Source organism: Pedobacter gandavensis (genome assembly GCF_032678465.1).
In the GTDB taxonomy this organism is placed as follows: domain Bacteria; phylum Bacteroidota; class Bacteroidia; order Sphingobacteriales; family Sphingobacteriaceae; genus Pedobacter; species Pedobacter gandavensis_B.
Genome location: NZ_JAVTSK010000009.1, coordinates 1 through 57,671, shown reverse-complemented (window position 1 = coordinate 57,671; position 57,671 = coordinate 1). Strand labels below are relative to the sequence as shown.

Annotated in this window: 43 protein-coding genes and 1 tRNA gene (1 of these 44 running past the window's edge); 22 read left to right on the top strand and 22 right to left on the bottom strand. The window is 41.9% G+C overall.

Features of this window, described 5'->3' with window-relative positions; genetic code table 11:
• Together R2Q94_RS16410 and R2Q94_RS16405 are read left to right on the top strand one after the other, a co-directional pair.
• Window positions 1–2,959: the 3' portion of a glycoside hydrolase family 2 TIM barrel-domain containing protein gene (locus R2Q94_RS16410; protein WP_316822551.1), read on the top strand. It extends 74 nt beyond the left edge of the window; the window shows 2,959 of its 3,033 coding nt (coding positions 75–3,033); the start codon falls outside the window, past its left edge; the stop codon is at window positions 2,957–2,959.
• Window positions 2,960–3,137: 178 nt separating this feature from the next.
• Window positions 3,138–3,983: an OmpA family protein gene (locus R2Q94_RS16405; RefSeq protein WP_410478570.1), complete on the top strand. Its 846-nt coding sequence runs from the start codon at window positions 3,138–3,140 to the stop codon at window positions 3,981–3,983.
• A 123-nt stretch (window positions 3,984–4,106) separates the two neighbouring features.
• On the opposite strand, the gene R2Q94_RS16400 is transcribed toward R2Q94_RS16405, so the two are convergent.
• Complete coding sequence (locus R2Q94_RS16400; RefSeq protein ID WP_316822550.1) at window positions 4,107–4,949, bottom strand: VOC family protein; 843 nt, start codon at window positions 4,947–4,949, stop codon at window positions 4,107–4,109.
• Window positions 4,950–5,280: 331 nt separating this feature from the next.
• On the opposite strand from R2Q94_RS16400, the gene R2Q94_RS16395 reads away from it, so the two are divergent.
• Genes R2Q94_RS16395 through R2Q94_RS16355 form a run of 9 tightly spaced genes read left to right on the top strand, consistent with a single transcriptional unit; the run spans window position 5,281 to window position 15,195 of the window.
• On the top strand, window positions 5,281–7,116 hold the full coding sequence (locus R2Q94_RS16395) for a hypothetical protein (RefSeq protein WP_316822549.1): 1,836 nt from the start codon (window positions 5,281–5,283) through the stop codon (window positions 7,114–7,116).
• Between the two features lie 34 nt (window positions 7,117–7,150).
• Window positions 7,151–8,272: a ferritin-like protein gene (locus tag R2Q94_RS16390; protein ID WP_316822548.1), complete on the top strand. Its 1,122-nt coding sequence runs from the start codon at window positions 7,151–7,153 to the stop codon at window positions 8,270–8,272.
• 13 nt (window positions 8,273–8,285) lie between these two features.
• Window positions 8,286–9,002: an EboA domain-containing protein gene (locus R2Q94_RS16385; protein ID WP_316822547.1), complete on the top strand. Its 717-nt coding sequence runs from the start codon at window positions 8,286–8,288 to the stop codon at window positions 9,000–9,002.
• A 16-nt stretch (window positions 9,003–9,018) separates the two neighbouring features.
• A complete protein-coding gene (locus R2Q94_RS16380; RefSeq protein ID WP_316822546.1) occupies window positions 9,019–9,924 on the top strand; it encodes a TatD family hydrolase in 906 nt (301 codons plus the stop codon).
• Window positions 9,914–10,852 (top strand): UbiA-like protein EboC, encoded by a 939-nt coding sequence (gene eboC, locus R2Q94_RS16375; RefSeq protein ID WP_316822545.1) that lies wholly within the window; start codon window positions 9,914–9,916, stop codon window positions 10,850–10,852. The genes R2Q94_RS16380 and eboC overlap by 11 nt, the downstream gene beginning before the upstream one ends.
• Before the next feature lie 24 nt (window positions 10,853–10,876).
• Window positions 10,877–12,064 (top strand): 3-dehydroquinate synthase, encoded by a 1,188-nt coding sequence (locus R2Q94_RS16370; RefSeq protein ID WP_316822544.1) that lies wholly within the window; start codon window positions 10,877–10,879, stop codon window positions 12,062–12,064.
• Window positions 12,061–13,335 (top strand): metabolite traffic protein EboE, encoded by a 1,275-nt coding sequence (gene eboE / locus R2Q94_RS16365; protein WP_316822543.1) that lies wholly within the window; start codon window positions 12,061–12,063, stop codon window positions 13,333–13,335. Before R2Q94_RS16370 ends, eboE begins: the two co-directional genes overlap by 4 nt.
• Window positions 13,313–14,758, top strand: a complete 1,446-nt coding sequence (locus R2Q94_RS16360; protein WP_316822542.1) for an alkaline phosphatase family protein — start codon at window positions 13,313–13,315, stop codon at window positions 14,756–14,758. The genes eboE and R2Q94_RS16360 overlap by 23 nt, the downstream gene beginning before the upstream one ends.
• An 11-nt stretch (window positions 14,759–14,769) precedes the next feature.
• Window positions 14,770–15,195, top strand: a complete 426-nt coding sequence (locus tag R2Q94_RS16355) for a VOC family protein (protein WP_316822541.1) — start codon at window positions 14,770–14,772, stop codon at window positions 15,193–15,195.
• 9 nt (window positions 15,196–15,204) lie between these two features.
• On the opposite strand, the gene R2Q94_RS16350 is transcribed toward R2Q94_RS16355, so the two are convergent.
• Both R2Q94_RS16350 and R2Q94_RS16345 read right to left on the bottom strand, forming a co-directional pair.
• Complete coding sequence (locus R2Q94_RS16350; RefSeq protein WP_316822540.1) at window positions 15,205–16,455, bottom strand: HAMP domain-containing sensor histidine kinase; 1,251 nt, start codon at window positions 16,453–16,455, stop codon at window positions 15,205–15,207.
• On the bottom strand, window positions 16,455–17,129 hold the full coding sequence (locus R2Q94_RS16345; protein WP_316822539.1) for a response regulator transcription factor: 675 nt from the start codon (window positions 17,127–17,129) through the stop codon (window positions 16,455–16,457). Before R2Q94_RS16345 ends, R2Q94_RS16350 begins: the two co-directional genes overlap by 1 nt.
• A gap of 128 nt (window positions 17,130–17,257) precedes the next feature.
• On the opposite strand from R2Q94_RS16345, the gene R2Q94_RS16340 reads away from it, so the two are divergent.
• The 4 genes from R2Q94_RS16340 to R2Q94_RS16325 all read left to right on the top strand — a co-directional run bounded on the left by R2Q94_RS16340 (window position 17,258) and on the right by R2Q94_RS16325 (window position 23,329).
• Complete coding sequence (locus R2Q94_RS16340; protein ID WP_316822538.1) at window positions 17,258–18,352, top strand: DUF4856 domain-containing protein; 1,095 nt, start codon at window positions 17,258–17,260, stop codon at window positions 18,350–18,352.
• Between the two features lie 83 nt (window positions 18,353–18,435).
• Window positions 18,436–19,551: an imelysin family protein gene (locus R2Q94_RS16335; RefSeq protein ID WP_316822537.1), complete on the top strand. Its 1,116-nt coding sequence runs from the start codon at window positions 18,436–18,438 to the stop codon at window positions 19,549–19,551.
• On the top strand, window positions 19,538–20,878 hold the full coding sequence (locus R2Q94_RS16330; protein WP_316822536.1) for an HTTM domain-containing protein: 1,341 nt from the start codon (window positions 19,538–19,540) through the stop codon (window positions 20,876–20,878). Before R2Q94_RS16335 ends, R2Q94_RS16330 begins: the two co-directional genes overlap by 14 nt.
• A gap of 3 nt (window positions 20,879–20,881) precedes the next feature.
• On the top strand, window positions 20,882–23,329 hold the full coding sequence (locus R2Q94_RS16325; protein WP_316822535.1) for a TonB-dependent receptor domain-containing protein: 2,448 nt from the start codon (window positions 20,882–20,884) through the stop codon (window positions 23,327–23,329).
• A 43-nt stretch (window positions 23,330–23,372) separates the two neighbouring features.
• Here the strand turns inward: R2Q94_RS16325 and dctA are convergent, their stop codons facing one another.
• The 10 genes from dctA to R2Q94_RS16275 all read right to left on the bottom strand — a co-directional run bounded on the left by dctA (window position 23,373) and on the right by R2Q94_RS16275 (window position 41,890).
• Window positions 23,373–24,695: a C4-dicarboxylate transporter DctA gene (gene dctA, locus R2Q94_RS16320; RefSeq protein WP_316822534.1), complete on the bottom strand. Its 1,323-nt coding sequence runs from the start codon at window positions 24,693–24,695 to the stop codon at window positions 23,373–23,375.
• A gap of 106 nt (window positions 24,696–24,801) precedes the next feature.
• Window positions 24,802–27,303 carry a PIG-L family deacetylase gene (locus R2Q94_RS16315; protein ID WP_316822533.1) on the bottom strand — a complete coding sequence of 834 codons (2,502 nt, stop codon included), beginning with the start codon at window positions 27,301–27,303 and terminating at the stop codon, window positions 24,802–24,804.
• 79 nt (window positions 27,304–27,382) lie between these two features.
• On the bottom strand, window positions 27,383–28,753 hold the full coding sequence (locus tag R2Q94_RS16310) for a RagB/SusD family nutrient uptake outer membrane protein (protein ID WP_316822532.1): 1,371 nt from the start codon (window positions 28,751–28,753) through the stop codon (window positions 27,383–27,385).
• A gap of 27 nt (window positions 28,754–28,780) precedes the next feature.
• Entirely contained in the window at window positions 28,781–32,374 is a 3,594-nt protein-coding gene (locus R2Q94_RS16305) for a TonB-dependent receptor (RefSeq protein ID WP_316822531.1), read from the bottom strand.
• A 35-nt stretch (window positions 32,375–32,409) separates the two neighbouring features.
• Window positions 32,410–33,267: a FecR family protein gene (locus tag R2Q94_RS16300; RefSeq protein WP_316822530.1), complete on the bottom strand. Its 858-nt coding sequence runs from the start codon at window positions 33,265–33,267 to the stop codon at window positions 32,410–32,412.
• 76 nt (window positions 33,268–33,343) lie between these two features.
• The gene (locus tag R2Q94_RS16295; RefSeq protein WP_316822529.1) at window positions 33,344–36,004 is read right to left on the bottom strand and encodes a hypothetical protein; all 2,661 of its coding nucleotides are present in this window, start codon (window positions 36,002–36,004) and stop codon (window positions 33,344–33,346) included.
• A 347-nt stretch (window positions 36,005–36,351) separates the two neighbouring features.
• Entirely contained in the window at window positions 36,352–37,194 is an 843-nt protein-coding gene (locus R2Q94_RS16290; protein ID WP_316822528.1) for an ROK family protein, read from the bottom strand.
• The gene (locus R2Q94_RS16285; RefSeq protein WP_316822527.1) at window positions 37,187–38,470 is read right to left on the bottom strand and encodes an MFS transporter; all 1,284 of its coding nucleotides are present in this window, start codon (window positions 38,468–38,470) and stop codon (window positions 37,187–37,189) included. The genes R2Q94_RS16290 and R2Q94_RS16285 overlap by 8 nt, the downstream gene beginning before the upstream one ends.
• 78 nt (window positions 38,471–38,548) lie before the next feature.
• On the bottom strand, window positions 38,549–39,103 hold the full coding sequence (locus R2Q94_RS16280) for an RNA polymerase sigma factor (protein ID WP_316822526.1): 555 nt from the start codon (window positions 39,101–39,103) through the stop codon (window positions 38,549–38,551).
• Window positions 39,104–39,451: 348 nt separating this feature from the next.
• A complete protein-coding gene (locus tag R2Q94_RS16275) occupies window positions 39,452–41,890 on the bottom strand; it encodes a phosphocholine-specific phospholipase C (protein WP_316822525.1) in 2,439 nt (812 codons plus the stop codon).
• 248 nt (window positions 41,891–42,138) lie between these two features.
• Between R2Q94_RS16275 and R2Q94_RS16270 the strand changes: the two genes are divergently transcribed.
• Complete coding sequence (locus R2Q94_RS16270; RefSeq protein ID WP_316822524.1) at window positions 42,139–43,575, top strand: alpha-L-fucosidase; 1,437 nt, start codon at window positions 42,139–42,141, stop codon at window positions 43,573–43,575.
• 21 nt (window positions 43,576–43,596) lie between these two features.
• On the opposite strand, the gene R2Q94_RS16265 is transcribed toward R2Q94_RS16270, so the two are convergent.
• Entirely contained in the window at window positions 43,597–44,043 is a 447-nt protein-coding gene (locus tag R2Q94_RS16265) for a helix-turn-helix domain-containing protein (protein ID WP_316822523.1), read from the bottom strand.
• A 25-nt stretch (window positions 44,044–44,068) separates the two neighbouring features.
• Between R2Q94_RS16265 and R2Q94_RS16260 the strand changes: the two genes are divergently transcribed.
• Entirely contained in the window at window positions 44,069–45,511 is a 1,443-nt protein-coding gene (locus R2Q94_RS16260; protein WP_316822522.1) for an MFS transporter, read from the top strand.
• Between the two features lie 267 nt (window positions 45,512–45,778).
• On the opposite strand, the gene R2Q94_RS16255 is transcribed toward R2Q94_RS16260, so the two are convergent.
• Window positions 45,779–46,306, bottom strand: coding sequence for a RidA family protein (locus tag R2Q94_RS16255; RefSeq protein ID WP_316822521.1), 528 nt, complete (start codon window positions 46,304–46,306; stop codon window positions 45,779–45,781).
• Between the two features lie 257 nt (window positions 46,307–46,563).
• Window positions 46,564–49,143, bottom strand: a complete 2,580-nt coding sequence (locus R2Q94_RS16250) for a TonB-dependent receptor (RefSeq protein ID WP_316822520.1) — start codon at window positions 49,141–49,143, stop codon at window positions 46,564–46,566.
• A 562-nt stretch (window positions 49,144–49,705) separates the two neighbouring features.
• Between R2Q94_RS16250 and R2Q94_RS16245 the strand changes: the two genes are divergently transcribed.
• Window positions 49,706–50,206: a hypothetical protein gene (locus tag R2Q94_RS16245; RefSeq protein WP_316822519.1), complete on the top strand. Its 501-nt coding sequence runs from the start codon at window positions 49,706–49,708 to the stop codon at window positions 50,204–50,206.
• Between the two features lie 209 nt (window positions 50,207–50,415).
• On the opposite strand, the gene pncA is transcribed toward R2Q94_RS16245, so the two are convergent.
• On the bottom strand, window positions 50,416–51,006 hold the full coding sequence (pncA, locus tag R2Q94_RS16240; protein ID WP_316822518.1) for a bifunctional nicotinamidase/pyrazinamidase: 591 nt from the start codon (window positions 51,004–51,006) through the stop codon (window positions 50,416–50,418).
• 380 nt (window positions 51,007–51,386) lie between these two features.
• On the opposite strand from pncA, the gene R2Q94_RS16235 reads away from it, so the two are divergent.
• The 3 genes from R2Q94_RS16235 to R2Q94_RS16225 are packed head-to-tail and all read left to right on the top strand — an operon-like array spanning window position 51,387 to window position 52,921.
• Window positions 51,387–51,572 carry a hypothetical protein gene (locus tag R2Q94_RS16235; RefSeq protein WP_316822517.1) on the top strand — a complete coding sequence of 62 codons (186 nt, stop codon included), beginning with the start codon at window positions 51,387–51,389 and terminating at the stop codon, window positions 51,570–51,572.
• A 19-nt stretch (window positions 51,573–51,591) separates the two neighbouring features.
• Window positions 51,592–51,945 carry a transposase gene (locus tag R2Q94_RS16230; RefSeq protein ID WP_316822516.1) on the top strand — a complete coding sequence of 118 codons (354 nt, stop codon included), beginning with the start codon at window positions 51,592–51,594 and terminating at the stop codon, window positions 51,943–51,945.
• A complete protein-coding gene (locus R2Q94_RS16225) occupies window positions 51,938–52,921 on the top strand; it encodes an ISL3 family transposase (RefSeq protein WP_410478560.1) in 984 nt (327 codons plus the stop codon). Before R2Q94_RS16230 ends, R2Q94_RS16225 begins: the two co-directional genes overlap by 8 nt.
• Window positions 52,922–53,070: 149 nt before the next feature.
• Here R2Q94_RS16225 and R2Q94_RS16220 read toward each other — a convergent pair.
• The 5 genes from R2Q94_RS16220 to R2Q94_RS16200 form a co-directional block, all read right to left on the bottom strand.
• A tRNA-Ser gene (locus R2Q94_RS16220) sits at window positions 53,071–53,157 on the bottom strand.
• Between the two features lie 109 nt (window positions 53,158–53,266).
• Window positions 53,267–54,232: a YihY/virulence factor BrkB family protein gene (locus tag R2Q94_RS16215; protein ID WP_316822515.1), complete on the bottom strand. Its 966-nt coding sequence runs from the start codon at window positions 54,230–54,232 to the stop codon at window positions 53,267–53,269.
• A 9-nt stretch (window positions 54,233–54,241) separates the two neighbouring features.
• Window positions 54,242–54,649: a thioesterase family protein gene (locus R2Q94_RS16210; RefSeq protein WP_316822514.1), complete on the bottom strand. Its 408-nt coding sequence runs from the start codon at window positions 54,647–54,649 to the stop codon at window positions 54,242–54,244.
• Between the two features lies 1 nt (window position 54,650).
• Window positions 54,651–55,706, bottom strand: coding sequence for an endolytic transglycosylase MltG (mltG, locus tag R2Q94_RS16205; RefSeq protein ID WP_316822513.1), 1,056 nt, complete (start codon window positions 55,704–55,706; stop codon window positions 54,651–54,653).
• Between the two features lie 16 nt (window positions 55,707–55,722).
• The gene (locus R2Q94_RS16200) at window positions 55,723–56,493 is read right to left on the bottom strand and encodes a PASTA domain-containing protein (protein ID WP_316822512.1); all 771 of its coding nucleotides are present in this window, start codon (window positions 56,491–56,493) and stop codon (window positions 55,723–55,725) included.
• Between the two features lie 146 nt (window positions 56,494–56,639).
• Between R2Q94_RS16200 and R2Q94_RS16195 the strand changes: the two genes are divergently transcribed.
• A complete protein-coding gene (locus R2Q94_RS16195; RefSeq protein WP_316822511.1) occupies window positions 56,640–57,626 on the top strand; it encodes a D-alanine--D-alanine ligase in 987 nt (328 codons plus the stop codon).
• Window positions 57,627–57,671: the final 45 nt, after the last annotated feature.

The window sequence follows — 57,671 nt, the reverse complement described above, 5'->3', positions numbered from 1 at the left end:
GGTTCAGGCACAATCAAGATTGTCGCCATTACCAGGGAATCTTAGCAAGGATTTTAGGCAGCATGCCAATCCAGCTGCCCTTAAAAAGACTATTGAACCTGCAGTTCCCCTTATATCATTAAACGGAAACTGGGAATTTAAGCATAACAATAAAACCGGTAATATTCTTGTACCCGGAGAATTAACCATGCAGGGTTTTGAACTCAAAGCAGGCGAAAGTGCTGTGTACATCAGGAAATTAAGTATCCCGGCAGATTGGAAGAATAAGCGTGTCAAATTGCGCTTTGATGGCGTCAGCTCCCATGCGATAGTTCGGGTCAATCAACAGAAAGTGACTGAACATGAAGGGAGTTTTGTACCGTTTGAAGCGGATATTACAGATCAATTGAAAGCTGAAGAAAATACTTTGGAAGTTGAAGTTTCTGCATTGACCATTAGTGATATCCTGGCCTGTACTTCGCAATATGCTGCGCACACAGTGGCAGGGATTCTGCGAAAAGTAACGTTATTTGCATTGCCTCCAATCAACATAAGTGACCTAAAAATCGAAACTGATTTTGATGATCAATATAAAAACGCAATCCTTAAAATCAATACCAGCATCTTAAATGAAGCATTTACGGATCGCAATGCCCAAAGCCTTTCTTTACGATTTACTTTATGCGACCAACAAGGTAAAGTTGTGCTTCAGCAGTCGGCTAAACTGAATGCTCCGGCAATCGGACAAGCCTTATTGTCTAAACAGGAAATTAAAGTGTTAAAACCGCACCATTGGAACTCTGATCAGCCTTACCTGTATCAGTTGCAAATAGAATTACTACAGTCGGATAAGACGATTCAAACTAGCCAGCAAAAAATTGGTTTTAGAGAAGTGAAAATCTCAGGAAACCAACTTTTAGTCAATGGAAAACCCATAAAACTGAGGGGAGTAAACCGACATTCTGTACATCCGCTTACCGGCAGAAGTCTTGATCAGGCATTGGAATATGAAGATGCTAAACTGTTCATGGAGGCCAACTGCAATTTTATCAGAACTTCTCATTACCCAGCTTCAGAAGAGTTTCTGGATGCTTGCGACGAGCTGGGTCTTTTTGTAGAAAATGAGTCTTCATTAACCTGGATCAATCACCATGCTTCGCCGATCTGGAAAAGCTGGGATTATAAAGATGAAAAATACCTTCCGGTGATGATGAATGCCAACCTGGAAAAAATGCAGGCATCAATGAACCATCCTTCGGTAATTATCTGGTCTTTGGGAAATGAATCGAACTGGAGTCCGCTTTGGCAAAAAGTTCAGGATGCAGTGAAAGCGATGGATCCCAGTAGACCAACTGTTTTTCATGACCAGTGCTGGGGTGGTTTTAATAACCTGGGTAGCAAAGCGGATATCGCCAATTATCACTATCCTGGTATAAACGGCGCGGCTGCCACAGACACGATGAGTCGTCCAACTATGTTCGGGGAATATGCGCATTTAAGTACTTACAATAGAAGGGAATTACTCATGGATCCAGGCCTACGCAGTGCTTATTCCCTGCCATTGGTTAAAATGTATGAGGTTATGTACCAGCATAAAGGTAATCTTGGCGGAGCGATCTGGAGTGGAATTGATGATACCTTTCATCTTCCTGATGGCAGAATTGTGGGCTATGGACCTTGGGGACCTATAGATGGCTGGAGAAGGCCGAAACCAGAATACTGGGGCATGAAAAAAGCCTATGCACCAATCGTAGTTAAAAATGTGGTGCAGCCAAAAGTCCGGAAGGGAAATCTGATCCTTAGCATCGAAAATCGATATGATTTTAACCATTTAAAACAGGTAGCAATAATTTGTAAGGTAGACGGGAGGGAGCAAAAAATAAGTGCTGATCTCCCGGCCCGTACTGAGGGAGAAATCAGAATTCCTGTTCAGTCAAATACGAAGGAAGTATACCTTGCATTTAAAGATCCCAGAGGATTTGTGTTGAACGAAGAAAGGATCATCCTGAATAATGGGGTTGAGGTTAAACCTAAGCCAGGTTTGGAAGGTCAGGCAGAAATGAAAATACAGGCAAGTGTTAAAGATTTTGTTGATTTTAAGGCACTCCCAGAGCTGAAGCTCGAAGAAAACGAAGCGGCATACCTGATTCAGCATGGAGAATCGACTTATCTTTTGAATAAAATTACCGGAGTGTTGACTTCCTTAAGCAGTAATGGAAAAGAAGTTCTTCAACAAGGACCGGTGTTTTGTGAGGTGTCCATGAATTCCGAAGATGGAGGCAAACCCAACGTAGCTGGAGAAACCTACCAAAACAATATTTATCCGATCAAAAATTACCCATTGTATACTTTGTTTGCCAAAGATTTTCAGATGAAAAAGATCGACAGTGGTCTGGTGTTTAGCATGAATACTACCTATACCAAAGCCATGGGTAAAATCCGTTACCTGTTCAGAAAAGATGGAAAAGTACAGGTAGATTATGAGATCCAAATGGACAAATCAACTCAGACAGCGCCCTACCAGTACGGCATGCTGTTTCAATTGCCACTGGCTTATGAAACCCTACAATGGAAAAGAAAAGGTGAATTTAGTATATATGATGAAAATGACATCAGCAGAAACGAAGGGTCTGCAAGGTTAAATGCAAAATGGTTCCCAGGCGTCGAGGAGTTTGGAAAAGTACCGCAGGGCGCATGGAAAGATGATGCGAATGAAATGGGGTCCAACGACTTTCGTTCTACCAAAAAACATGTGTTGACTGTGCTTTTAAAGGATGATAGTGGAAGGGGATTAAAGATCAATGCCAATGCTGATCAAGCTTCCAGGGCCTGGTTACAAGATGGTCGTATTCAGTTGCTGATAGCCGATTACAGCAATGCCGGATCAGAGCCTTTTTACAATACGCCTTTTAGTGATGGCAGGTTAGATGGCAACAGCCATACGCGGAAAGGATCTGTGCAATTTGAATTGATCCCGTAATCATCAAAAATGTCATGATTTCTGAAGTAGTTTTTGTAGAACAGAAATAAGGATTTAAAAAATACTTTTACCAGGGTGTGGATTATAAGTTCCTGTCCGACATAAAAAACGATTTGTGGTACAGTAGTTGTTGATTCCCAACTTAGCGCTTTTATTTGTATTTTAAAAGAAATATATGATGATGAAATTACCAATTATACCTTCTTTGTTGATTGCTGTGGCTTTATTAGGTCAGGGTTGTGTGAGCAATAAAAAGTTCGCAGACCTGCAATCCAGTTATAATCAGTTACAGCAGAAAAATCAGGGCGTAAGTCAGGAGCTGGCCAGCTCTAATACCCGTGTGAAAAGTCTGGAAGAGCAAATTGCAGCTCAGCGTGAAAATGTAAAAGCTTTGCAGATTGCCTTGAATAAATGTCTGAATTCCAGTAGTCAGGGGAATACCAATATCTCCAAACTGGTGGATGAAATCAATGTAGCCAATAAATACATCCAGCATCTCGTGAATACGAAAAATACCAGCGACTCTTTAAATTTGGTATTGACAACCAATCTGACCCGCTCATTGAGCAGAGAAGAAATGAGTGATGTAGACATTAAGGTATTAAAGGGCGTGGTTTATATTTCCCTTTCAGATCAGATGCTGTACAAATCAGGAAGCTATGAAATTTCTGATCAGGCAGGTGCAACATTAAGTAAAATTGCTAAAATCATCAAAGATTATCAGAGTTATGATGTATTGATTGAAGGAAATACAGACAATGTGCCTATTTCTCAGGTCAATATCCGCAACAACTGGGATTTAAGTAATTTGAGAGCAGCCTCTGTAGTGATGGCTTTACAAAACAACTATGGAGTGATTCCTAAAAGGTTGACTGCTGCAGGAAGAGGGGAGTATAACCCGATTGCCAGCAATGATACCCCAGAAGGAAGAGCGAAAAACAGACGTACTGAAATTATCATTACGCCTAAACTGGATCAGTTCATGGAACTGATAGGAAAAGCCCCGGAACAAGCTAAAGAATAAGATCAGACGGCAGCGATAAGACCAGCATAAGCATGCATGGAAAGTTGCTATGGAGTTGAATGAAAAGTAAAATGCCCTGTTCATCTACATGATGTTCAGGGCATTTTCTTTTAGGGTTGAAGATCAGGCATCTTCGAGCTCCTTGATGATCAGTTTTTTCATGCCCATCATTACCTGCATGCGATGTGGGCCGCGCTCCGGATCACTCATGAGTTTGCCGATGGATTTAGGAATGATTTGCCAGCTGATTCCGTATTGATCGGTCAACCAGCCACAAGCCACTTCAAAACCACCATTTGCAATCAGTTGTGTCCAGTAACTGTCGATTTCTTCTTGTGTCTCGCAGGATACCATTAAAGAAATTCCATCATTGAAACCAAAGCCGTGTTCAGCAGAACTGTCCATAGCCATCATCACCGTACCGTTCAGTTTAAACTGCGCATGTTTCACAAAATCGGTACGGTCGCCCTCGCCTTCAGCGTATTTTAACACGCCCTGAACTTCAGAATTTGGGAATACCGAAGTATAAAATCTTAATGCCGTTTCGGCCTGACCAGCCTTATCGCCGGTAAACATTAAAGTCGGACAGAACTTCTGCGCCGAATCTTCTTTTGTTCCGGTATACAATTGCCAGGAAACGCCATATTTATCTTCAATCCAGCCATATTTAGGACTCCATGGGTAAGCATCCAGGGCCATCATTACTTTTCCTCCCTCCTGTAATTTATGCCATATATCCTCTGTTTCTTCCGCAGTTTCGCACATCACCATAAAGGAAATGGCAGGGTTTGGGTCGTTAACAGGGCCATCAGTGAGCAGCATAAACTTTTGTCCGCTCATTTCGATCTCTACGATATAGGGATTGGATACACCAATTTTACCTTCTCCAAAAGTATGCGTATAAAATTCGGCCGCTTCTGTAATTTTCCCCCTGATGGTAAGACAGGGATAAATGAAGTTTTTCATAATCTTAAGCTTTAGGGTTTTGTCCATACTAAGTTACGCAACATTCCTTTGATTAGGGCTGGGTATAGCAGACATTTAGAGGGGGACTTGCGACGATACAGGTATTTTAACCCATTTAGGAATACAGGTATTTCTAACGGTATAAATTGCAAAATAATTCTCCAAATTTGAGTAAAAGGAATATCGTATTTAAGCGCTCTCTTAACATTTCGAATTCATGTTGACTGATTTTGAGCTCTCTTTTTAAAAGAAGTCGATTTTTGTGTTTCAAGTGTAAACGCTCTCATTTAGGATGTTTTTTAAGCTGAAAACAACTTAAACTCTCATTATAATGGCTTATTTAAATTCACCGCGACTCAGTTTCTCAGGGAAGTTTCAGGCTGATCCTTCCACAGTCAACAATGACGTCGAACACTATGACAACGCTAAATTCCAACCAAATTATCAGGATTATGGCGAAGGGACAAAAAACGGCTGGTGGAATCCAGACGGCACAGGAAACTGGCGCTTGCTGGATTGTGTGATCAACAGCGTTACCTACAAAGATGGTAGCAGTACCAATGATCCGGCAGTAGATCCTATTATCGGGATGAGTGTATTGGATGCGAACACCCGTGTAGCAGGAAAAATCGTAGACCTGGATCCGCAGCAGCAATCTGTTTCACAGATCTGGGGCATGGTAGTCAGATTAGGACAGGAAGGAAACGTTTTTGTAAAAGGCGACTTCAAACCTGTTGGTTTCAATGACATCTGGTGGAACCGATCAGTAGACCTGACCAGATCGCCAGGTGCGGCAGCAACTTATCAGTCTGTGCTCAACAACTTGGAATGGTCTATCGATGGAACAGCATCCCGTTACCTTCAGGAATTGCAGGCAGAAAGTCCAGACCAATTGTCTATGAAATTCAATGTAGATGTGTTCAATCAAACAGTCACCGATGCGCATTTTACCATTGGCAGGGTAGTAGGTAGTATTGGCCCCTCAAACGTAACTGAACCAGACCATTTTACCCTGGGCAGGCAGTTTGTTCCGCCTATGACTTGCATGGGTGGAAGCTATGTGCCAACACCGGTTACTCCATCAGACCTGCCTCTTTATGTAGCTACAGCCTTGGTTAGAGAAGATACCAAACAAATTGTATTGGATCTTGGAAATTGCCTGAAAACTAAAACCGCAGATGGATTGATGGCAGATACCCGTGAGCTGAAACTGGCCTACAGAAATGCACAAAATGATTTCTTTATCCTGGGTGATATTGCTTACCAGGCAGCAGGATGGTACGAAAATAATGGTGGATTGGTCAGCATTAGTCTAACAGATGGACAGCTGGCAGGCGCCCTTCAATTCCCATTGAGCATCGTTATACAAGACAACCTTGGAAACACCACTTCTTTGCTAGATGAAAAACCGAATTACCTGAGAGCAGATCAGTTTGTATTTAGAATGAACGATGGAGAAACTCAGGATGTAGATTTTTATGCTACTATTTTAGGAAAGCCATTAGTTGGAAAGACAATGTATTGCGACATACAGCCTAGTCTCATCAATATCATGGGCCAGGGATCTGGGATTCCGGTAACGGCGACACCAACTACAGCGCTGACTTTTGACAACCAAATGGTCACTGATGCTACAGGAAAGGTCACCATGTCTTTGTCGGCTTCAGATCCGAAGAACCCAAGGGATTATATCGACGGACAGGTATACGCGCTATGGTATTACCTGGATGGGGAAGCAAATACAGATTTTAGTTTTATTCTACCTACAGATCCGAATGGCAATCCTACGGTATTGCCAGCACAGCTCAGCAGTGTTGATCCTAATAATTTTATCAGCGTATTGGTATTCAATAGCCTGAGCCAGGACGTGATTCAAAATCCGCAATGGGAAGATGTGCAGCCGGTGATGCAACAATATGCCAACCTGTATCCACTTATGTCAAAGGGGATTTTCAACCTCGCCGATCAGACGGTGGTAGACAGCAATGCGAAGATTTTAAACTTTGTGTTCGGTTTGCCAATAGAAGATCCAAACCACATGCCGGTTACCAGGGATTTGTCCAGAGATAAACAGCAGATGATCCTGAAATACCTGGAAAATGTAATCGCAGCTACCGCCTTGCAAGAAGCTGAGCTTGCTGAAAATTCAAATCAAAACAACGCTTAAATTCAATCAAAACAACGCCTAAACCCGAAATAACATGCTTTTTCTTAAAAATGTAAAACTCGAAACGCTTGCAGACCTTAAGTCTGCATTGCAAACGGCCATTATGCTGGAGCATTCTACCATACCGCCATATTTAACTGCTGTGTTTACCCTGGTGAATACCGGGAATGATGAAATCTCCAGCCTGATCGGCTCTGTCGTTAAAGAAGAAATGCTGCATTTATCTATTGCCTGTAATGTCCTGAATGCAATTGGTGGAACACCGGTATTAAACCAGCCTGGATTTATTCCAACTTATCCGGGACCGCTACCTGGGACTGTGGAAAGTGGTTTGGTAGTACCCATTTCTAAATTTTCTAAAGACCTCATCAAAAATGTATTTATGGTGATTGAGGAACCAGAAAATCCTATCGATATCCCTGTTGCATTTGCCAATGAAACAGATGGTCCCCTTACGATCGGTAAGTTTTATCAAAACGTAAAGAATCTGATCACGCTACTGGAAGCAGAAGCAAACCTATTGGGCAAAACCATTTTCACTGGGGACCCTGCAAAACAGATGACCAACGAAACCTGGTTCCCAATTTCCGAATTGTTTCCAATTCTGGATAAAGAGTCTGCTTTCAATGGAATTGACCTGATCGTAGATCAGGGAGAAGGTACCTCTGTGGATCCATTCATCGCTGCAAATGATGATGGGGGCGATGTTCCTACTGAACCCGCGCATTATTACCGTTTTGAAGAGATTTTCTACGGGAAGACATTAGAAAAGGATCCTAGCCAGGCCTGCGGTTATTCATATTCGGGTCCGGAGATTCCATGTGATTTGTCTAAGATCCCAAATATGACAGACAATCCTAAAATGGCGGATTATCCGATTGATTCTGTAGCCTATAAAAACAGTAAATTCTTCAATTTTACCTATACGAATTTATTGAACAGCCTGCACGATACCTTTAATGGGGAACCGGAAAAAATCAACGAAGCTATGGGTTTAATGTACTCCTTGAGGTTGTATGCAGGGAAGTTATTGGCTTCAGCAGATCCTTCTAACCCAGGATTTATGGCTGGTCCAAGTTATGAATATGTAACCAACGATAACCTTAGTGCGATAGAAAGACAGCAATTGGCTGGCGATCGCAGAGTACCCGCCTAATCTGCTTCAAATTATGGAACAGTTACCAGAAATTAATACACAGGAATTGCTTCAGGAGCTACTTTCCGATCAATTGTCGGAGCTGGAGTTGACCTGGTTCAATTTAAAGATTAAATCGCTGGAAAAGGATGAACTGCTCAGGCAGTTCATCCCTCTATTCAGTTTAATACCCAGATTTATCAAGGCAGGAAAGGTAGAATTTTCGGACCATACACTGGAGCTTTTAGAGCTCAGTTATCCCGGATTTTCCTCCTCAGACTGGAATCTGCAAGAACTTTGTAGGATCATGCTGATGGTATCTCTAGACCCTGCAGAAAATGAAAAAGTCCTGAAAAAATTATTTGAAGCGGCCGATATCAATGAACTGCGCATCCTTTACAAGGCTTTGTATTTTCTGGACAATGCTGCGGATTTTACAGACAGATTGGTGGAAGGAGTGAGAACAAACATGACGGATGTACTGGACGCAATTGTGGCAAATAACCCATTTCCAGCACGCTATTTATCGGAAGATGCCTGGAATCAAATGGTCATGAAGGCTGTTTTTACTGGCAGGCCTTTGTTCAGTATCTACGGTATCGATCGGCGGGCAAATGAAAAACTGGCGAAAATCCTTCATGGATATATTCAGGAACGGAAGTCGGCAGGAAGAACAGTGAGCCCGGAAGTATGGAGGTTGCTCCATCCCTTTATGACGGAGGAAATGGCACAGACCTTAAAAGAATTTTAAATTAAAAACTAAGCTTATGTATTTTATAGATCCACATATTCATATGGTCTCCAGAACAACGGACGACTATCAGGCCATGCGTGCTGCTGGTATTGTTGCTGTCATTGAACCCGCTTTCTGGTTAGGTCAGCCCCGGAGTTCCGTTGGCTCATTTCAGGATTATTTCAGTTCATTGATTGGTTGGGAGCGTTTTCGTGCTTCACAATTTGGAATCAAACATTATTGTACGATGGGCTTGAACTCCAAAGAAGCAAATAATGAAGCACTGGCCGAACAGGTGATGGAGATTTTGCCTTTGTTTGCCGGTAAAGAAGGGGTGGTGGCCATTGGTGAGATTGGTTACGACGATCAGACGGCTGCGGAAGATAAATACTTCAGACAGCAAATAGAAATTGCTAAAGAATTTCAGCTGCCGGTCATGGTGCATACACCACACCGGGATAAAATCAATGGCACCATTAGGAGCATGGACGTGCTGGAAGAGCATGGGGTTCCGCCGCATATGGTGGTGATTGACCACAACAATGAAGAAACCGTAAAACATGTACTGGATAGAGGATACTGGACCGCATTTACCATTTACCCGAATACAAAAATGGGAAATGAACGAATGGTAGAGGTAGTCAAAAAATATGGATCCGAAAGGATTATTGTAGACAGCTCTGCGGATTGGGGGGTAAGTGACCCATTGTCTGTTCCAAAAACGGCGGCACTGATGTTGGAGCGTGGGCTTTCAAAAGAAGATGTACGGCTGACTTGTTACCAGAACGCATTAACCGCATATGCTCAAAGCGGACAAATGAAAGAGGCTGATTGGCAACAGGAAATGACGATCGAGCAATCTGCACTTTTTGATGGAAGTGGGATTTTAAGGGGACAGGAAGCCAAGGTGATTTCCTATTCAAATATTATTGAAAACTAAGCCTATGACCAGCAGAGGAGGATCTTCCGGATGGAGTAACAAAGTACACTATTACCTGACCCTAATGAGGCCAGCTAATTTGATGACCGCTTTATCTGATATTCTGGGTGGCATTGCCATATCCGGTTTTTTTAGTACTGCCGACTGGTCTTTGTCTGCTTTCAGCAATATGCTTTTATTGCTCCTGTCTACCATTGGGCTTTATGGTGGCGGTATTGTCTTTAATGACATTTTTGATTTAGAAGAAGACATGAAAAACCGGCCAGAAAGGGTACTTCCCAGTGGGAAAGTAGCCTATAATGAAGCCGTTCAGTTGGGACTCTTACTTTTTATGCTGGGGATTGCTGCGGCTACCATGGTTTCGCCACTGAGTGGAACCATTGCTGTTGCCATCGCCTTGCTGGCTTTGTTGTACAATAAGCTAGGCAAACACCATTCTTTTTTCGGCCCCTTGAACATGGGCATTTGCAGAGGAGGAAATCTGATCCTGGGTATGAGTATCCTTCCTGATCACCTCTTTCAGAACGGTTATATTGTCATGGTGCCGATTGTTTTTATTGCGGCCATTACGCTGACTGCCCAAAAGGAAGTATCAGGGAATAATAAATCTGCGATTTTACTGGCGATGTTTCTGGACATCCTGGTAGTGGCCATGTTTTTCGCCATCAGCCAGTTTAGCGGATTGAATTTATGGCTGGCGGCACCTTTTCTGGTCCTCTGGTATGGTTTAAATTTTTTGGCCAAGTTCAAAGCTTACCAATCCAATCGGCCAACCTGGATCAAAAGAGCCGTGAAAACCGGGGTTCTTTCTTTGATTCTATTAAATGCCTGTTACATCGCCGGATTTGCCACCTGGTTTTATGCCCTTCCTGTATTGTTTTTATTACCCATCTCAGTGTTGCTGGCCAAGCGCTTTGCAGTCACCTGAGTATTTATTTAGCCCCTATGAATTATGTATAAAGCTCAAACTATTCAACAGCATTTTCAAGTGAGTTTTAATTATCCTGTTATTTTTACCAGGAACATATTTAATCCTGAAAATAAGGAACTCATCCATATCGTTAATCAGGGATCAGCCAAAGTTGTATTGGTGATGGAAACTGCACTTAGCCAATTTCATCCTGGAATCCTCCAGGAAATTCGTCAGTATTTTAAAATCCATGGAGTCGTTTGCAATGTGTTGATGCTGCCTGGAGCTGAAGCCATTAAAAATGACTCAGCGCACATTGAAGAGGTATTGAAGTTCATCCATGATCATCAGGTAGATCGCCACTCTTTCCTCATTGCAGTTGGAGGGGGCGCCTTACTGGATGCGGTGGGTTATGCCGCTGCGATTGCTCATCGTGGCATTCGCCTGATCCGTGTACCTAGTACGGTATTGTCGCAGAATGATTCGGGTGTTGGGGTGAAAAACAGTGTGAATTACTTTGGAAAGAAGAACTTCCTGGGCACCTTTGCCCCGCCATATGCAGTCATTAATGATGCGGCATTTCTGGAATCACTGGACAGCAGAAACTGGCGTTCAGGGATTGCGGAAGCGGTTAAAGTGGCGCTGATCAAAGATGAAATCTTCTTCAACTGGATCTGTTCAAATACAGAACAGCTGAATCACCGAAATATGGAGGTGATGGAGCAATTGATTTTTCGCTGTGCGGGACTTCATATCAGACATATCGGAACTTCAGGTGATCCTTTTGAAAAAGGCTCTTCTAGACCCCTTGATTTCGGTCATTGGGCAGCGCATAAACTCGAGTACCTTTCTGATTATCAGTTGCTGCATGGGGAGGCGGTAGCCATAGGGATTGCACTGGATACGGTGTACTCCGGCTTGTCTGGCCGATTGAAAACAGCTGAAGTCAAAAGTGTGCTGGACTGCCTGATCGCCCTGGGTTTTGATATTTTTCACCCGATGCTGATCGATGAATATAGTCTGGAGATCCATCCGAAATTATTCCTTGGACTGGAAGAATTCAGGGAGCATCTGGGCGGGGAATTAACCATTATGTTACTGGCAGCGTTAGGAGAAGGGCTGGAGGTACAAGAGATGAGTCATGCCTTACTATCTGATGCGGTTAAATATTTACTAAAGTTTCAGTCCGAATTTACGGATACACCTATTTTAATCCAGCAGTCGATATGAAAATAAAAAACGATGCCCATCTAACCTACTGCACCAATATTCATTCCGGAGAATCCTGGAAAGAAATATTTACCAGTTTGGAGCAAAATACCTTACAGGTAAAAGCGAAGCTTTCGCCTGATCAACCTTTTGGAATTGGATTGAGGTTGTCCAATGAAAGTGCCCAGACCTTGCAAGAGGAAGGCCAGCTGCCTGCTTTTAAGCATTGGCTTCAAAGTAATGATCTGTACGTGTTTACGATCAATGGTTTTCCATACGGGAATTTTCATGGAAAAGTAGTGAAAGATCAGGTGCATTCACCAGATTGGCGTACTAAAGAAAGGTTGGATTATACCATTTTATTATTCAATTTACTGGCTGAATTGTTGCCCGAGGGGCAGGAAGGTGGGATTTCTACTTCTCCACTTTCTTACAAATACTGGTATGATACTGCCGCAGAACGGGAGGAAGCTAAAAAACAGAGCTGTGCCCATCTGATAGATATAGTGGTTCATTTGGTACAGTTGCATCAGATCACAGGAAAAAATATGCACCTGGATATCGAGCCGGAACCCGATGGATTATTAGAGAACAGCGTTGATTTTATTGATTTCTTTGAAAATTATCTTTTGAAGCGGGGTTTGGAATTACTGATGATGCGGATCAATTGTACTGCTTTGGAGGCGAGGAATTACATCCTTCATCACTTGCAGTTGTGTTATGACATTTGCCATTTCTCCGTGGAATTCGAAGAGCCTGAATCTGTGATCCGTAGTATAGAGGAAAAAGGGATAAAAATCGGCAAGATGCAGATCAGCGCTGCGCTGAAATGTAACACAGAACTAAATGGAAGCAAAGCAGAAATGGCCAGTCATTTAAATCAGTTCATTGAACCGGTTTACCTGCATCAGGCGGTCGTCAAAAAGCGTTCCGGTGAGCTGTTAAAGTTTGCAGACCTGAAGCCGGGAATTGCAGAACTGGCTGAGCCGGATTCGATAGAACTGCGTACACATTTTCATGTGCCTATATTTTTGTTTTATTATCAGGGCTTATCTTCTACTCAAGACGACATCCTGAAGGCGATGGATCTCTGGATCAAAAAGCCTTTTACCAGGCATCTGGAAATAGAGACTTATACCTGGGAGGTATTGCCTAAGCAGTTGATGATGGATTTAAAGCAATCGATCAACAGAGAGCTTGCCTGGCTGCTTGCATTGATCCAAAGCAGGGAGGAGCAAAAAGAAGAGGTTTTAATTCAAGAATTGACAGATGCAGCAGATAGCAGTAATTAATATTGTAGGACTCAGTTCTGCATTGCTTCGCGATAAATCGCTTTTTCTCTATCAGTGGCTGGAAAAAAATGGAGGAATTCATACGATTGATCCCGTATTTCCTGCGGTAACCTGTTCGGTACAGTCGACTTATCTGACTGGCAAATGGCCTTCTGAGCATGGGATTGTGGGCAATGGCTGGTATTTCAGGGAAGAAGCTGAGGTTAAATTCTGGAAGCAATCAAATCCTTTGGTTCAAGCCCCGAAAATATGGGATAAGGCAAAGGAAATCAATCCGGATTTTACCTGTGCGAATATGTTCTGGTGGTATAATATGTATTCGACGGCAGATTTTTCTGTGACTCCAAGGCCTCAGTATTGGGCAGACGGGCAGAAGAAACCCGATTGTTATAGTCAGCCGCCAAGCCTGAGGGACCAATTACAGGAAGAGTTGGGGACTTTCCCTTTGTTTGATTTCTGGGGGCCAAAAACTTCCATTAAATCCAGTAAATGGATTGCTAATGCTTCCAAACTTGTTCATGAATGGAACGATCCAACTTTAATGCTCATTTATCTGCCACATCTGGATTATTGCGGACAGAAGTTCGATCCGGAATCTGCTGAAATTCGTCGGGATTTAAAAGAAATCGATGAGGTCTGCAGGGATCTGATCGGTTATTTTGAAACCAAAGGAGTAAAGCCTATTTTACTGTCTGAGTATGGGATTACGGCGGTTCATCAACCGATACACCTGAACCGGATCCTGAGGGATCAGGGCTACCTTGCCATTAGAGAAGAAAAAGGATTGGAATTACTGGATGCAGGTGAATCGACCGTTTTTTCAGTTGCAGACCATCAGATTGCGCATGTTTACCTGAATGATCCTTCAAAATTAGCCGAACTGAAATTGATGCTGGAGCAGGTACCCGGTGTGGAAAGGGTATTGGATGAAGCTGGAAAAAGAGAATTTCATATCCAGCATGAGCGCTCCGGTGACCTCATCTGTATCGCCGATAAAGACAGCTGGTTTACTTATTATTATTGGCTGGACGATCGCAAAGCACCAGATTTTGCAAGAATGGTAGATATCCATAAAAAACCGGGTTATGACCCGGCAGAAATGTTTTTTGACCAGAAGAAAAAGCTGATGATGCCAAGGATTATCTGGAAGCTCCTGAAGAAAAAACTGGGCTTCCGTACAGTAATGGATTTCATCGGACTGGATGCACGAGTGGTCAAAGGTTCGCATGGGAGGGTCCGAGTGCCGGAAGCAGATCAACCGGTACTGATCGGTGCCGGGATTCATGGCCAAAATTTAAAAGGAACGGAGATCTGTCCGATTATTCTGGAAGCGGTTTTTGGTGCAGCAATCCAAAAAGAATCCTCAAATGCTGCATTGAGTAGCGCTGAGGAGCTGGATCAGGCTCAAATATTTACAACTTAATTTATACCATTATGAATTTCAATGAAATGATTGAAACCAAACAAATCATCATTAAATTATCTGTGAGCAATGTATTGGAAGCTCAGGCTTTTTATGTAGAAAAATTAGGGTTTTCTGTAGTGGAGGAGTATACGATTAATTCCGGTGGGGATTATGGGATGGATTCCTATGTACAGTTGAACCACAATGGTCTGCAGGGATTTGTTGCATTGGGATTATTTAAAGATATTGATGATCCGATGAAACCGGAAGACGCAGGTACAGTACCTAGTTTTGTGGTGAAAGACATTGACCTGGCCCGTGATTTCCTGATCACCCAGGGGGTAGATGTGGGTGGAGTGATAGAAAACACTTCTGATCTGGGCTATGTGGACCGGTTTGCTTTTTTTAATGATCCGGACAATAATTCACTGGTGATCAGACAAAATATGAATTGATCCTTTGGATTAAGTGGTGAACTTTATTTTAAAGTGGTGTTGCTCAGTGTGATAGGTGTAAGAAATTTGCCAATGCTGACCAATGCAAATCTGTTTCAGGATAGACAGTCCGAGGCCGTTTCCAGTATAGCCCGGACTGCCTTTTCCGAAGCGGGTAAATAAGCGGGAATGTTCAAAAGAAAGGGCTGGTCCATCATTGGAAACCAACAGTTCATCTTGCGTTAGTACCACAATGACTCTGGCACCAGCTGCAGAATGGGACAGGGCGTTCGACAATAAATTAGAGACCAGAATTTCCATTAAAGAAGGGCTGGCAAAGACCTGTTTTTCTTCCAGGGAGCTTTCTACAGTTATCTTTTTATGCATAAACAAATCTGCCATGAGTTCCAGGTTTCGCTGTAACACTGATGTTAAGGAAAGTTGCCGTTGATCGGCTGCAAAAGTGTTGTTTTCCAGTTTGGCGAGTAGAAGCAATCCACGGTTTACCCTGCTCAAACGGGTAACGGATTGTTTGGCATCGCCGAGTAAACGGGTAAGTTCTGGGCTGACTGGCAGCTGACTAATGCTTTCCAATCTGGTTTTTAAAATGCTCAGGGGCGTCTGGATTTCATGGGAAGCATTTTCTGTAAATTCTTTTAAAGCTAGGTATTCCCTTCTTCCTCTTTGACTGAGATCGGTTAATACCTCATTCATTTCCTGAAATTCCTTTACATTGGAAGGGCTGAGCTCCAGATTTGTATTAGCGCTCACTGAATATTTTTTCATCTGATTGAGGTTGTTGAGGAAGGGTTTCCATAGACTGCGACTGATGAAATAATTGAGGAGTGTGCCCAATGCAATGAACATTATGGCAATGGTAATGAAAATATAGGTGATGGTTCTGGAATAGTTTCCCCAACCGATATAAGTGGTCATTACCCTGATCCGGAATGCCTTTCCATTGATTTTTTTGCTTTCCTCAAAGTAATAATATCCTTCTTGCTCTTGTTGGATGCGGTCGTAAATTAAAGTGTCTTTGAAAATTTTAGGAAGTTTCATCAATTCCTCTGCATCAGCAGTTTTGATCTGAACCAGGGGAAAGCTGACTGTTTTTCCTGCCTGAATTTCGCTGGCCACCAGATCTGTTTGAAGTTCCAGTTGTTCCTCAATTTCTCTGGAAATTTCACGTTGTAAAAAAGTAAAAAGAAAGAAGCCGGTAATGCTCAATACAAAGAGGCTCAGCCAGAAATGATACAGGCTGATTTTGCTCAGTAAACGCATTAATAGGTAAATTTATAACCCATGCCATAAACCGTTTTGATGTAATCTTTACCAGCAGCTTTACTCAGCTTTTTGCGGAGGTTCATGATATGTACATAGACCGTATCGAAGTTGTCGTTCTGATCGAAATGGTCTCCCCAGAGGTGCTCAATGATGGAAGATTTACCAACCACCCGATTTTTATTGACTACAAAATAGATGAGCATGTCGTATTCTTTCCGGGTTAAGCTGATCTCCTCCGAGCGGAAAAATAACATTTTGGATTGGGGATCAACTTTGAAATCGTCGAAAGTAATGTGTTCGATGCCTTTTAAAGTTTTTCTTCGGTATAGCGCATTCACTCTTGCACTGAGTTCTTCCAGAAAAAAGGGTTTGGTGAGGTAATCATCAGCTCCAAGGTTCAATCCTGACAGTTTATCTTGCAGCGAGTTTCTCGCGGAAAGGATGAGTATTCCTGTTTCCAGGCTGCATCTTTTGATGTCTTCAATCAGGTTAATTCCTATTCCGTCTGGAAGAGAAACGTCTAAAACTACAATGTCATAAATAAAGTCCCGTAGCTTTTGCTCTGCCTGACAGAAGGTTGAGGCTTGTTCACAGATAAAGTTTAAAGAACTGAAGTAGCTCTCCATTTCCTCTAATAATACTGGCTCATCTTCAACAAATAGGATTTTCATAAATAAAATTCAGGTTTTTACAACTCTTTAGAAATTCTTTAGAATTGACACTAATATTTGCAGCAAGAATAAGACTTATTTAGACTTATTACAAACAATATACTGAAAAATCACATAATCCAATAGAAATGAAAAATAAATACTTTAAGACTGCGTTGTTTGCAGCCCTTGCAGTAGCAGGTCTGACTTCTTGTAAAAAAGATAAGGTGGAGGAAGAGGTTATTGCACCTTATGATGTTCCTAAGACTTACAACTTTGCTGGTGCCAATTATGCTTCTTCTACCATTAGGGTGAAACAAATGCTGGAACTGGATGTGTATATGAAAACGGCAAATGCGGGGACTGCTTTGGATGCTGCAAAAGCGACGAACATTTTCAACAATACCAATAATCCATTTACAGAGGCGGCTTTAAATACTTCCGGATTGAATCTGGCTGCTAAAACTGCGGATGCCACAACTTTCAAAACCTATTTAGACAATTTGGTAGCCCACAGCAAAATTAATGCTGTAGCCACTAATGGTACTGCGGGTTATATTGTTCGTGGTACAGCGAAAATTATCGTAGGCGCAGAAGGTTTGGAAAACGGACAGGCGGTAACCAAAGGAATGATGGGAAGTTTGTTCTTCAAACAAGCATTAGATTTATTGGCAGCTACAAAAACGGATGGAACGATCGCGTTACAGCAGCAGCACTGGGATGAAGCTTTCGGATACCTTGCCGTTCCTACTGATTACGATCCAAGTGTTACTTATGCTTCTTCCTTGGTTTTCCCTGCTAAACCCGCACTTTGGGGTGGTTACCTTGCGGAACGCGGTCAGAACATCACTGCCGGAAAAATCATTTTTGATGCCTTCCTGACTGGTCGCGCAGCAATTGGTGCGAAAGATGTAAAAGTTCGCGATGCACAGATTGTCATCATTCAGGACATCTGGGAAAAACTAGCTGCGAATGCCGCGTATAACTATGTGCTTTCTCCAACCTTGACTGCTAACGCAGGAAACCTGGGTAGCCAGTTCCACGCTTTATCTGAAGCGTATGGTTTTATCGAATCCTTGAAATACAGAGCTGCAGGTAGTAAACTGACGGATGCGAACCTCTTAAAATTACAAAGCATCATCAAAACCAATTTCTACACTTTGGTAAATGAAGCTGGTTTTACAAAATTGAAAGAAGCACAAACAATTTTAAAAGATACCTATGCATTACCTGCTTTAAACTAAGCGGTTTTTAATTCAATCCTCAACTCTCTGTAACTCCGGTCACAGGGAGTTTTGTACGTTCAAATCAAACTAAAATAATGGCCATGAGCTTATCAAAAATTACAAAGGTATTTGTACTTATCATGATGTTTTTTACCCTTTCCTGCGGTAAAAAAGGAGGTACACCAGAAGAGGTTAAAAGTGTTAATGGTTTTGACAAATCGGCTATGCTGGCGAATTATGCAGATGCGATGATCATTCCTGCCTATACCCAAATGCAACAGCGTATGGGGACATTGCAAACAGCGATGAATACTTTTCTGGCTGCGCCAACCCTGGGAAATCAACAGGCTTTAAAACTGGTTTTTAAGGAAGTTTACTTACAGGTGGAAAGGGTTTCCGTATTACAATTTGGTCCGGCAGAAAGTGTTTCCTTAAACAGTTTTATCAATATGCTGCCTGCCAATACTATGAAAAAAGTGGGGGTAGATAAACCAGATCTGACCATCGTGGAGGAAAACATCACTAGTGGAACGTATAACCTAGTACAAAATTCTACCTTCCATCAGCAAGGATTTCCGGTTTTAGATTACCTGCTGTTCTCAGAAAATGCAGTTGCGAAATTTGCTGATGCAGGGAGTGCCAACCGAAAAAAATACGTGCAGGATTTGATGACCAGAATTACTGGTCTGGTAGATCAAACATTAAACTCCTGGAAATCTGGTTACCGTAGTACCTTTATCGCCAATACCAAAACTGATACAGGGAGTCCGATTAGTTTCCTGATCAATCAGTTTGCTTTTGAAATGGACATGATCAAAGGTCCGAGGATAGGCTGGCCTTTTGGAACACAATCAGCGGATGTCCCTTTCCCGGACAGATGTGAAGGATATTATTCCGGCATCTCTTTGGATCTGGCCATTGAAAATATGCAGAGTCTAAAAAGTATGTATACTGCTGCGGGTTCTGGTAAGGGGATGTCGGATTATGTGATTGCACTCGGATATAGCCAGCTCAACACAGATGTGACCACACAGTTCGATGTGGTGATTGCTAAATTGAAAGCAATTCCGGCACCTTTATCAACTGCGCTGGTCAACAATAAAGCATTGGTTACAGATGCATTAAAGGAAATCCAAACCCTGTTGCGATTGATCAAGAGTGATATGGTTTCAAAAGTTGGTGTTCAAATTTCTTATGTAGACAATGACGGTGACTAAAATCAGGCAATGGATTCAGTCGCCGGTTTCCATTGCTCCATTGGCTAATTTCAGGATTCTATTCGGGATCATGATGCTACTCAGTACCATCAGGTTCTGGATGAAAGGTTGGGTCAGTACACAATATATTGAGCCCAGTTTCCATTTTACTTTTATGGGTTTTGACTGGATTCAACCTTTGGGCGCTGTTGGGATGTATGTGGTGTTTTTGGGAATAGGGATTTCAGCCTTGCTGGTTAGCCTCGGACTTTACTATCGCCTGGCGATCATAGTGTTTTTTTTATTGTTCAGTTATGTGGAGCTGATTGATGTAACCTATTACCTCAATCACTATTATTTTGTGAGTGTGATCAGCTTTCTGATGATCTGGCTTCCGGCAGGAAGGTTTTTCTCTTTGGATGTCTGGAGGAAACCTGATACGGAAATTACGCTGGTGCCAAGATGGGTGACCGGTACCATCCGCTTACAGCTGGGAATGGTTTATTTCTTTGCGGGTCTGGCCAAGTTGAATTCCGACTGGCTGTTTGAGGCAATGCCGATGAAGATCTGGCTGCCAACGAAGAGCCATCTTCCCTGGATTGGGAACCTGATGTATCGGGATTGGGTGGCTTACCTGTTCAGCTGGTTTGGAGCCATTTATGATTTGTTCATTGTGTTTTTCCTACTGAACAGGAAGACCAGGACATATGGATATGTTGCAGTTTTAATATTTCATATTGCCACTGCCATCTTTTTCCCCTCCATCGGAATGTTCCCTTATATCATGATGGTTTGTACCCTGATTTTCTTTTCCGCAGAGGATCAGTTGAAGCTGCTGAATAAGCTCAGGGCTGTTACTATCGTAGAGGATAAATCCTATAATCCGGCAACTAAGCAGTTGACCTTCCGTTTTTTAATGCTGTTCTTCTTTTTTCAGATGATTTTACCATTGAGGTATCTGGCTTATCCAGGTCCACTTTTCTGGACGGAAGAGGGCTATCGGTTTTCCTGGAGAGTGATGCTGATGGAAAAAGTAGGCAGTGCAAATTTTTACGTTTCTGAAGCCAGAACGGGTAAAACCTATGAGGTCAACAATCGGGAGTTTTTAACGGTCCAACAGGAAAAAATGATGAGCACTCAGGCGGATCTGATCCTCAGGTATGCACATTATCTGGCCAGAGTTTACGCTCAGAGGGGTATTATCGATCCGGAAGTTTATGGAGAATCTTATGTGACCCTCAATGGCAGGAGGTCTGCCCCCTTTATCAATCCTAAGGTAAATTTGGCTGTTCAGCCACTGAGCTTCAGGCATTACCAATGGATTTTACCATTCAACTCAACACCTTAATTTATGAAATCTATATATACGCTGCTTCTTTGTTTGTTTTGTTTCTCTGTGCGTGCGCAGCAACTGGAGATTTCTGGTCAGGTTCTACGGAATAAAAAACCAGTGGAAGGCGCAAGTCTGACATTAAAGCCAGGCAGTATGGTGGTAAAAACTGATGCCAATGGGCAGTTTAGTTTTACTGGCCTGAGGACTGGTAGTTATCAGCTGGAAGTTTCTTTCGAAGGACTGAAAAATTTAAAGAAAAGTATCCGTTTAAAAGGAGAGGCGGTAAAATTGAGCCTTGAAATGGAAGCTGGTACCAAGCAGGAAGATTTAAAATCTCAGGAGGCCTCAAAGGCAGAAGAAGAAAAGTCCAGACAACTCCATGTGGTAGACATTACTGCGGTAAATGATCGCGCTGCTGATAAATTGCTGCAAGTGGAGGGAACCGCTATTTATGCCGGGAAGAAAACGGAAGTGATCAACCTGAAAAATATCAATGCCAATCTGGCGACGAATAACGCCCGACAAATCTATGCGCGCATTGCAGGCTTAAACATCTGGGAATATGATGGTGGAGGATTGCAATTGGGAATTGGTGGCCGTGGATTAAATCCGAGCAGAGTTTCCAATTTTAATACCCGACAAAATGGTTACGACATCAGCGCTGATGCATTGGGCTACCCGGAAAGTTATTATACGCCTCCCACTGAAGCCCTGGAAAGGATTGAAATTGTGAGGGGAGCAGCGAGTCTGCAATACGGAACGCAGTTTGGAGGAATGATTAATTTTAAATTGAAAAGAGGGCCGGAAAATAAACCTTTTGAGCTGTTAAGCCGGCAAACCCTTGGGTCATTCGGTTTTCTAAATACTTTCAATAGCATCGGAGGTACTGTTAAAAAACTGAACTATTACGCTTATTATCAACATAAAAAAGGTGACAGCTGGAGACCGAACAGTCATTTTGACCAGAATGGGGCCTATGTGCATCTGGATTATACCTTCAACGACAGACTAAAGCTGACCACTGAGTATACCCATATGGATTATCTGGCACAACAACCTGGTGGTTTAACTGATGCTGAATTCGATAGGGATCCATCCAGTTCCAGCAGAGCCAGAAACTGGTTTAAAGTCAATTGGGATTTGTTGAACTTTACGGTTGATTATAAGCTTTCGGAGCATACGAAACTGAATTGGAGAAATTATCATTTAAGTGCAGGAAGAGAGGCATTGGGAATTTTAACCTATATCAATCGTCCCGATCCGGGAGTTGGAACGCCAAGAGATCTGATGGCCGATAAATATAATAATTATGGCTCTGAGCTTCGGTTACTACACCAGTACAGCTTGATAAAAGATCAAACCAGCACCTTGCTAACGGGAGTCCGCGTGTATAGTGGCCTCACCAAACGTAAACAGGGCGATGCCGATATGGGTTCTGGTGCAGATTTTAATTTTTTAACCGCAGCGCCGAATAAATCGGATTATCGTTTTCCAGGCACCAATGTAGCTGTGTTTGCAGAAAATATCTTCCAGATTACCGATAAATGGAGTGTAACTCCCGGTGCCCGTTTTGAATATATCTCTACTAAAGCCGATGGTTATTACTATAAAATTCAGCGTTTCGTAGAGGATGTACGAATTGATGAGCAAAAGAAAAACAACCGCAGCTTCGTGTTTTTTGGGATAGGCACTTCTTATAAACCTGCAGCAGCTGTTGAAATTTACGCCAATATCTCTCAGAATTATAAATCCATCAATTTTAATGACCTAAGGATTCTGAATGAAAATGCCAGAGTAGATTCTCTATTGAAAGATGAAAAGGGCTATACCGCAGATATGGGGATCCGTGGAAATTTGAAAGAGTGGCTGTATTATGATTTGAGCGTATTTTACCTGAAATATAATGGCAGGATCGGTTCTGTATTTGTGACGGATAACCGGAATATGCTGTATCGACTGAGAACCAATGTTTCAGATAGCAGAAATATTGGTTTTGAAAGTTTGGTAGAGGCTGATTTTATGAAGTTAATTACCCAGGGAACCAGTAAATATAAATTAAGTGCTTACACCAATTTCTCTTTGATTGATGCGCGTTACATCAACACTCAAAATACGGCGATTAAAGATAAAAAGGTGGAGTTTGTGCCACCCATGTTGTTTAAAACCGGACTTTCTTTTGGGGACCAGCGATTTAACTTAAGTCTGCAGTATTCGTATGTAGCCAAACACTATTCAGATGCCACCAATGCTGAACTTACGGAAACTGCGGTAGATGGAGCGATTCCCAGCTACCAGGTGATGGATTTTAGTGCCAGTTACAATTGGAAATGGTTTACGTTGTATGGTAGTGTGAACAATGTGCTGAATGAGAAATACTTTACGCGCAGGGCAGACGGTTATCCTGGGCCGGGGATTTTACCATCCGACCCAAGAGGTTATTACCTGACTTTGCAACTTAAATTGTAATCCGGTAGCGTTGAAGCAATTTCAGTTTAAGGAAATATAGGTTTTAAGTTGCCGCAGGTTTGATGGCAAGCTGATATTTCTCCTCATCAAATTCTTTCTCGCTTTTTGCGATCACGACTACTGCTACTCCATTGCCAATCAGGTTGGTGATGGATCTGGCTTCCGACATAAAACGGTCTACGCCCAATAAGATCGCTACGTTTTCTATAGGCATAATGTTCAGCGAAACCAGTGTAGAGCTGAGTACGATAAATCCGCTGCCGGTTACGCCGGCAGCACCTTTGGATGTCACCATTAAAATACCCATCGCAGTGATCTGCTCCGCCACCCCAAGCTCTATTTTAAAGGCCTGTGTCAGGAAAATCAATGCAATGGAGAGGTAAATCGAAGTACCGTCGAGGTTAAAGGAGTAGCCGGTTGGGATCACCAGGCCGACAACAGATTTAGCGCATCCAAAGCGTTCCATTTTTTGAATCATACTGGGTAAGACAGACTCCGAAGAGGAGGTGCCTAATACCACCAGGATTTCCTGCCTGATGTATTTCAGGTATTGCCAAAGACTGAATTTATAGAGGTAACAGATGAAGTTGAGTACCACGAAAATAAATAAGAAGCAGGTGATGTAAACCACTAACATCACCTTTCCCATAGGAATCAGCGTAGACAGACCGTAGTTGCCAATGGTAAAGGCCATCCCTCCAAAGGCACCAATCGGTGCCAGCTTCATCACGAATTTCATCATATTGAAAATGATTTGAGAGAGGTTTTCAAAAGCGATGATCGTATGTTTTCCGGCTCGTCCCATTTTACTGAGTGCAAAGCCGAAAAGAATGGCAAAGAAGAGGATCTGGAGGATGTCTCCTTTGGCAAAAGATTCGAAAATATTAGGGCTAATGATGTGGCTGAGGAACTCGACCCAGTTTGTGTCTGAAGGTGCAGGACTGGCTTTTGCTGGATTTCCTGGATTGGGCAGGCCTGGTGTAATTGGCCCATGGCCGGCAGCAGGAGCTATGACTGCAGTGGAGGTACTTTTATCCTGTGGTATCACGGGGTTTAAGCCCTCCCCGGGGCGCATCATATTCGCGGTAACCAGTCCGATGAAAATCGCTACTGTGGTAATCAGTTCAAAATAGAGCAATGCTTTTCCACCTACACGCCCAACCTTTTTCATGTCGCCCATTTTGGCGATACCTAGTACGATGGTGAAGAAAATGATGGGGGCAATCAGCATGCTGATCATATTGATGAAGGTCTTGCTGATCAGCCTGGCGGTGTTTGAAAAGGTTGGGAAGAACATCCCTACCAGGATGCCAAAAATAATTGCAATGATCACCTGAAAAGTCAGGTTTCCGGAGATGTTCTTCATCGTTGAGTGGCTGGTTTTTAGTTTGGTTCGGCTTTTAAAAGCTACCGGATCCTGACAATGGATACCGGCAGCTTATTGGAGGTATTGTGGTGGTGGTATTTGTATTTTAGTGACCCAGAGAAATCAGGTTGCTGAACAGCCGGTAAGCGCCAGGAACACCAGCTGGAAGTTGTCTGAACCAGGAAATTCCGGAGTAGACAAAATTTCCTTTTCCATATTTCGCAACCAGGATACTGCTGTTTTTAGGGCTTTCTCCCGGATCGTTGATGGAAATTAATGCTTCATAATTATTGGCCCATTCGCTTGGGAAATATAAACCACGTTCCTGTACCCATCCATCAAAATCTGTATTGGTAATTTTATTTGGCGACTGGAATGCGGCATGTTCAGGAAGTAATACCCTTACTTCTGCGTCTTCAACGGTTACTCGGTCGGTTGATAATTTCATTGGATATGGACCTGGATTGGTTTTTAAGCCGGCATTGGTATTGTATTGGATCAATACATTACCACCATTTTTTACATAATCCATTAAACGGTCATGGTAAAAATTAATACGATCCAGGGTGTTGTAAGCTCTGATTCCTACGATTACGGCATCAAATTTTTCCAGTGTTTCCGGGTTCATATCTGCGTCTTTCAGCATGGTTACATCATAACCGATTTGTTGTAAAGCGCGGGGTACTTCATCGCCTGCTCCTGCCAGATAGCCGATGCGTTTGCCTTTTATGTTCAGGTCTAGTTTAACGGCTTTAGCCGTTGCAACCGGAAAGAGTACCTGTTCAGGGATATGCTGATAATTGATCACACTGATGCCTTTGTTGTAAGTCTTGTCGTCTAACTTCACAATGGCCTGGATTTCTGCGATATCGGAATTGGCAGGAGGCGTTACGCTGAATTTTGCGGTTTGTTCTGCCTTTTCTTTTTCGATTTCAAAAGGGATGGAGGCGGGGCTCACTTTCCAGCCATCCGGCAGTTTTAGTGAAACTTCAGCTTTGATATTTGCCTTTCCTGCCTTCAGGAATACGCTGATTTGTTTAGCCTCCGGACCGTTGAACATGTATACGTTTTCGGCAATATTAGCGAAAACCGGCGGACTCACAGACAGGGGTTGGTACAGTTCACCATATACCAGGTCGTTGTGTTTGTAAACCACAGGAACAGTGTATTTAAACGCTTGTCCGCCGATCGTCAGGTTCACTGCTACTTCCGCAGCCGGAGTATTTTCAGGTAAGCCAACATCCGATTGTTTTAAGATATCGAACATCCCCAGGGTATCTGCTTTTTGCAACCAGTAGGGTTGAGAAAAGGCGAGGTCTGCAGGTACGTTGACCTGTTTTTTATATTTCTGACCAGCAGAATTAGCAATGCTGGTATTGATGGTACTGTCGTTATTTTGATAAGGGAAGCGGATGGATGTCACTTTTACAGCGACCGGTGATCTGTTGATCAGCTCTGTTTGTACCACTAATTTTCCGCCAGGCACTACCGCAAAATTGTCGGCCGTTGCCTCTATATATAAACCTGTAGTATTGCGGATCACTTCCTGAATTTCTTCCAGTTTCTGGCTTTTCCATTGCGTGTCCGGTAGCTTTAGCATTTCTGCTCTGGCGGTCAGGAGCAGGGGTACTACTGCAGATGGATTGGCGGCGTTATAGGTAGCGATGGCTTTGGTAATGGCTTCCTGAACTTTGGCACTGTTTGGGACTCTGGACCAGGTGGTGTTGATGTCTTCGAACAAATCTGTTTTGGCAGCTGGGCCCATGGTGTGCTGGAAATAGTCATAATTGCTGCCGCGGGTTCCGGTAGAGCCGAAGCCCTGGCTTTTGTGCATGCTTCTGCTTTCGGCAGAGATTTCACCATATGATTTACCAATCAGCGGATTGAAAACACCTACATCTATTTTTACCAGGCCTGCAGCAATTTTGTTGAAAGCTTCAGGATCTTTGAAAGCCCAGGAGCTGATGTTCCAGACCAACCTTTTGGCTTGCCATGGTTGTACATATTTCAATTGTTCCGGAAAGCGCTTTGGATCGGCTGCAGCTACAAAGGCATCTTCCGCTAAAATGGAAGAGGCGCTGTGTTGCCCATGTCCGGCGCGGGAATCTTTAGGGAATCTGGTGATGATCACATCAGGTTTAAAATTACGGATCACCCATACCACATCAGCTAGTAGCTTTTCTCTATCCCAGATGCGGAATACTTCTTCCGGATTTTTGGAAAAACCGAAGTCGTTGGCCCGGGTAAAGAATTGGTGGCCACCATCTGTTCTTCTGGCTTGCAGGAGTTCCTGTGTACGGATTACCCCCAGGCGTTCCCGGATTTCCGGTCCGATCAGGTTTTGTCCGCCGTCCCCACGGGTAAGGGAAAGGTAGCCGGTATGGTATAATTTCTGATTGGCCATATAAGCAATCAGGGTAGTGTTTTCGTCATCCGGATGGGCGGCAAGGTAGAGGACATTGCCGAGGATATTTAACCTTTTGAGGTCTTGCAGGATCTTCCCCGATCCAGGTTTTGGGGGTTGTTGTTGTGCTTTAGTCTGAATACTGAAGCATACCAATAGCACAGAAAGGATAAATACCGGTTTAAAGCAGTTCATCTGTTTCATACATTATATTTTTAGTATTTTTAGGATCAGGCCAGCGGGTTTAGGAGCTGACCTGATCAGGGGGTAAAATCTTTGAAAATTAGATTGGATTTTGTGAATAGCTATTGTTGATGTCCAGTTCGCGTTGAGGAATTAAGAACAATAAGCGAGGTGTTTTTCCCTGTGCCTTCATCACTTCTGCTGCTTTACCAAAGCGCAATAAATCCGGCCATCTGTGGTTTTCGAAAGCCAGCTCTACGCGTCTTTCTTTGAGCAGTTTCTCTTCGAAAGTTCCAGGCGTACTGCTGTCGATGCGGTTTAATCCGGCGCGGAAGCGTACTTCATAAATCAGGTCATACGCTTCAGTACCTTCACCTAATGCTTCTGCCAGCATCAATAAGGCATCTGCATAACGCAATACCACGAAATTGTAATCCGCATCACCTTCATTATAGGCGGTGGTTGTCCCGTATTTCAGGATAAACCGTCCGGCATTTAATGGCCCGTTGATGGGGTTCATAGAAATGGCAAAACGCTTGTCGTTGGGCTCATAGGCGGCCTGCATTTCTGCTGTAGGTCTGTTTTTATAGGCTCCGGTGCTTTGGATCATCAATGGGGAGAAGGCATTGGTAAAGGCATTTCCGGTATTTGTACCTCCACCTTTATACTGCACTTCGAAGATCGATTCCACATTGTTTTTGTTGGGAATACCCCAAAGCTTATCATAGGTTGGGACTAAAGAGTAGCCATAGGTTTTTACCCTTCTCAATGGGGCAATGGCAGCGGCTTTATCGCCCATGGTCAAATAGATTTTGCCCATTAAGGTAGCTGCGGCACCTTTGGTAGCTCTACCTACATTAACTCCTGTGTATTTTACTTCGAGGAAGTTTTCAGCTTGTGCAAGGTCGGCTACCAGCTGTTTATAAACTTCTGAAGCCGGTAATTGCGGATAAGATTTACCTTCTTCTACAGTGATTTCTTTCAGCACCAATGGGATTCGTCCGAAGTTTACCGCGAGATTGTAATAAAACAGGGAGCGCAGGAATAGTGCCTCTCCTTTGACTCTGTTCTTCAGCTTTTCGTCCATAGGTACAGGTTCAATTCTACTCAAAACGATGTTACATCTGCTGATACCTACATAACTGTCGAGGTAAGAAGCAGTGACCAGTTCGGCAGTTGCCGCATTTTCATTGAAATTATCAATGGCATTCAGGTCCGCGCCGAGTCCGGTGTTATCGGCTCCACCATCGGTATTGTCGGAGCGCATTTCATTCAGAATCCAGTAGCTTTGGTTATAGGCACCATTCATTTGTAGTGCTTTGTAAGCCGCATTGACGGCAATCACCATGTCGTCACTGGTTCTATAGAAGGCATTTACATTTCGCTGAGAGATCGGGTTGAGATCTGTAAATTCCTTGCCACAAGCGCTGAGCATTCCGGCAGTGATCAGGATATATATAAATTTTTTCATGTTTTCTGGTTTATAGGTTAAAGAACACTACTTAAATGAGGCATTAATACCAAAAGTGAAATTCCTGGATAAGGGATAGGCACCATAATCTTCTCCCTGAACACCACTGGCTGTAGACTGGTTGTTTACTTCCGGGTTGTAGCCGATATAGTCGGTTTTGGTCCATAGATTAGTTCCTGAAGCATAAATCCGGAAAGAAGAGAAATATTTCCCCACCCATTTTTCTGGCAATGTATAGGCAACAGTGACGTTTCTAAGGCGGATGTAAGAAGCATCTTCAACCTGATAAGTGGAAGGTCTGTTGTTAAATCCGTGTAAATCTCCCAGGCGGTCTGCGCGTGGTGTTTTGCCATCTCCAGGTTGTGAAGGGGAAACCCATCTGTTGTTGATCACCGCATAGGAGTTGGTATTGGCTTCGCCATTGGCCAGATGCCTTCTGGTTAGGTTTAATACTTGCGAACCTTCTACACCCTGGATCAGGAAGCTCAGTTCTATTTTTTTATAGCTGAGTCTGTTGGTGATGCCGTAGGTGTAATTCGGCTGGTAATTTCCGATCACTGTACGGTCATTGGCATCAATTACCCCATCTCCGTTTACATCTTTGAACCTGAAATCCCCAGGGGCTGGTTTTGCGGCCAGTTTATCTTTAGGAGCACTATTGATTTCCTCCTGACTTTGGTAAATTCCTTCTACCACATAGCCGTAGTAGCTGCCGATAGGATCGCCAATGCGGGTAATGTGACGGATACCTGCTCCACCGGTGCTTAGGATTGGGTCGCCTGAAGCCCCAAGTTTTAGTACTTTGTTTTTGTTGGTCGAGAAATTCATGTCGGTACTCCAGGAGAAATCTCCAACCAGGTTTTGGGTAGAAAGGGAGGCCTCAAATCCTTTGTTTTCTACTTCTCCCACGTTCATTAAAGGGTTGGAATTTCCATAGCCCACTACTGCGGGTACCTGTACATTCAAGAGTAAGTTGGAAGTTTTCTTGTTGTACCAGTCTAATGATCCAAAGATTCTGTTGTTGAGGAAGCTCATGTCCAAACCGATGTCTATCTGTGTGTTTTTCTCCCAGGTCAGATTTGGATTGCTTGGTGTGGTCGGGGCGATCCCGTTGGTCACCACATTGCCGAATACATAATTGTATGGGCTGAGCAATCCGATGGCGGCATAGTTAGGAATCAGGAAGTTTCCGGTTTTACCCCAGCTTCCGCGGACTTTAAAATCGCTTACCCATTTCAGACTTTTCATAAACGCTTCATCAGACATTCTCCATCCAGCTGAGAAGGAAGGGAAATAACCTACTTTATTGCCTTCACCAAAACGAGAGGCGCGGTCGGAGCGGATGGTCGCAGTTAAGAGGTAGCGGTCTTTAAATGCATAGTTTACTCTGCCGAGGTAGGATACCAGCGACCATTCTTCTTCTGTAGCGGTACCACCGGTCACTTGTCCGCCGCTCACCGTCTGCACCAGGTCGTCCGGGAAGTTCTCGGCCTGTACCTGGGTGTTTCTGATCTTGTCTTTTTGCGCGGTATATCCTGCCAATGCAGAGATGCTATGCACCCCAAAAACTTTATTATAGGTCAGGAGATTTTCAGCCAGCCAATTGGTTTCCAGAGAAGAGTTTGATTGTCCGTAAGGAACGCCTACAGTGGCAGCGCGGTCGATAAATGCTTTTTCTCTATAGTATTTTCGATTGTAGTTGTTGATGTCTGTACCAAACATGAATTTGTATTTCAGTCCATCGAAAAAGGTGTATTCTGCATAAGCATTGGCAAAAGTTCTGAACTGTGAAAGGTCATCATGGATGTATTTCACAACAGCAAGCGGGTTACTGGAAGCTGTCATATTGGTTCCTGTTCCGTTTTCTGTGTTCAGGTGACTTTGGTTATTGGATTGGTTGATCATACCGTTAGGAAGGTAAGGACTCACTGTTGGGGAGTGTACCAAAGCCGTGTAGACTGCTCCCGGAGGATCTGCAAAATATGGTGCACTGGTAGAACCTTTGGCCTGATCGGTAAATGAAGGGTTGATAATCGCACCGATACGCAGGTTTTTTACCGGATCAGATTCGATATTGATGCGGAAGGAATAACGTTTAAATCCGGTTTTATCGATGATTCCACCTTGATTGAAGTAGTTTCCGGAGATGTAATAACCTAGCTTTTCCGCACCTCCTGAAAGGGATAGGTTGTAAGACTGGATGGAAGAATTTTTGAACAATACATCCTGCCAGTCGGTATCTACACCAGTTGGATTGATAAAATCGGTAGGCAGGTAATAGCTGGTATTGGTACTTCTGGTGTACCTTACTGAATTCGGATCGCTGGCACTGGCATTTGGGAAATCCTGTAGGTAGGCATTGTTTTTTGCTTCGATGACGTATCTGCTCAGCTCAGCGGAATTCATCAGGTCCACTTTATTGGCCAGTGTTTGCAGACCAACATAGGAGTCGAAATTTACGGAAGTAGTTCCATCTCTTTTCCCTTTTTTAGTGGTGATAATGATGACCCCGTTAGAGCCTCTGGAACCATAGATTGCAGCGGCTGCAGCATCTTTCAGGACTTCTACCGATTGAATATCTCCCGGACTGATCGTTCCCAGTGGATTTGCCGGAGCAGGGCGGAAGGCAACTGTTCTTTTAGAGACATCTCCCTGAGTGGAGGATTCAACGTTTTTAGAAATCGGGAAACCATCTACTACATAAAGCGGCTCATTTCCGGCGGAGATAGACCCCACACCACGTACACGAATGGTAGTTGCCGCACCTGGTTCTCCACTTGGCTCTTGTACCTGAACCCCTGCGATTTGTCCTTGGATGGCATTCTCGAAACTGGTTACGGGGATATCTTTAATGTTTTTCGCGCTGATGGAAGCGATAGATCCCGTCAGGTTTCTCTTTTGTTGGGTACCATAACCTACACCAACGACTACAATCTCATCCAGTTTCTGCTGGTCTGGCATTAAATCTACATTGATGACCGAAGAAGAACCAATGTTGACCTCTTTAGTCACGTAGCTGATGTAAGAGAATACGAGGGTGCCTTTTTCAGGTACGCGGATGCTGTACTTACCATTGGGATTGGTACTGGTACTGATGTTTTTTCCTTTCAGTTTGATAGAGACGCCAGGCAGTACTTCTCCATTGCTGGCATCAGCTACAGTACCGGTAATGGTGATTTCTCTATAGATTTCGGTTAAGTTATTGCCGTTTTCCGTTGTGGCCGTTTCGGTACTGCCTTTTTCCTTTGGGCGGTTCTGATTTGATTCTGTGGTTGTTTTAGGTGTTTTGAAACTGATCACATAAAACTGCTCACTGATCTTTTTATAATTGATGTTTACGGGGCTGAGCATATTGGTTAATGCGGTCTCAATATGCTCATTCCGTTGTTTCTCTGAGATTTGAACCAATACGTTTTCGGCAAGTTTGCTATCGAACATGATGGATACTTTATAAGTTTTTTCAAGTCCTTTCAGGGCATCTTTGAGCGGCATTAACTGACGCATGGCCTCTGAGGCAGCAGTAGTGCTTTCAGGCACAAAGGCAAAGGATTGCACACGACTAAATACCATCGATGCGCTGCCGATCAGGAGGATCAGCAGCAAGTGTAGAGTTTTTACCATGGTTTGGTTGGTTTAGTGGATAAATGTTTTTTGTTTTAGGGGGCATTCGTAACAATAAGCGTATCTCCTTTTTTAATGAAATTGATGTTAAATGTTGCCGACAGGGCCTGTATCAGGATGTCGATGTTGGTAGTTGGTGCAGAGCCGGATAGATTCATGGCCAGCATTTTTGGATCTTCTACTTCGATTTCCAGACCATAGGTGTTGTGTAGTGTATTCAGTACTTCTCTCAATGGTGTTTTGTCGAACACCAGTCGGTCGGTTTTCCATGACGAATAAATAGTAGGATCTACGATCTTCCTGGTATAAGATTTTTTTGTGCTTTGGTATTCTACCAGGTCGCCAGGTTTCATTTGAACCACGCGTTCCTCCTGGCCTGAAAGCGCTTCCATATGGAAGTCGATTTTTCCGGAATTTAAGACCACGCGAGTATCATGATTTCTGGTATTGATGTTAAATTCTGTACCGAGTACTTCTACCGACAACCTATCAGGCATTCTGACAAAGAAGCGTTGGTTGGACTGGGTGTGTTTTATGGAGAAATAAGCTTCTCCATCCACTTTTACTTCTCTGTCTCCATCCTTGGGCCAGTTTTTACGATAGCTCAGCTGACTATTTCCATTCAACATGACAACAGAACTGTCCGGCAGTTGAACCCTTAATGTTTGTCCATATTTTGTGAAATACTGGACTTCTGCAGGTTGTTCTTTTAGAAACCAAAGGCCGATGGTACTCATCAGGATCAGCATTGCTGCAGCAGCGATGATCTTTTTGTTCAACCAGGGTTTCAGTTTTCTTACCGGTGTTTTTTCTGGATCATTGAGCATGGGTGCTAGCTTTTCCCATGCTGCATCGATTCTTTCCAGGTCGTTTTTGTAGATTTTCTTAGTCATTTGTGTGGGGGATGATTTTCTTGTGGTTTTGTTTTATGCTAAGACGTTGGTGATTCTCTTTTGTACTGTATTATTTTCATTTTTTTGATAATTCTGATTTTCCTGCTTTTTGTGGTTCTTCATTGCGTAGCCAGTATAACAGGTAAGGGACATTGTAAGCATGTGTCCAGCCGAACACGCGAAGTCCGTTTCTGACATCCCATTCCGCATATTCCTTTTCCGGGTCTTGTGGGAAATGGCTTACTTTAAGCAAGGTTTCAGCGAGTTGTTTTTGTGTGGCATTGTTGTCGAACTTAACCTGAGTAGGATCGGTTTTGAGCACTTCTGCACGTTCCAGGGCTTTATCCAGATAGCTTTTATCTTTGGTGAACTCGTATCCGATGAGTAAGCTGTGGATGGAGGAGAGGTAAGATTCCATGAAGTAGGCGATGGGTTCATTGTCTCTCACCGAACGGGCGTGTTTTAAGAGTGCTTGTTTTACCTTTTGATCGCCAGTGATCTGGTAATATTTTCCTAATCCCTGTGAGGCATAAACCTGCGAATAGCCGTAACGGTCGATCACCAGACTGTTGTTCTGCTCTGTCCCATTTTGTAGGTCGAGCATGTGTTTAATGCGGTCTTTAAGGTCGGCAAGATAAATTTCATCTTTTGTAGCATCATATACTTCGGTCATGTTCCATACGGAAAGGTAAAGGCGGCGTCCCATCAGATCATGGTCGCCCCAAATGCGTTTAACATAAGTATCTGCGGTTTGACGGGCGATTTCGAGTCCGCGGTGGTCTGCAGTCAGAAAGTAATCTGCCAACCAGCCTTGCACCCATACATGCGCACTCAGTACCGCCGACCAATGTTGGTCGCCATGTCTTTTGCCGATTCCCAGATAAGGTGTGGTATTGTCTGGCGCTTCTTTGCTCTGCAAATAGTCCAATACCGGGTTGGTATCGCCATGGTATACCGGTTTTTTAGGCCAATGAATATTGTCGACGTCCATGGTATGTCTGCTCATGGCTTGTGCCACGTTGTAAAATGCCGGATCACCGGTTCTCATAAACTGCATCCATAACATATAATCCTGAGCAGGTTCATTGTTGGCCCACATTTCCCATTTGTTGTTGATGTAGTAATTTTTAAAATCGCCATATTCAAACATTCCATACCATGGTGCCCAGTTTTGATTGAAGAACATCCAGTCGAATTTATAGTCCATTCCGCGTTCAAATTCCGCATGCGTGGTATTGTGAGGAGACATATTGCCAAAGACCTTTGATTGTGTATAAACCTCCGGAGCGGCGTGTGCTACAGCTGGATCCAGGAAATAATTCATGGATTTTTGAATATTGGCTGTGTTGACATCTGCCTGATGAAAGTAGTAGACCAATTCGCTGGTTTTGGCCAATCCTTGTGCGAAATTCCCTAAAATTCCATCATCAGGCGCATTGGTGTCTCTTGCAAAGCTCATTGGTCCTGCTTGTGGCGACCATAAATAGGCGGTAGCCAATTGTTGATCTGCGATGATATTGAGTTCCTTCGGATATTCTTCAAAGAAGTGTTTGATACCGATGGCAATACCCCATTTTTTATCGCTGATATCCATCCAGCCACTGGCTTTGGCCATTTTTAACTGTTCTTTGTTATCTGTGGTTAAGCTGGCGGAAAACCCTTCAATCCTTTTGATATCGGTAGATTCCGGGACTGGCGCAACTTTATTTGGTTTAGGGCCTGTCTGGAATAAAGAGGATTGTTTTACTCCATTTCCGGAGAACTCATAGACCTTTTCTACCGGATTTTCCCACCATTTTCCTTCTTTGTAACCCACCTTACAGGAGATGGTACCATTGAGTTTATAGTTCAACGAGAAACCTGTTCCGGAAATCTGGTCGTTTGGCTTAGACCAACCTTTGTCGTTACTCTCTTCTTCGGAAAGGATGTCTTTGCTTTGTGTCGTAATCCTGGCATGTTCACCTTTTTTGATTTCATGTTGATCGGGAACACCCGTGTAGATGAAGGTGTGGAGGACTTTAACATAGGACTTACCTGCATAGACGTGGATTCTTAGTGTAAAGGGAGCTGAATTGTTGTCTTTTCTGTTGTAGCGGTATTCTCCTTCGAGTCTGATGATGCCATGGAGTGGACCTGAGCCTTTTTCAATGACACTTCGGGTGATGATGGCTTTAGATTTATCGATTCCTTCCTGATCGAGGAGATCGAGAAAGGAACCTCTGTCTTTTGCACCTTCTGCGATGACATCGCTGGCATTAAAGCCATTTTTATCGGTATCTAGTTGTACCGTCTCAAAGAAACCGCCATTGTCTTTTTTGATTTTGAAATTCAATGGGCCGGTGCTGACTTCCGTATAGGCACCCATAGGTTGCACATTTCTGATCAGGACACGGTCGCCTTTAAAAGGTTCTCTTTTGACGTCTTTACCATATTCTAAGGTATAGTTGTTACTGGCATCTGTAAAGAAAAATACCCAGATCCATTTGATGCTGTTGTTGGCGGGCATCCAATTGTTGACTTCTGTGATCTGGGATGGAATTTCTTTTCCTTGTTTGTTGAGCAGACGAACCTGGTCTGGAGAATAGAGTGCCCCTATTGGAATGGGAATACCCAGGGTGATGGGTGCACCTTCTACATGTTTTTCGACTTTTAAAGGGAGGCGTTCTGCTGCAATTGTACTCGAACTGAGGAGGAGGAGCAAGGAGAAAGAAAGGAGGGTTTGGCTTATCTTTTTCATTGGATACTTTTGTTTTTAATGGTGATGAAGCTATAATAAGCGGTGATGACGCCATCATTTATTGAATCATCCAGGCCTGTAATGTTCAGCTGATGATGGTTTCACCTGTAGGTTGTTTTCTTGTAAGACGGGGCAGTTTGATTTTTGTACTCAGTTATTTACAAGAATTTGCGGGAAGGGATTTGAGTTGATGTTGTCCTGCGTTGTGGATTGATCTCATTCGATGAGTAATCCATCGATCATATTTTATTTTGTAAAATAATCTACAACAAGGCGGTTTCTTTCAGAGATGCCTGGAAGAAAAGTTAATCTGATAGAAGATCGTAGTAAGGAGTTTTGATGGAATTTTAAGCGTTAAAATACAAGGCGGCTGCGCCAAGAATGGCAATGTTTTCTTTTTCTGAGGGAACGATTTTAATGTTTCTAATGACTGGTTGATAAGGGAAGTCTTGAAGATTTGCCCATAGCGATTCCTTGAAAAAAGGGAAGGCTTTACTTACTGATCCCCCCATAACAATCATATCCGGATCTACGGCATAGAGTATGGTTTTGATCAGCCAGCTCAGGTGTTTGCCATATTCCTGAAAGACCTTTAATGCCTGGCGATCCCCTGTTGCTGCTCTTTGGTACATTTCTTCACCGGAGCTTTGGTGAAAACGTTTAAAGAAATTACCACTGCAGTAATATTCATAATTATGATGTAGGTAAGGGATCATTCCGAATTCTCCTGCGCCACAATTGCGGCCTTCATAGAGTTTACCATCGCAGTAGATTCCTCCGGCAACTCCTGTGCCGAGGATTAAACCGATCAGACTTTGTTTTTCTTTACCTAGTCCGTAATGCCATTCTCCGGCAGCAAAGCAGTTGGCATCATTGTTCATGAAAACCGGAATTTTGAAATGGTCTTCCAGGATGGATTTTAGTGGAACTGCTTTCCAGGAAGGGATATTCTGTACATCGTAAACAATACCTTCTTTGACATCGAGGATGCCTGGAACACCAATTCCTATGGCGGTTACTTTGGGATTCATTACCCTGCTGATCGACTTGATGACCTGTCCAACGACTGATAATTCATTATTTTTGGATTGGATCATATCGCTATCCATTTTAACAATTTCTTGTCCATATACCAATCCGGAGCGCACATTTGTGCCACCAAGATCTACGCCAATTAGCATTTTATTCATCCGTTACGAGTTTTTGATGAGGTACTACTTTCTTTCTTTTAAGGGCAATAGTTTCATTTTGTACTAATGGTCTGGCCCAAAAGCCAAGACTCAGTATGTAGCTGAGCATCACAAATATAAAAATCATTCCTGTTTTTAAAGAGCTTAAATCCCCGATCCATCCGATAATTAAAGGGATGACGGCGCCACCACAAATTCCGGTGATGAGAATGCCTGATAAAGCACCATGGTGCTTGTCCATGGAGTTCAGTGCCAGTGAGATAATGATTGACCACATTACTGAAGCAAAGAATCCGATCATCGGAAAGGCCCAGATTGCGATACCCGCAGAACCAAACAGTGCCAATGCCAGACTGACGATGGCTGCGGCGGTAAATAATACCAGTACTTTTTTACTGTCCATGAATTTTAGCAGCAATAAACCGAGGAGCGTACCAATGGTGAGCATTCCCCAGAACCAGGACACTGCTGTGGCACCACCGGTTTTGGGATCTATATTGTGGTAGGTATGTAGAAATTCGGACATCCAGTTGGCTACTCCCTGTTCCAGTCCTACGTAACAAAAAATGGCGAGGAAATACAAACCTACTGTTGGATTTTTAAGGAGCGCAATATTGGTTTCCATGCCACCGACTTTTTCATCACCTTTGAGTTCTACTTTCGGTATTTTGATGCTGGCAATGACGATCACCATTAAAAGGGACACGATGGCAAAAATCCAGTAAAGAGAAATCCAGGGTAGTGCTGCGGGGACGATAGACTCAAAAAAGGAAATGACCGGACTGCTATCGCCTTCCGGCTTTCCAATATTCAATACGAGATAGGAATAAACGAGTGGACTTAAAAAAGAGGCGAGGCCAAAAAAGAATTGGGCGAGTACAGAGTTGAAGGCAAAATGTTCTTCTCCTCCAGCCACGCGAAGCAAGGGGTTGATGGCTACCTGCAACATGGCCATACCTGCACCAATGAAGAATAGCGAGGACATGTAACTGAAATAGCCAGGGCTGAATACAAAGAGCATAGCACCGAGAAAGGAAAGGAAAAAAGCTGCAGCCATGACTTTTTTTTCACCATATTTTTCTACCAGAATTCCTGAAGGAATAGACATGACCCCATAGGCAATGAAAAAGGCAAAGGGGAGGAGGGCAACGGTAGTCAGGCTTAAAGAAAAGCTTCTGATAATATCTGGAACGAGGGGGCCGATGATATTGGTTAGAAAGGAGATGACAAAGAATGTTAATAAAATGAGGCCGAGTACAAAGTAGTTTCTTTTCATTGGTTCATCAGGTTATGAATCTATAGACGACCTATGCCTGATTTTGTACTATATCTTTTTGAAAATATTTACAAAAGGCTATCCAGACCTGGAAGCGATGTTTTTCCGGAGTACTTTTATTCCTTCGTGCACGCAGTTACGGATGGCCTGATATTTTATGGGAAGGATTTCTGCGATTTGTTTATAGGAAAGTCCTTCAAAATAATGCAGTAGCATGACTTGTCGCTGTCTTTTAGTGAGGTGTTTTAAGGCCTGGTGTAAATGCTGGCTGCTCTCCTGTTGATCCTGATTTTGAATCATGGATTCTTCAATGCTGCTTTCCTCCAGAGGATGGTTGAGTTCTGCCAGGTTGATTACCCGTCTTGATTTTTTGATGGCTTCAAATAACATCCGGATATAGGCCCGGTAGAGGTAGCTTTTTAGGGAGGCTACTTCTCCAAGGTTTTCCCTGTTCTTCCAGAGCTTTAGGAACAAATCCTGGAGGCAATCCTCAGCCAGATCCTCATCGGCAGAGGTTTTTACGCCGTATTTGTAAAGGAGCATATAGTACTTGTAATAGATCGCTTTGAACGCGTCTTTATCACCAGATTTAAAGCTGTCCCAAAGCCTCGATTCAGAAAATTTATCATGCATACCCCTATGTTTACAAGAATTGAACTAAACGAAAGAAATGTTAATGTATTAATAATTTATTGTAAGTTCCTAAGAGGAAATGAAAATACCCATAACGGTTATCATTTGATAACGAGTGGTTTATCGGTCGGTTTTTTAGGCGGAATTGCGTTTCTTTTGGTTAAAAACGCGGAAATTAATTTGTTTTTTATTAGAAGATGCTGAATGGAAAAAAATGTTGAATTGTAATAGTGATTTTACCCAAACTGCTTAAAGTCGGGCTGGGATTTATTTTTTTTGATTGTTATGGAATGCAAAAAACCTCTGACTATTTTACATTCAGAGGTTTTTTACCGGTATGGAATAGTACTAATATAAATTTCCCATTAACGGATCGGTAAAGCTTTCTTTTGCATGTTCGGCATGGCCGGCAAACTGTTGACTAAAGACCTGGTTTTTATCTGTGGTAAGTGTGAAATCATACCAGCTATGACTGGATTTTAAGTCGATAGGAATAAAGATCTCTTCCTGGCTTTTGTTTAAAACCGCATTGATTGTTGGTTTTTTATAACTATTGTCTTTGATTTTAATTTTGATCGGATTGCCTTTGACCAATCTTCTGATGTGTAGCAGGACATTTCCGTTAGGTTTGCTACCATCTTTTCCAGCTTGATATCTTAATGCAATTTCGATTTCGGGATCGTTGGTATTACCGGTATATCTGCGGTAGAAACCATTTGAACTGTATACTTTTAAGTCGTAGGTCCCTCCAGGGAAAGTGTCTAAAGGCCATTCGTAACCGATGGTATCTCCTGCATCTACCGTAAAATCCCAGTTTTTATCTCCGGAATAAACGATAAATCCAGCACCTTTTGCTTTGTCTCCGAAGAACTTATTTCCGGCAGTAAATTTCAGTGTTATTGCTTTATTAGCAGGTGCTGATGCAGCATGTGCATACAGTTCGTAGGGAATCGCATTTGCGGGTTTAATCCCTGATTCCTGTTGTGGCAGGTTCGGGTTGTTTTTTGGATTTTTCAGAATGCCAGCAATGGCTGCCTTGTCCAGATTTTTATAGCCATCCGGCAGTTTAGCAAATTTAGCTTTGTGGATTCCTTCCAGAAAAGGCACCCTTTCTACTGTTTTTGGGACTGGAATATTTTCGCCGTTATAAGGTCTGAAAACTGAGCTGAGATCGCCACACAAGCTTCTTCGCCAGGAGCTGATATTGTCTTCATGAATTTTCTGACCGGTTTTATGCGATAAGAAGTGTTCAAGAAACTGAATCGAGGAAGTATGGTCAAAGGTTTGTGAGTTCACATAGCCCCCTCTGGACCATGGTGAAACCACGACCATTGGTACGCGGAAACCTAGTCCTACCGCACTTTCTCTATCGCTATTCTTGCCTTTGTAAATATACTCTGCACTGCTGTCTAATGATTTTGATATTTTTCCTGTAGATGGATCTGTAGGATTTGGAGCTACAAATGGCGGTAAATGATCAAAATAGCCATCATTTTCATCATAGGTCAGTATAAAGATGGTTTTTTTCCATACTTCCGGATTTTTGGTGAGGATGTCTATTGCTTCTGATAAATACCATGCGCCATACCAGGGGGCACCGGGATGATCGGAGAAATTACATGGAGCGACCAGCCAGGAAACGGTTGGCAACTGACCATTGTCTACGTCTTTCCGGAACTGATATAAAACATCACCTTTCGGGATTTTAGCTGTTCTTTCGGTTCCATTATCGTTATAGGTATGGCTTTCCAGGCTATGGAAATCCGGATCATTTCTATTGGTAACAAAGGCTCTTTTGTGCAGTTCCTGTTGTTCAGGACTTAGTTTTTCCAGTGGGTTAAGTTCCAGGAATTCGATTTCTTTGCTGACAAAATCCAGCTTTTTCTGCAGCTTGGCATCGGCTTTTTCTTTCAGTTTGTCTTCCAGTTGACTTTTGGTTTTGCGCAGGTAAACCAGGTGTTCCGGATGTCTTTTTACATGATATTGTTTGAAAAACTCCATGTCATTATCGGTGAAGTTGGCCAGCCAGCTTTCTTCTTCATCTTCCAGGTCTACACCTACGCTCAGTTCATTCTGGTATATTTTCCAATCTACGCCATGTTTTGATAGGCGTTCCGGAAAAGTACTCCAGGAAAGGCGTTCAGAACCGTCGATATAACCATTGGAATGGTGTGCGGTAGAAGTTGCATTTTGTTCTTCCCTGATTTTTCCGGTCCAGAAAAAGCAGCGGTTTGGACTTGTTCCGGTAAGAATAGAGCAAAAATTATGGTCGCATACTGTGAAGGCATCTGCCAACGAATAGTAGAAGGGGATGTCTTCGCGGTTGTAATAGCCCATGGTTAAAGGCATATCTGCATATTCCTTGTTTCCTGATTTTTTTGCTTCCAGCCATCCATCGTAATTCCCATTGTTACGGGCATCAACCTGATTTTCCCAGGAATGGGGTAGGGCGCTCATCCAGGTGGCTTTGGTATCTTTAATGTTTAAACGGAAAGGGGCATAAGTTTCTCCCTTTTTATTGCTTTGCAACCATACGGGGTATTGGTTAGGGAGTGTGATGGCTCTGGGATTGTTAAATCCTCTCACTCCTTTTAAAGTGCCAAAGGCATGGTCAAATGACCTGTTTTCCTGCATCAGGAAGACCACATGCGCAGCATCCAGATAGCTGCTTCCTATGGCAGGGTTTATGGCCATTGCTCTTTGTATAGCAGTGGGTAACATTCCTGCCATACCCAGCGCACCGGTTAGTAAAGTGGCTTTTTTTATAAAATCTCTTCTGCTTTCCATTGAGTTCAGTTGTGTGTTTTTTGAAAAAGATTGATCCGCCTAAACTAAACAATCCTTTTAAAATTGTGATGGATGTGAGGTTAATTTTACCTACCAGGCTGAGGAGAGATTTTTGCCATTGATTAGAAATTACGTTATTAAATGTATCTTATGGGGAAATTTTATTATTAAACTTCAGCTTAAAAAGGTGTTTATGCAAGTGTTGGGGAAGCTTTTGTGAAATTTTTATATTAAAAGATATCGGTTAAATGAAGAAACGAGTTGTAATTGCAGCATTGCTGGTTTGTGCTTTTTCCAAATTAAAGGCACAAGATCATGGAGTTCATCAGCAATCTACGGTCTATGAATGGCCGCAGGATCCCCTGGTGAAGCAAAAATTGGATCAATGGCAGGATCAGAAGTTTGGAATGATTGTTCATTGGGGCTTGTATGCGGTTCCAGGCATAATAGAATCCTGGTCTATCTGTTCTGAAGACTGGATTGATAGAGATAGCACGAAGACTTATGATGATTACAAAAAATGGTATTGGAACCTGAGTAAAAGTTTTAATCCGGTAAACTTCAACCCTGAGCAATGGGCTAGTGCTGGAAAGCATGCTGGTATGAAATACCTGGTTTTTACGACGAAGCATCATGATGGTTTTGCCATGTTTGATACCAGTGAATCTGATTTTAGCATAGCCAAGGGGCCATTTGCTGGGAACCCAAAAGCAGATGTTGCAAAGTATGTTTTTGATGCATTTAGAAAAGAAGGTTTTATGATTGGTGCATATTTTTCTAAACCAGACTGGCATTCGGAGAACTATTGGTGGTCTAGATACGCTACTGCAGACCGCAATAACAATTATGACATCAGGAAGCACCCATCGCGATGGAATAAGTATAAATCATTTACCTATAATCAGCTCGAGGAATTGATGACGAAGTACGGTACCGTGGATATTTTGTGGTTGGATGGCGGCTGGGTAAGACCTTTGGAAACGGTGAATGAAGAAGTACTTTCCTGGGGTGCCAACATTCCGAAATGGAGCCAGGATATTGATATGCCTAAGATCGCCAGTATGGCAAGAAAGGCGCAGCCAGGTTTATTGATGGTAGACAGGACGGTACACGGTCCTTATGAGAACTACCAGACACCGGAGCAAAAAATCCCTGATACGCAATTGAATTATCCCTGGGAAAGCTGTATGACTTTAGGTGGGGCATGGGGTTTTGTAAATAATGATCAATATAAATCCGCAGATGTGGTGTTGCATAAGTTGGTGGAAATTGTGGCTAAGGGTGGTAGTTTATTGCTGGGCATCGGACCGAAATCAGATGGTACATTGCCAGAGGAAGTACTGAATAGATTGAATACGATTGGGAACTGGACTGCCAAAAATGGAAAGGCCATTTTTAACACCAGGATTACTAAAAATTACCATAGCAGAACAACCTGGTTTACCCAGAGTAAGGATGGAAAACAACGATATGCGATTTATTGTAAAAAAACCGGCGATGAACTTCCTGGTACCATTAGCTGGACGGGTAATGCCCCGAAAAAAGGTACACCAGTGAGGATGCTATCCAATGGTAAAAGACTGAAATGGAAGCTGATAAATGGGACCACTACAATAATGCTTCCCCGGGGACTTAGCAATCATGAACCTGCTTTATCTTTTGAGTTTATTCCGGCAGATGAATAAACCGGTGTTAAGTATTGGAGGTTAATTTGTTAGCCTGCAATACTTATCGTTCCATTCTGTTAACACCTGAATTACCGGAAGCAAGGTAATACCAATTTCTGTGAGTTTATATTCCACTCTAGGAGGAGATTCTGCATAGGCTTTTCTACAAATAATGCCATCCCGTTCCAGTTCCCGGAGCTGTATGGTTAAAGTAGTTTGAGCAATATCGTCCATTTTTCTTTTCAATTCTCCAAATCGGGATACGCAATCATCGGCGATGATTTTTATCAGTAACATCTTCCATTTTCCACCCATAATCTTTAGGGCATTTGTCACCGCACAGTTATTTGTTGAATAATCGTCTTTTTCTGATTTTGTAACCTCCTGGTTATGAACAATGGTATTCTTTTCCATACTAAGTATCGTTTTTTTAACTACTTGCAGGGATTTGTAAGTAGGGACATCTTTGCTGTCGATATGGGGCATATGGCCTTGTTCAATCTTTTAAACTATGATGAATCAAATCGACAACAGGCGGTCTCTATTTATTCTTTCGGCTGCGGCTTTTCTATCCGTACTGGATATTTTTATTGTAAATGTAGCACTTCCAACTATTAAAAAAGACATCCATGCTACAGAGGCAGATATACAAATGGTGATTGCGGGATATTTACTAGGCTATGCTGTGTTTCTGATTACGGCTGCAAGAGTTGGAGATTATTATGGCAAGAAGAAAGTGTATGTGATATCCTTGTTGTGTTTCACATTGGCTTCCTTATTATGTGGCATTGCAGCGACGCCGTTGCAACTTAATATTTCCCGTTCTCTGCAAGGCTTAAGCGCGGCGTTTATGGTACCTCAAAGTTTAGCCTATATTCAGTTGCTGTTCCCTGATCAAAAGGATAGGACAAAAGCATTGGGTGTTTATGGGAGTGTGGCAGGAATTGCATCAGTGCTGGGGCAGTTTTTGGGAGGACTTTTGCCGGAAATTCATTTCTCAAATGTGTTGTTGAGTCATTGGGATGGTTGGAGATTGATTTTCCTGATCAATGTTCCTTTGGGGATTGTGGCTGCTGTGATGGCTTTGTTTCATTTAAAAGAGCATAAGGTTGTGGGGAACAGAAATTTTGACTTTTCTGGTGTGATCCTGAGTAGTCTGGCGCTTTTGTGTCTTATTTATCCATTGATACGGGGAAGGGAACTTGGCTGGCCATTATGGAGCATCGGACTTTTATGTGCTTCCTTTCTGCTGATGTATGGTTTTGTAAAGAATCAACAGGCAAAAATGAATAAGGGCTTGAGTACATTGATTCAAATTCAGCTCTTTCGTATCAAGGATTTTAAGATTGGTTTGTTTATCGCTTTGTTTTATTATATCGCACAGGATTCTTACTTTTTAATTACCGGACTATTCCTGCAGGATGGTTTACACATCAGTTCTTCTGAAACGGGTCTGCTGTTTGTTTTTCAAGGTTTAGGATATGTGATGGGCTCGGTGGTTTCTGTTTTATTGATCAGCAGGTACGGAAAAAAAGTGATTCTGATGGCGGTTTTGCTGATGATGCTGAGTTTGGTTTTACATGTTATTCTTTTCAGCGCAGAAAGTCTGGACCGATATTTTTCTTATCCTTTGCTGCTGATTTATGGGATGGGTTGCGGATCGGTACTGCCATCGATTATGTCGCTGGCCCTGCAACGGATTCCCGCAGATTTAGCAGGTTCAGCTTCCGGGTTATATTCGACGATTCAACAGACTGCAATTGCCTTGGGAGTTGGTCTGACAGGCGGTGTGTTCTTTTCTTTATTAGAAGAACAAAGTAGCAAGGCCATGTTTGTGAATGCTTATATGGGGGCCACGGGATTAAACCTTTTTGCTTTGTCAGCGGTGTTGTTTTTCCTTTATCAGTTTCCTGATCAGGTAAATGAAAGCCGGATGTTAAACCCTGGGAAATAAATCGGGTTCGTTTCTGGAGTGCTGTGGTCGATTACTGAGGGGGTATGCGATCACTAGTCAGCAAGTGCTGTTGCCGAAGAATTGGAAAAACTAATCCTAAAGTATAATGGTCATGGCCTGAGTTCATATAGGTTGAAAGCCTTAAAATGGAGGTTTATGAGAAAAAGAAAAGGGAAATAATCCGAAGACTACTTCCCTTTATCTAAATTAACGCTCTCATATACAAAGACGCTTTTTAAGGAGTTTTATTGTGTACAGTTTATTTTTTTATTCTTCCTTCATCAAAGCAATTGCGTCTACTTCTATCAGCATATCATCTAATGCTAATCTAGGTACAGGAATCAAAGTACTGGCCGGGAAATGGTTGTTCTTCCAGGTCTTGTGCATTTCTTCTGTCCATATGGCTAATTTTTCCTGATTATGGTCTACAATTAATACTGTGATTTTAAGGACATCCTCAGTTTTTAGCTGATATTCCTGAAGTACTGTTTCTAAATTGAGCAAGGCATACTTTACCTGGGTTCTAAAATCTTTCGATAGACTATGTTTTAAATCTTGTCCGCCACTTTGGCCGGATATAAAAACATATCTTCCCGGATCAGGACTACTTGTTGAATGAGCAAAGGCATAGGGAGTAGGGTCGAATAGTGTTTCTGGATTTTTATGAATGATACTGGTCATGTTATTTTTAGTTATAATTGAATTGTTTTTAGTGATCTGACAGGCAGATAATAATAGGATAGATAAAGTAAAGGCGTATTTTACATGTGCTGAAAAATGGTTTGAATTACTCATGGCTACTAAAAAATTAATGAAATTAGAAAGCCCAGGCAGAATGTGAACAGGGAAATTAATAATTTTCTCATGATATATTTGTTTGATATAGCCAGGCAAAGTTAGATGGCCTGATTTTTCAAAACATTTACATATGTTGAGTTTAGGAATGTTTTTTCAACCAGAAAGCCCGAAATTTTTAGATTTCAGGCTTTTTGATCAGTGATCTATGAGAGTCACAAATTATTTAGGGAATTTATTGCTTCCTTAAAATGTTTTTACAAAGTGTAGCGTAGGGTAATGCCATAGGTTCTTGGATCACCAAGTACTCCGGCATATAAACCTGAGTTTCCTGCTGCGGCTTGTAATTGTTCGTAATAGTGTTTATCTGCAATATTTCTACTCCATACAAAAACAGAAAATTTATCCGATTTAAAACCTAATCTGGCGTTTAGTAAGGAATAGCCTTCCACATTTAATACACGGGAAGGTGTTGGGTTTGAGGAATATCCAGATCGGTAACTGGCGTCTACAGCAATAAAATACCGGCCTAGTACACTTGACAAATTACCTGCTGTGCTCAATTCTGTTCCACCTGAAACATTCCATTTAGATATGCCAGGCAATCGTCCGCCTGAGGCGTCTTTAAACGCAACCTGTGTAGCCACACCATTTACTAGTTCTGTATGTCCTGTTTCTTCTAAAGGTAATGGTGCATTGGTGAATTTTACATATTTACCATCCAGGTAAGCCAGGGCAGCATTTAAAGTCCAGAATCTTTTCAGTTGATAAGTTCCATCAATTTCTAAACCTTTCACATTTACCTTTTCTGCATTGGCAAGATAACCTCTGTTTACGCCTAACTGGGGCGACTGCACATTGGTTTGGTAGTCTTTAATGTCTGTATTGAAAGCACTGATGTTGAGCAATGCCCCTTTAAAGGGCTTGGTTTTAATACCTAATTCATAGTGTTGGACGTATTCTGGTTTTACGACTGCCAAAGATAAATCTGCTTCGCCATTGGCGGTAGTTGGCAAACCACCTACATTAACTCCTACGGGTTTGTAGGCAGTAGAGAAGGTTCCGTAGGCATTTAATTTAGTGTCAGGGCGGAAGGAAAGCGTGATGTTACCAGATAAATTGTTGTTGTCTGTACTGGTATTGAATCGTTGGTTGCTATATACCGCAGATTTAAGTGCAAGTAATGCCGCATCTGTAGTTTGTAATCCACCGTAAGTTACCCTGTCGTAATCCACATCTTTTTTATCATAGGTAAACCTCAAGCCAGGTAAAATGTGGAAATGCTCGAGGAACTCCCAATCTACCTGTGCAAAAACAGCAGCACTTAATGATTTGATGGTTGAGTTGGTTTTGATGCCGTATCCATCTAGCAAGCCAGGAGTGGAGTACAATGCCTGGGCTCCGGTATTTGCCGTTTGTACAAATCTCCATTGGTCTTTACCCACCTCCTCAGTTTGTGACAGCCCTTTCAGGTTCTGACCAAGAAGGAACACGCCAAATACACCGCTTACTTTTTCTGTAAGGTTACCCGCATATCTGACCTCTTGTGAATACTGATCATGACGGGAATTTCCCTGAGATTTAGTTAATGCAGATAATTCTGAGAAATCTCTGTCGTTTGTAGGATCCCAGTTCCAGAATCTCCAGGCAGTAGTAGAAGTCAGGGTCCCATTACCGATCTTATAATCCAGGTTTACAGATAATCCACCAATAGATTGGTTGTGTCTCCATGGTGTATTGGTATTGATTTCTCTGGAGAATGGGTCTATTTTGGGTTGCTGATAGCCTAAATCAGACACAATTTTAGCATACTGGCGGTAAGCACTTCTTTCGGTTGTAGTTACCCCTGCAATCACCAATGGGTAACCTGCAGGATGCTGGATACTCACATCTCCACTTAACAATACCTGTAATTTTTCAGAAGGCGTGTAGTATAGCTGACTTTTAAAACCAAGGTTGTTTTGTCCACTGTATTTACGTTCTTCTCTGGTGTTCCATATGGTACCATCTCTTTGGGTTCCAGAGATAGAAAGTCTGGCTGCAAGATTTTTAGCGAGGCCTCCAGTAACTGATGTTTTCGCTTGTATGAAGTTATAATTCCCAGCGCTTAATTCTACTTTTGCGCCTGGTGTCTGACTAGGTTTAGTGGTGGTGATGTTGAATGCACCGGCCGTTGTGTTTTTTCCGAACAATGTACCTTGTGGACCACGTAAAATTTCTATTTGGTCAATGTCAATGAAATCGGTAGAGGTTGCCGCAGGGCGAGCCTGGTAGACACCGTCAACATAAAATCCTACCCCTGGATCGATACCATCATTCGTTAAACCGAATGTAGAGCCTAATCCTCTGATATTAAGGGTGGTATTCCTTGCATTTGAAGCATACAACTGAACAGAAGGAACGAGTTCTTTTAAGCGGTTAACATTAAAGGCTCCTGCATTTTCTGCCGTCTGACCACCGATGACGGTAATGGCGATGGGTACATCCTGAAGGACTTCGGATCTTCTTCTTGAGGTCACCACAATTTCATCCAGCAGTTCGCTTTCGATCAGGATGAGTTCCAGAGGTGTATCCGTTACTTTTATCACCTGGAAATCCTGGGATTTGAAACCAATTGAACTGACCCTAAGGTAAAATGGAAGGTCTTGTTTTGAATCGATACTGAATTTACCATCCTGATCAGCTGTGGTAGAAATATTGGTGCCTCTGATTAACACAGTTGCATGTGGCACAGGCGCACCGTTACTAGTTTTTATAACTCCTTTTATCGCACTTTGTGCAAAAACAAAGTTTGCACTGAGCAGGAATGAAAAGAGTAGAAGTAATTTTGTTTTCATGGTTTTATTATTACGTGGTTTGTTGGTTTTACGCAACCAGTGGTCTGGGTGAATGCGCGTTAATTTTGTTGATGCTGAAGCGTGCTGTATTAAAAAAAATGCAAAGCACTGGCCAGTAGATGGTTTTATCATCTAAAAAAAATGTCAAAAACTATTTAAAGGCTTTTGGATATTTTAAAGTTGCTCAGCGGATGCTGAGGTCAATCAACAACAACAGCAACAACATGCTAAAAGGAGAGGCATTTCCGCTTTAGATGTTTTTTGTTTCATTTTCATAAAATGTGAATCTGTTATCATTGGTTGTAAGTTGTAATCACTGAGTTGGTTATGCAAATATAGTACTCTTTTTGAATAATAAAATAAAATCTATGGATTTTATAGATTTAATTTATAGTCGACTTGAAAAAGTCAGTTTTTAGCAGAATTTAAGGCTTTTCATGGCTAGCAGGAGGACGCTGCAGTGTTGTTAAAAATACTCCTAAAGGGATAAATTACTTAGTCGAATTTTGTTTCGGGGAGCTGAAGAGAGGTACTTAAGATGATTTAAAAAATGATAAAAAAGATGAAAATTAAAATTATAATTTGTCTGTTGGTGCTTAGCGTATGCTATGGATATGGTCAGGATAAAGCAATGCGAACGAAGGAGGAAACGATCAATTACATCAATAAGAAATTGAATGAAGTAAAAGATTATAAAGGTTCAAAACGTGTCTTTATCGACAATTATCTTTCAGTAAGAGATTCAAAAGCGGTCATTAAATGGAGACAAGGTTTTCCTAGCAGTCAGGGGCAGTATTGTGGATCCCAATATTTTGCCATTTCTACTAGGATTTCTGATTTTAATCCGGTTTACATTAATGAAATCAAGGATGGGCCTGAATTCTACAATGGGAATATCGGTTCTTTAGTACTTCATATTCTGCCTAAAACAGGTTTTTTATCCACTTTTGAGGAGCAATGCCAAATAATGAGTGGCTATGATCGTTATGGTAATTTAATTTATAAAACGGTAAAGAGCGATGAAAGCAGAGGTGTAAATGTTGTGCCATCACTTTTCCAATAAGAAAATGTGTTCATCCATTTTCTATTCGTAAGCTTATCAAATTGGAATTAGTAGGACAAATATTTTACATCGCAAATGTGATCAATGAATAATAAAGTAGGCAAAAATCCTCTTCGCGGACCTATTAGGAAATTTTTTAACGCTGAAGAATGATTTTCCAGTTCATCATGATTGTCGCAAAAAATGAAAGGTCTACTGTCAGGCTGGGGCTATATAATAGTGCCACCCTTTTGTTGAAAGTGTTTTTTTATCTCTTCAAATTCTTTTGGGTCAATAGGTTTGGTCGCACAATCTATGATACTTGATTTAAAACCTAAATCTAAGGCATCACTCGCCGTGTAATACACACAAAAATCAGCTGCCAGGCCGCAAACAGCTACAGAGGTAATTCCTCTTCCTTTTAGGTAATCTGCCATGCCTGTCGCCTTCTTTCTGGCATTATCAAAAAAGCCACTGTAACTATCAATTTTTTTGTCCATTCCTTTTCTAAAAATAGCCTCAATGTTATTCGTTGAAAGTTCTGTCACCAGTTCTGCTCCTTTTGTTCCTTGTAGGCAGTGCTCAGGCCATAGAATCTGATTTACGCCATTTAATGATATTTCTTCAAATGGTTTTTTATTTGAATGGGAGGTATAGAAACTCTTATGTCCTATAGGGTGCCAATCCTGGGTAGCCACAACCAGGTCATAGGTGGATTGTAACATGTTGATTGTTTGAATGATTTCATCTCCATTATTTACCCCTAAAGGGCCTCCTGGTAAAAAATCATACTGGACATCGATAATAATCAAAGCATTCATCAATAGGGATTTAATGTTATTTTACAGTAATAATAGTCATTCACCTTTGTTAGACTTTCTACCCAGGCACCTGAATTGACCAGTAAAACCTACTCGCTCAGTCCAACCGCTTTTATTTTAGGAGCCCAATCATCAGTATAGCCCAAACGGATCATAGGGTTATGTTTAGAGGCATGATGATGAGGTGTACCTTTTGTGCAAATGTAAAATTAATTATAATTTGCATGTTGAAACACTACGGAAACCAAGATAGTTCAGCCCTGAAAGTTACTGATCAGTATAGTGTTTTTTGTATTGGTGGGTACAATCTGTAATGAGCATCCATCAAGTTCAGAATAAAATATTAAGCATAATGAACTACAGTAAATTCCTGGAAATTCATGACTAAAGTTATTTCTACCTATAAAATTTTAATGAAAAAATCCATTAACCATGACATTGATGAAGCTTGGGTTGAGTGGGCGAGGGAAATGATGCAAGCTGGTTATGAGTCTGATCAAACTTTCAAGGATCAAGCGGAATTCTTGGGGGGAACGAAAAAAAAATTCATTCTTTTGCATTTGTAACCTAAACTAGAATTTCATTTTGAGTGAAGCCGCAGAAACCCTGATCAGTTTATTATTACCGGAAGGTATCCTTGATTATTTTGAATTAGCGAGAGTAGAGAAAGATGCTAAGATGCTGAACATCTACCTTGAAGAAAAAAATATAGCCCCTGATGGCTATGATAAAAAAGATCTTGAATCCAAGGGATTCTTCCCGGAGGTTGGTATTCAAGATTTCCCTATTCGCGGTCAGAAAGTGGCCTTATGCATAAAAAGAAGGCGTTGGACGGTAAAACACACCGGAGAAATCATCAGTAGAGATTGGGATTTAGTAAGAAAAGGAGCGCGAATGACAACGGAATTCGGTCTTTTTTTAAAAGGAATATTTGGATAATCATCCCATCAGCTGCTATCATTTAGGTCATTACTTTCAGGTGGATGGCAAACAACTCCAAGAACAATATAAGGAACACATCAGTGATTACAATGACTGGGATCAGAAAGATCATGCAGACCAGTGGATGTTGTTTACTAAAAATGTCAGCCCCTATTTAAGTATCGACGAAACAGCCTTATCCAATGGGGAGCTATTTACTATCGTCACCAATAAAGGTGCAAAAGGACGTAAGGGGGCTATTGTTGCCATGATAAAGGGGACAGTGGCCGAAGACATCATTGGTGTACTGAAAAAAATACCAGAACGACTTCGTAAAAAGGTTCAGGAAGTCACTATGGACATGGCTGCAAATATGCAATTGGCCATCAAGAGATGTTTTACCAATGCACATAGGGTTATTGATCGGTTTCATGTCCAAAAACTTGCTTATGATGCAGTTCAGGAATGCAGGATAAAATACCGTTGGGAAGCTTTGGATGCAGAAAATGAAGCCATTAAATTAGCAAAGAAAAACAGAACCATCTTTCGTGGGGAAGTGCTTTGCAATGGAGATACACTTAAACAATTGCTGGCCAGAAGTAGATATTTACTCTTCAAACACCACAGTAAGTGGACCCAGGCTCAGAAGAACCGGGCGGAACTGCTCTTTGAGCGGTATCCAGAGTTAAACAAAGCATATAACTTATCCCTCAGACTAGGCGAAATCTTTAAGTTATGTAAAAGTAAGGAGCAGGCATTTAAACGGCTGGCATTATGGTATAATGATGTAGAAGACTCCTCAATAGAAGCATTCAGAACTGTCTCAAGATCTATACAGGCACATTACTTATCTATTCTAAACTTTTTCACTAATAGATCTACAAACGCATCTGCGGAATCATTCAATGCAAAGGTGAAAGCATTCAGGGCAACTTCCAGGGGAGTTAGGGATGTTAGATTTTTCCTTTTCAGGCTATCTAAAATCTATGCTTGAATCTCATCCCCCCAAGAATTCCGCTTGATCCACTTTCAACTTTATTTGGATAAAGATAAAGAGGATGAAATATTTAGGTAGCGATTAAAACAGAAAACCCTGAGATCTTACGATTTCAGGGTTTCAGTATGGTTTTGATGACCATTTAGCGGAGAGTGGGGGATTCGAACCCGCGGACCCTTTGACAAGTCAACAGTTTTCAAGACTGCCGCAATCGACCACTCTGCCAACTCTCCGTCACAAAAGTACAAACTCCGATTGATTCTGCAAATTAAGAAATAGATAATTTAACGAAAATCAGATAAGCCCTTAAAAATGAGCTAGAATAATTTTCTATTTTCCTGTTTAATCAGGTCTGGAAGCCTGTTTTTTGAATAGGTTGTAGTTAGGACGCAGAATTTTCACGCTTCTTTTTGACAGATCCACACTCGCATTTAGCTCAAAACCGACCAAAAGGATTAAAGAATTTAAATAAAGCCAGATCATCAACACGATTAATGTGCTAATGGAGCCATAGATTTTATTGTAAGAGCTAAAATTATCTATGTAAAAGGAAAATCCCCAAATGGTCAGGAAGGCAAGTATGGTAGCAAGGCAGGAACCTGGACTTAAGAACTTCCATTTCTTCACATGGGATGGACCGTACTTGTAAAGAATAGAAATTGTTACAAAATATAGAATCCCTAATAGCGCCCACCTGGTGAGTTGAACCAGGTAAACAATAAAGGAGCCTTTGATATTTAGTTTATTTAAGATGATCACGCCAATCGTCATTGCAACAATACAGATGATTACGGATAAAGCTATAGTAATTGTTAACAATACGGCGATTAATCGTTGCTTTAACCAGCTACGGTCTTCAATGATCAGGGAAGACTTATTGAAGGCCATCATGAGGCTGTGCACTCCATTTGTAGCGAAAAACAATGATAAGAAGAAACCAAATGATAATAATCCCCCGTTCTGCTTGTTCACGATCTCATTTAGGGTAGCCTCAAAGGCTTTGTAGGCATCAGCCGGTAATATGAGTACGATCAGCTCCATCAGTTGTTTCTGGAAGCCGATACGCTTAGGAATAAAGGGAATCAGCGTAAATAGGAAGATGATGGCCGGAAATAGCGCCAACATAAAGTTATAAGCCAGTGAAGAAGCCTTATTGACTAAGGAGTCCTTCCCAATCTCTTTAAAGAAAAACGTGGCGACGGTATAGAGGGGCAGCGGACTGAAACCAGGAAGTATACATACTTTGGTCCAATCGATAAACAAAGCGTAAATCCTGATTTTTAGTAGTTGCTTATGAACCCACTCCATCTATCAAATTTAATTAAAAAATACCTTTAACTTCTCCATGAAATTCTCAGGAGGGGAGCAAGGTTTGTTTTTTGCCATGTCGACAAACACCAGGGTTGTTTTACCGATATTAATCAGTTCTTCTGCTTCATTAAAGAGTTCGTATACAAAATGTATACGAACGCCTGGAAGCTCGTGAATGGTCGTTTTAATCGTGATTTCCTGATCGTAAAGCGCAGGTTTAATGTATTTACAGTTTAACTCTAAAACCGGCATCATCACGCCGCTGCTTTCCATACCTGCGTAGTCCATGCCCAGACTTCTCAACATTTCTACTCTTGCTACTTCATAATACTCAGCATAATTGCCATAATATACGTAGCCCATTTGGTCCGTCTCCCCGTATCGTACCCTTACTTTAGTACTATGTGTAAACATCCTATTTGAAAATATTACGTTTGTTCAAAGCTTCTCTATATTTTTTCGCGTTGATCTCATGTTCCTGTACCGTAACTGCAAAATTGTGGTAACCAGAGAAATCTTCTTTAGCGCACATATAGATGTAATTGTTATTGTCTTTGTTTAACACTGCATCAATTGCATTGATACTAGGCATCATAATCGGCCCTGGAGGCAAACCCGCATATTTGTAAGTATTGTATTTAGAAGGTACTTGCAATAGCTTATTGGTTACCCTTTTTACCGTAAAATCATCATTAGCGAAGATGACAGTCGGATCAGCCTGTAATAAAATTCCTTTTTTGAGTCGATTCAGGTACAAGCCAGCAATGATGGGCATCTCTTTGTCGTATAAAGCCTCTGCATCTACGATAGAAGCCAGTACTGAAACCTGAGCCGGACTTAAATTTAAAGCAGCAGCCTTCGCTTTACGTTGGTCATTCCAGAATTTATCATATTCTTTCTGCATCTTCTCAAAAAACTCCATCGGGGTAATGTTCCAATACACTTCGTAAGTGTTAGGAATAAACATCGTGTAAATGTTGTCTTTATTGAATCCATATTTTTCAATTAATGCAGCAGAATCCAATACACTGATGAAAGCCAGGGAATCAGCTTCCAGATTTTTTGCAAGGTAACCGGCAAAATCTTCTTTCTTTCTGATGTTTTGGAATTTTAGTTTCACAGGATCTTGATTTCCTGCTTTTAGCATATTGATCAAGGTTCTGTTGTTCATGCCTTTACTTACTTTGTATCTACCTGGTTTCAGGTTTTGAGCAAGGTCCATTTTCGCTGCTGCCTGACTAAATGAGCCAATGTCTGTCAGGATGTTTTTCTTACGGATTTCCTCAAACAGGTCGTCTAAATGACTTCCAGTTCTTACATACATGTATTTTTCATTCCCAGTAATGTTAGGGGCAAAGAACACCTTGTAGAATTTCAAGCCGAAATAACCACCAACAACCAATACGACCAGCAATGCGGCCAATATTACTTTAGTACTTTTCTTAAAGCTTTTCGCGTTTTCGTTTGACATATAATGATCGCAATAATTATTTTTTATTAGACAAGGTAATGTTTACTGGGGTACCGATTTTAACTTTCGTAACAGAATCTGTTAAGAATGGATCCTGCTTAATGATCACCGCATTGGCTGTATCTGTAATCTCTCCTTCATAGAATACATTTCCTAGAGTGAGCATGGCGCCGTTCTTTAAGGCAAAGATGGCTTCATCTTTCGTTAATCCTATCAATGAAGGAATATCTACTTCTTCATTTCCTTTTCCATCACCCAAAACCAAATCAATTCTAGATCCTTTAGGCATTGATTCGCCAGCTTTGATCGGTTGTCCACCAAATAAAGCTTCTAAAACGACGTCTCTTGCCTGATCTGATTTATAGGTAGTATCGCCTAGTTTTAAGCCAAAACTTTCTATTAAAGCTTGCGCTTGTCTAAAAGGTTTGAACTCGATATCAGGGAATTTAACGTTAGGAGCCATGGCTACATTTACCGTTAAATAGATGGTACGGTTGTCTTTTACAAAAGTATTGGCTTCAGGATCCTGGTCGATCACAATACCCGGAGGAGAATCCATTACGAATACCGAATCTACTTCATAACGAAGTCCTAATTGTTCTAACTTGCTGACCGCCTGTGTGAAAGCTAGACCCTTTACTGCAGGTACGTTTAAACCTTGTCCGTGTTTGGTGTAATATCTTAAACTAAAGAAGGCCGTCAGGATGATGACCACCACCGTGATGATTGCGGCAATGATATTGGTTCTAAAGGATTTAGTCTTTAGGTAAGATATGAATTTGCTCATAGGAATTTTCTGTTCATTAAGGTATAAAGCCCAAATTTAGGCTAAAAAAATATTTTATTGGAATTAAAATGACATCTGGGTCAACTAATTTATATTTGTGCTTACAATTGACTTATTACTTTGAATAGGTTTTAACACGCTTAAAAATGAAGAAAACAATAGCATTACTAACCGGTGGTACCACAGGTGAGTGGGTCATATCGGTTAAAAGTGCAGCCACCATCGCCCAAAATCTGGATGCCAGCAAGTTTGATGTTTATAAAATCATGCTTACCCAGCAAGGTTGGTTTTATGAACCGGCAGACTCTGTGAAAATTGAAGTAGACAGAAATGACTTTTCCTTAAATATTAAGGGTAGAAAAGTCACTTTTGATGGGGTATTTATTGCTATTCATGGCTCTCCTGGCGAAGATGGTAAATTACAAGGTTATTTTGATATGCTTAATCTGCCTTATACCACCTGTAATGCGTTAACTTCTGCAATTACCATGAATAAGGGCTATACTAAAGCTATTGTTCAGGGGATTGAAAACCTGCATGTTGCTAAGTCAGTACAGGTCTTTAAAAATGTTGCCTACAATCTTGAGCAGATTAAAAGAGAGCTTAAAATACCTTATTTCGTAAAGCCTAATAACGGGGGAAGTAGTATTGGTATGAGTAAGGTAACACATACTGCAGATTTAGACAAAGCAGTGGAGAAAGCTTTTAAAGAAGATGATCAGTTGCTGATTGAAGAGTTCATTTCCGGAAGGGAATTTACGGTAGGTGTGGTAAAACTGGATGGAAAGTTGGTGGTGCTTCCGGCAACAGAAGTAGAAACTGCAAAGGAGTTTTTTGATTTTGAGGCTAAATATACACCAGGAGTTGCTACGGAAACTACTCCTGCACCCATTAGATTGGAAACTAGAGCTAGAGTTGAGCAGATTGCCAAGGATGTTTATACAAAATTAAACTGCAGTGGCGTAGTTCGCATAGATTTTATCCTGACAGAGGATGAAGGTGACTTTTACTTCATTGAAGTCAATACCATCCCTGGTCAGACGGCCACTAGTTTTATTCCTCAGCAAGTTGCTGCAATGGGGATGAAGCTGAATGACTTTTACACCAAACTGGTTAAAGAAACTATTGGCTAAATTGTAGATTTAATAATTTTTTATAAAATAAAGAGGCCGTCTTAA

Excerpts from the sequence above, each read along its gene's own strand:
- R2Q94_RS16405 (WP_410478570.1), top strand. The coding sequence starts at position 3,138 with ATGATGAAATTACCAATTATACCTTCTTTGTTGATTGCTGTGGCTTTA.
- R2Q94_RS16400 (WP_316822550.1), bottom strand. The coding sequence starts at position 4,949 with ATGAAAAACTTCATTTATCCCTGTCTTACCATCAGGGGGAAAATTACA.
- R2Q94_RS16395 (WP_316822549.1), top strand. The coding sequence starts at position 5,281 with ATGGCTTATTTAAATTCACCGCGACTCAGTTTCTCAGGGAAGTTTCAG.
- R2Q94_RS16390 (WP_316822548.1), top strand. The coding sequence starts at position 7,151 with ATGCTTTTTCTTAAAAATGTAAAACTCGAAACGCTTGCAGACCTTAAG.
- R2Q94_RS16385 (WP_316822547.1), top strand. The coding sequence starts at position 8,286 with ATGGAACAGTTACCAGAAATTAATACACAGGAATTGCTTCAGGAGCTA.
- R2Q94_RS16380 (WP_316822546.1), top strand. The coding sequence starts at position 9,019 with ATGTATTTTATAGATCCACATATTCATATGGTCTCCAGAACAACGGAC.
- R2Q94_RS16370 (WP_316822544.1), top strand. The coding sequence starts at position 10,877 with ATGTATAAAGCTCAAACTATTCAACAGCATTTTCAAGTGAGTTTTAAT.
- eboE (WP_316822543.1), top strand. The coding sequence starts at position 12,061 with ATGAAAATAAAAAACGATGCCCATCTAACCTACTGCACCAATATTCAT.
- R2Q94_RS16360 (WP_316822542.1), top strand. The coding sequence starts at position 13,313 with ATGCAGCAGATAGCAGTAATTAATATTGTAGGACTCAGTTCTGCATTG.
- R2Q94_RS16355 (WP_316822541.1), top strand. The coding sequence starts at position 14,770 with ATGAATTTCAATGAAATGATTGAAACCAAACAAATCATCATTAAATTA.
- R2Q94_RS16350 (WP_316822540.1), bottom strand. The coding sequence starts at position 16,455 with ATGCGTTTACTGAGCAAAATCAGCCTGTATCATTTCTGGCTGAGCCTC.
- R2Q94_RS16345 (WP_316822539.1), bottom strand. The coding sequence starts at position 17,129 with ATGAAAATCCTATTTGTTGAAGATGAGCCAGTATTATTAGAGGAAATG.
- R2Q94_RS16340 (WP_316822538.1), top strand. The coding sequence starts at position 17,258 with ATGAAAAATAAATACTTTAAGACTGCGTTGTTTGCAGCCCTTGCAGTA.
- R2Q94_RS16335 (WP_316822537.1), top strand. The coding sequence starts at position 18,436 with ATGAGCTTATCAAAAATTACAAAGGTATTTGTACTTATCATGATGTTT.
- R2Q94_RS16330 (WP_316822536.1), top strand. The coding sequence starts at position 19,538 with ATGACGGTGACTAAAATCAGGCAATGGATTCAGTCGCCGGTTTCCATT.
- R2Q94_RS16325 (WP_316822535.1), top strand. The coding sequence starts at position 20,882 with ATGAAATCTATATATACGCTGCTTCTTTGTTTGTTTTGTTTCTCTGTG.
- dctA (WP_316822534.1), bottom strand. The coding sequence starts at position 24,695 with ATGAAGAACATCTCCGGAAACCTGACTTTTCAGGTGATCATTGCAATT.
- R2Q94_RS16315 (WP_316822533.1), bottom strand. The coding sequence starts at position 27,303 with ATGAAACAGATGAACTGCTTTAAACCGGTATTTATCCTTTCTGTGCTA.
- R2Q94_RS16310 (WP_316822532.1), bottom strand. The coding sequence starts at position 28,753 with ATGAAAAAATTTATATATATCCTGATCACTGCCGGAATGCTCAGCGCT.
- R2Q94_RS16305 (WP_316822531.1), bottom strand. The coding sequence starts at position 32,374 with ATGGTAAAAACTCTACACTTGCTGCTGATCCTCCTGATCGGCAGCGCA.
- R2Q94_RS16300 (WP_316822530.1), bottom strand. The coding sequence starts at position 33,267 with ATGACTAAGAAAATCTACAAAAACGACCTGGAAAGAATCGATGCAGCA.
- R2Q94_RS16295 (WP_316822529.1), bottom strand. The coding sequence starts at position 36,004 with ATGAAAAAGATAAGCCAAACCCTCCTTTCTTTCTCCTTGCTCCTCCTC.
- R2Q94_RS16290 (WP_316822528.1), bottom strand. The coding sequence starts at position 37,194 with ATGAATAAAATGCTAATTGGCGTAGATCTTGGTGGCACAAATGTGCGC.
- R2Q94_RS16285 (WP_316822527.1), bottom strand. The coding sequence starts at position 38,470 with ATGAAAAGAAACTACTTTGTACTCGGCCTCATTTTATTAACATTCTTT.
- R2Q94_RS16280 (WP_316822526.1), bottom strand. The coding sequence starts at position 39,103 with ATGCATGATAAATTTTCTGAATCGAGGCTTTGGGACAGCTTTAAATCT.
- R2Q94_RS16275 (WP_316822525.1), bottom strand. The coding sequence starts at position 41,890 with ATGGAAAGCAGAAGAGATTTTATAAAAAAAGCCACTTTACTAACCGGT.
- R2Q94_RS16270 (WP_316822524.1), top strand. The coding sequence starts at position 42,139 with ATGAAGAAACGAGTTGTAATTGCAGCATTGCTGGTTTGTGCTTTTTCC.
- R2Q94_RS16265 (WP_316822523.1), bottom strand. The coding sequence starts at position 44,043 with ATGCCCCATATCGACAGCAAAGATGTCCCTACTTACAAATCCCTGCAA.
- R2Q94_RS16260 (WP_316822522.1), top strand. The coding sequence starts at position 44,069 with ATGATGAATCAAATCGACAACAGGCGGTCTCTATTTATTCTTTCGGCT.
- R2Q94_RS16255 (WP_316822521.1), bottom strand. The coding sequence starts at position 46,306 with ATGAGTAATTCAAACCATTTTTCAGCACATGTAAAATACGCCTTTACT.
- R2Q94_RS16250 (WP_316822520.1), bottom strand. The coding sequence starts at position 49,143 with ATGAAAACAAAATTACTTCTACTCTTTTCATTCCTGCTCAGTGCAAAC.
- R2Q94_RS16245 (WP_316822519.1), top strand. The coding sequence starts at position 49,706 with ATGAAAATTAAAATTATAATTTGTCTGTTGGTGCTTAGCGTATGCTAT.
- pncA (WP_316822518.1), bottom strand. The coding sequence starts at position 51,006 with ATGAATGCTTTGATTATTATCGATGTCCAGTATGATTTTTTACCAGGA.
- R2Q94_RS16235 (WP_316822517.1), top strand. The coding sequence starts at position 51,387 with ATGACTAAAGTTATTTCTACCTATAAAATTTTAATGAAAAAATCCATT.
- R2Q94_RS16215 (WP_316822515.1), bottom strand. The coding sequence starts at position 54,232 with ATGGAGTGGGTTCATAAGCAACTACTAAAAATCAGGATTTACGCTTTG.
- R2Q94_RS16210 (WP_316822514.1), bottom strand. The coding sequence starts at position 54,649 with ATGTTTACACATAGTACTAAAGTAAGGGTACGATACGGGGAGACGGAC.
- mltG (WP_316822513.1), bottom strand. The coding sequence starts at position 55,706 with ATGTCAAACGAAAACGCGAAAAGCTTTAAGAAAAGTACTAAAGTAATA.
- R2Q94_RS16200 (WP_316822512.1), bottom strand. The coding sequence starts at position 56,493 with ATGAGCAAATTCATATCTTACCTAAAGACTAAATCCTTTAGAACCAAT.
- R2Q94_RS16195 (WP_316822511.1), top strand. The coding sequence starts at position 56,640 with ATGAAGAAAACAATAGCATTACTAACCGGTGGTACCACAGGTGAGTGG.